We start from the raw sequence: 48,262 nt of genomic DNA, 5'->3' as shown, positions 1-48,262 counted from the left end.
AAGCGAGACCCCGGCGAGCGGATGACGCAAAAAGGGATTGACTGAGCAAGGCCCGTTACAGAAGGGTGGGCAAAGCGCAGCGTGCCCACCGTCCATCCACCACCACCCGTGAATGGTGGGCACGCTGCGCTTTGCCCACCCTACGCTTCCCAATACTACGAATAGGGGTCGATCAGCTTCTGCTGCTCGGCGCTGTGGTTGACCAGCATGTCGATGAAGGTCCGCACCTTCGCCGATAGATGATGGCGATGTGGATAGACCGCGTTCAACGAAAGCTCGACGGGCCGGTATTCCGGCAGCAGGCGGACCAGCCGTCCGGCTTCGAGATCGCCGTGAACCAGGAAGCCCGCTGCGAGGCAGATGCCGGCCCCCTGCAGCGCCGCCATGCGCAGCGCCTCGCCGCTGTTCGTGGTGAACCGGCCGGATACCTTCACTGATGCCGGCGCGCCGGTGCGGTCGATGAACCGCCACTCGTCCTGGTACGGATAGTTTACGTGCCGCACGCAATCGCGCTCGCTGAGCTCGGCAAGCTCATGCACCGCGCCGTGCCGTTCGATGTAGTCGTGGGAGCAGCACAGCACGTGGCGCCAGGTGGCGAGACTGCGCACGATCAGGCTTGAATCCGGCGGCCGGATCATGCGCACGGCCACGTCAAAGCCCTCGTCGATCATGTCGACCGTGCGCTCGCCCATCGAGAGATCGACCCTGACCTCCGGGTAGGTCTTCAGGAATTCGGCGACGACGGGCGCGACATAGGGCACCGTGTGGGTATGGGTATAGACGCGCAGCGTGCCGCGCGGCGTCGAATGCAGCGCGCCGGCGATGTCGTCGGCTTGCTCGATGTCGGCGAGGATCTGCACGCAGCGGTCGTAATAGGTGCGCCCGACCTCGGTGAGACTCACCTTGCGCGTCGTGCGGTTGAGCAGCCGGACGCCGAGCCGGTCCTCGAGCGCCTGGACGTGGTTGCTGACCATGGTCGTGGACATGTTGAGGCGGCGGCCGGCGGCCGAAAAGCCGCCGCTATCCACCACCCGGACAAAGGCCGTCAGGCTGGTCAACCGGTCCATGCGCGAGTTCCCGATTATTTGCTCTCACTGGATAATCCTTCCAGTTTTGGCGGGATTATCACAGCGCTGGAGAAATCGCATGTATGTCGCGGATTTGGCGCCCTCCCGCCCGGGAGGCGCGCCTAAACGTATTCGGGGTAGCCATGTCGACGACATCCTATGTCACTGATACAAAAGAGAAAATAAGCCTGCGCCCGTCGCGGCTGGTGATCAGGCGGGCGGCATTGGCGCTGGTCGCCGTGCTCGGCGTCGCCGGCATTGCCGATTTCGGCTACGACTATCTCACCACCGGCCGCTACCTCGAATCGACCGATGACGCATATGTGAAGGCCGATTCCACGATCGTCTCGCCGAAGGTCTCCGGCTATATCGCACAGGTGCTGGTCAGCGATAACCAGCCGGTCAAGGCCGCGCAGTTGCTGGCCGAAATCGACGACCGCGATCTCCGCGCCGCGCTCGCCCAGGCCCACGCCGATGTCGAGGCCTCCGAGGCTGCGGTGCGCAACCTCGATGCCCAGCTCGCCCAGCAGCAGCCGATCATCGAGCAGGGCACGGCCGACGTCGCCGCCGCCGAAGCCAATCTGAAATTCGCGCAGGAGGAGCAGGCTCGCTACGAGGGGCTGATGAAGACCGGCTCCGGCACCGTACAGCGCGCGCAGCAGACCGACGCCGCGCTCCGTGCCAACAACGCGCAATTGCAGCACTCCAAGTCCGGCCTGCTCGCCGCCCAGCGCAAGGTCGATGTGCTCACCACCGAACGCGCCAAGGCGGTCGCGCAGCTCGACCGCGCCCGTGCGGTGGAGCAGCAGGCATCGCTGAACCTCAGCTATACGCGGATCACCGCGCCAGTCGACGGCACCGTCGGCGCACGCTCGCTCAGGGTCGGACAATATGTTCAGGCCGGCACGCAGTTGATGGCGGTGGTGCCGCTCGATGCCGTCTACGTCGTCGCCAACTTCAAGGAGACCCAGCTCACGAATGTGCGCAACGGCCAGCCGGTCGAAGTCGAGATCGACAGTTTCCGCGGCACCAAGCTGCGCGGCCATGTCGACAGTCTGTCGCCCGCGAGCGGACTCGAATTCGCGCTGCTGCCGCCGGACAACGCCACCGGCAATTTCACCAAGATCGTGCAGCGCGTGCCGGTCAAGATCGTACTCGATGATATCAGGCTAAAGGGCCTGTTGCGCCCGGGCATGTCCGCAGTGCCGACCGTCGACACCAAGGCCACCGTGCTGGCCGAGCGCGAAGCGAAGAGCCGACTTGCCGCCAGCGCCGCGCGGCCGGACGGAGGCTAGCGGCGAGTTCTCCTCTCCCGCTTGCGGGAGAGGAGTGCAGCATCGATCGCGGAAGCAATTCGGCTTCATCACGCGCTTGCGGACGAGACTAATGACCACGCTACAGCCCACGCTCAACGCCGCGTCCTCCGCGGACCTCAGCCCAAAACCCGCCGCCGCACCGGCTATCCCCGCAAAAATCTGGATCGCGGTGGTCGGCGCCAATCTCGGCGCCTTCATGGCGGTGCTCAACATCCAGATCGTCAACGCCTCGCTGGCGGACATCCAGGGCGCGATCGGCGCCGGCATCGATGACGGCGGCTGGATTTCGACCTCCTATCTGGTCGCCGAGATCGTGGTGATCCCCCTGAGCGGCTGGCTCGCGCAGGTGTTCTCGGTCCGGCGCTATCTCCTGACCAATGCTGTTCTGTTCCTTGTCTTTTCCGCGGCCTGCGCGCTCGCGCACGACCTGCCGCAGATGATCGCGCTGCGCGCCGTGCAGGGTTTCACTGGCGGCGTGCTGATCCCATTGGCGTTCACACTGATCATCGCGCTGCTACCTAAGGCGAAGCAGCCAATCGGGCTCGCCATATTCGCATTGTCGGCGACGTTCGCGCCGGCGATCGGCCCGACCATCGGCGGCTATCTCACCGAGAACTGGGGCTGGCAGTACATCTTCTATGTCAACCTGGTGCCCGGTGCGATCATGGTCGGCATGCTCTATTTCTCGCTGGAAGCAAAACCAATGAAGCTCTCGCTTCTGCGCGAGGGCGACTGGCCCGGCATCATCACCATGGCGATCGGCCTGTCCGCGCTGCAGACGGTGCTGGAAGAGGGCAACAAGGACGACTGGTTCGGCTCGCCCTTCATCGTCCGCCTCTCCGTCATCGCGGCGGTGGCGCTAGTGGCGTTCATCGTGATCGAGCTCACCGCGAACAAGCCGCTGCTCAACCTTCGCCTGCTGCTCCGCCGCAACTTCGGTTTCGGCATGCTGGCCAATTTCCTGCTAGGCACCGCGCTGTACGGCTCGGTGTTCATCCTGCCGCAATATCTGTCACGGATTCAGGGCTACAATGCCGAGCAGATCGGCATGGTGCTGGCATGGACCGGGCTGCCGCAGCTCGTGCTGATCCCGCTGGTGCCACGCCTGATGCAGCGCTTCGACCCGCGCATCATCATCGGCGTCGGCTTCACGCTGTTCGCCGCTTCCAATTTCATGAACATCTATATGACCAATGACTACGCCACCGACCAGTTGTTCTGGCCGAACATCGTGCGCGCCGTCGGCCAGGCGCTGGTGATGGCGCCGCTGTCGGCGGTCGCGACTGCAGGGATCGAGGCCGAGAATGCCGGCTCGGCGTCCGGGCTTTTCAATATGATGCGCAATCTCGGCGGCGCCGTCGGCATCGCGCTGTTGCAGACGCTGCTGACCAAACGTGAGCAGTATCATTCCAACGTGCTGATGCAGTCGGTCTCGCTGCTGGAGCAGGCGACCCGCACGCGGATCGAGCAGCTCACGCAATATTTCATGAGCCATGGCGTCGCCGACCATGCCGATGCCACGCACCGCGCTATCGTCGCAGTCGGCAGGATCGTGCAGAAGCAGGCTTATATCCTGGCCTTCAGCGACACCTTTTACGTGATGGGCGTCGCGCTGATCGTCGCGCTGTTCGCCGCGGCGCTCCTGAAGAAGCCGAATGCGCTGGCCGGCGGCGGCGCGCATTAGGATTGCCGCGCGCACCCCCTCGTCATGCGCGGGCTTGACCCGCGCATCCATCAAAAAAGACTCTTCCGCAGCGAGATGGATTGCCGGGTCAAGCCCGGCAATGACGAGGGTGACATGCTACACCGCGGTCGCCTTGGCGAACTCCACATAGATCTCGCGCAGCCGCTCCGTCATCGGGCCGGGCTTGCCATTACCGACCTTCTTGCCGTCGATGGCGACCACCGCCTGCACGAACAGGCTGGCGCTGGTGATGAAGGCTTCCTTGGCGGCCAGCGCCTCCTCGATCGAGAAGGCGCGCTCCTCGACGCGGAGCTGGCGTTCCTCGGCGAGCGCCACCACGGCCTTACGGGTGCAGCCGGGCAGAATTTCGCTGCCGTTCTGTCGGGTCACGATGACGTCGTCCTGGGTCAGGATGAAGGCAGAGGACGAACCACCCTCGGTGACCTTGCCGTCCTGGATCATCCAGGCCTCGCCGGCGCCGGCTTCGGCGGCCGCCTGCTTGGCCAGCACCTGCGCCAGCAGCGCCACGCTCTTGATGTCGCGCCGCTCCCAGCGGATGTCGGGCACCGTGATCACGTTGATGCCGGTCTTGGCCGAGGGCGCCCCGACGATGTCCTTCTCAGAGGTGAACATCACCAGCGTCGGCCTCACCCCTTTGGGAAAGGCAAAATCGCGGCCGGTATCGGCGCCGCGGGTCACCTCCAGATAGACCATGCCGTTGACGAGCTTGTTGCGCGCCACCAGCTCCTTCTGGATGTCCTGGATCCGCGCGATGGTTTCCGGCAGTTCCAGCCTGATCTCGCCGACCGAGCGCTCCAGTCGCGCCAGATGCGAGGCGTTGTCGACCAGCTTGCCGTCGAGCACGGCGGCCACCTCGTAGATCCCATCGGCGAACAGGAAGCCGCGGTCGAGGACCGACACTTTGGCCTCCGAAAGGGGTACATAGGAGCCGTTGACGTAAGCGATCTTTTCCAAGCGAAGTCTCCCGGACGTAGTGATGCGATGAGGTTTCTATACGCAATTCGTTGATGCCGATAGACCTTCCAGGCCATCAAACCCTCGGCGTCATTCCGGGGCGATGCGCAGCATCGAGCCCGGAATCCATTTCCCCGCCAGCGCAAGCGGCTGAACGGAGTCCGGGCTCACGCTTCGCGTGCCCCGGAATGACGGCGGTATTAATGCTGCAAGATCTTCGACAGGAACTTCTGCGCGCGGTCGCTGCGCGGCTTGCCGAAGAAATCCGCCTTCAGCGCATCCTCGACGATCTCGCCCTGATCCATGAAGATCACGCGATGGGCGACCTTGCTGGCAAAGCCCATTTCATGAGTGACGACCATCATGGTCATGCCCTCGCGCGCGAGGTCGACCATCACGTCGAGCACCTCGCTGATCATTTCCGGATCGAGCGCCGAGGTCGGCTCGTCGAACAGCATCGCGACGGGGTCCATCGCCAGCGCCCGCGCAATCGCGACGCGCTGCTGCTGCCCGCCGGAAAGCTCCGCCGGATATTTCTTTGCGTGCTCCTTCAGCCCGACGCGATCGAGCAGCTTCATCCCCTTTGCCACCGCTTCATCGTGCTTGCGGCCGAGCACTTTCTCCTGCGCCAGGCAGAGATTGTCGATAATCCGCAAATGGGGAAACAGCTCGAAGTGCTGGAACACCATGCCGACCCGCGCGCGCAGCTTCGGCAGGTCGGTCTTGGGATCATTGACCTTGATGCCGTCCAGGATGATCTCGCCGCCCTGGATCGGCTCCAGCGCATTGACGCATTTGATCAGCGTCGACTTGCCCGATCCCGAAGGGCCACAGACCACCACGACCTCGCCCTTGGCGACGCTGGTGGTGCAGTCCTTCAGCACCTGGAAGGTCGGCCCGTACCATTTGTTGACGTGGCGAAGTTCGATCATGCCTGGCTCAACTGTTGCCGCGAGATCACCTCTCCCGAAGGGAGACGTCGGCGCGCAGCGCCGGGTGAGGGGTTAAGGTCCCTCGATAGAGCAGAGCCCCTCACCCGGATCGCTTGTGCGATCCGACCTTTCCCTATGGGAGAGGTGAAGAGGTGCGTGCCTCGAAATTTCAACTGCATGACTATCTACCGAACTATGGCGATGCGCGCCTGGAGGCGGCGGACGCCGAAGGAGGCAAGGCAGGAGATGGTGAAATAGACCACTGCCGCGAACAGGTACATCTCGACCAGCCGCCCGTCGCGCTGCGCCACCTTGCTGGCGGCGCCGAGGAAATCCGGGATCGACAGGACGTAGACTAGCGAGGTGTCCTGGAACAGCACGATGGTCTGGGTGAGCAGCACCGGCAGCATGTTGCGGAACGCCTGCGGCAGCACGACGTAGCGCATGCTCTGCGCGTAGGTCAGGCCGAGCGCGCTTGCCGCCGCCGGCTGGCCGCGCGAAATCGACTGGATGCCGGCGCGCATGATCTCGGAGAAATACGCCGCCTCGAACATGATGAAGGTGATCAGCGAGGAGGCGAACGCGCCGACGCTGATCGGGCGCGACGCGCCGGTCAGCCACTGCCCGATATAGGGTACCAGGAAATAGAACCAGAAGATCACCAGCACCAGCGGCAGCGAGCGCATGAAATCGACATAGAGCCCGGCGATGCGGCCGAGCAGCTTGAAGCCGGACAAGCGCATCAGCGCGATCAGCGTTCCAAACACCAACCCGCCCAGCGCCGACAGCGCGGTCAGCGTCAGCGTGAACGTCATGCCGTCGACGAAGAGGTACGGCAGCGAGCGGCGGATGACGTCGAAATCGAAGCTGCCGAGCATGCTATTTCCCCGCGATGTAGCCCGGAATCGCGACCTTGCGCTCCAGGAAGCGCATGCCGGTGACGACGACGATATTGACCAGCAGATACATGATGGTCGCGGCCGTGAAGGCTTCGAACACCTGGAACGAGAATTCCTGCATCGCGCGCGCCTGCCCGGTCAATTCGATCAGCCCGATGGTGATCGCCACCGCCGTGTTCTTCACGGTGTTGAGGAATTCGGAGGTCAGCGGCGGCAGGATGATGCGATAGGCCATCGGCAGCAGCACGTAGCGATAGGTCTGTGCCGTCGTCAGCCCGAGCGCGGTCGCCGCCTGCTTCTGGCCCCGCGGCAGCGAGGCGATACCGGCGGCAAGCTGCACGGCAACGCGCGCCGACATGAACAGCCCGACGCCGATCGAAGCCGTCCAGAACGGCGCGTTCGGCATTTGCTTCAGCCACAGTCCCGCCGCGCGCGGCAACAGTTCCGGCAGCACGAAGAACCACAGGAAGAGCTGCACCAGCAGCGGCATGTTGCGGAAGAATTCGACATAACAGAAGCCGATCCAGCCTGCGACCTTCGACGGCAGCGTGCGCAGCACGCCAACCACCGAGCCGAACACCAGCGCGATGATCCAGGCCGTGAGCGCGGTCTTGATCGTCAGCGCCAGCCCCGACAGCAGCATGTCGAGATAGGTGCCACTGCCGGTCGGGTTCGGCTCGAAGAAAATCTGCCAGTTCCAGTGATAGTTCAAAGCTCCCCCGTTCCGCGATACGCCCGGCCCGCCCATGCAATGGCCGGGCCAAGGATGGCCGGCCAGCCGCTGTTTCCCCTCATCCTGAGGAGCTTGCGCAGCAAGCGTCTCGAAGGATGAGGCCACGGTCGGGCCTCATGGTTCTCCCGGCGATGCGAAGCATCGTCCCGAGACGCGCTACGCGCTCCTCACCATGAGGGTCTAAAGCTGCGTTTACTTATACGAATCCGGGTCCGGCGAGTCCGAGGGCTTGGCGAACTCGTTCTTCAGCTCCGCAGCGATCGGCGTATTCAGGTTCAGCCCTTTCGGCGGGATCTTCTGCGTGAACCATTTGTCGTAGATCTTCTGTCCCTCGCCGCCGGTGTAGAGCGCGGCAGTCGCCGCATCGACCACCTTCTTGAAGGCCGGGTCGTCCTTGCGCAGCATGATGCCGTAAGGCTCCGGCTTCGAGAATGCGTCCTTCGAGATCACGTAATCGTCGGGCGTTTTCGACCCCGCAACCAGACTTGCGAGCAGGATATCGTCCATCACGAAGGCGACCGCGCGGTCGGTTTCGACCATCAGGAACGCTTCCGCGTGGTCCTTGGCCGGGATGATGTTGACGTTGAGCCCGCGCGCGGCGTTGGCCTCGGTGAGCTGCTTGATGTTGGTGGTGCCCGCGGTCGACACCACGGCCTTGCCCTTGAGATCGTCGATCGAATTGAGCTTGCTCGACTTTTTCGAGACGTAGCGGCTCGCGGTGAGGAAATGGGTGTTGGTGAAGGAAATCTGCTTCTGCCGCTCGGCGTTGTTAGTGGTAGAGCCGCATTCGAGATCGATGGTGCCGTTGGCGAGCAGCGGAATGCGGGTCGATGACGTCACCGGATTGAGCTTCACCTCGAGCTTGTCGAGCTTCAGTTCCTTTTTCACCGCGTCGACGATCTTGTGGCAGATGTCCATCGCATAGCCGATCGGCTTCTGGTTGTCGTCGAGATAGGAGAAGGGGATTGAGGAGTCGCGGTGGCCGAGCGTGATCGTGCCGGTCTCCTTGATGTTCTTCAACGTCCCCGTCAGCTCCTGGGCGCCGGCCTCAGCCGCGCCGAGCGCGGCGGCGAGCGCGAAGCCGATCGAAAGAAGGCGTTTCATGCGTAGTTCTCCTCGTTTGGATAGGTTCGATTGTGTCAGAATGTCCGTCAGCCGCATTTGGTCGGACGGCGCGGCAACGCCGCGACGGCGGCATGGCTCGCATCCGAGATGACGTCATATGGCTCAAGCAGGTGTCCCCAACGTGCCCGGCGATGGCTGCCGCCATGATGGCCTGAAGTCCGGACAGTCGCAAGGTACCCGCGGCGGTGCACTTTAGTCGCACCCGCTAGCGCCTCGTCGAGAGCGCTCCGCCTCCGCGCAGTCGATTCGTAGTCTCGTCGCCGTGACCGCCTTCAAATGTAGCCAAGAATGTCTCCGCTGAAATACAACTGCAATCGAAGCTCCCCAGCATCCGCCGACGCATCGATCGCATCAGGTGGAGTTCACGAGCTATGTCCCGAAGGTTCGACGGCAAGGTAGTCATCGTCACCGGCGCCGGCAGTGGTATCGGCGCTGCGACCGCACGCCGATTTCATGAGGAAGGAGCGATCGTCGTCCTGAACGGACGCCGGGCGTCCAAATTGCAGGACGTCGCCGCAACCTTGACAGCCGACCGCTGCATGATCCGGCCGGCTGATGTCTCCAACGCGAATGCGGTTGAAGACCTCGTCACCGATGTCGTCCGCAGGCTCGGCAGGATCGACATTGTCGTCAACAACGCGGGAACGGGAACTGCCGGGGCTTTCCTCGATCTGCCCACTCAGAATTGGCGCGAGGTCTTCGCGGTCAACGTCGATGGGGTCTTCAACGTAACGCGGGCGACGCTTGCTCATCTTATCGAGAGCAAGGGCTCGATCATCAACGTGTCATCCATTTCGGGGCTTGGCGGCGATCGCGGGCTCAACTTTTACAACGCCACAAAAGGCGCGGTCAGCAATCTCACGCGGAGCCTGGCCCTCGAATTTGCCCCAAAAGGCGTGCGCATCAACGCGGTCTGTCCAGGCACCATATTCACCGACCTGACGAGGCGCGTCTTCGAACACTTCCCTGACGTGCTTCAGCGGCTAGAAGAACGCATTCCCCTGGGACGGGCAGCCCAGCCGGAAGAGGTTGCCGGTGTCATCGCGTTTCTTGCCAGTGAGGATGCGAGCTTTGTCAATGGCGTAAACTTGGCGATCGATGGCGGCGTCGGCGCATCGACGGGCTCGGCACCCTTTATATAGACCGTCCTATGCGGACTCGCTTGGTGCGTCGGCTGCGATCACAGCGCCCGCGCCATCTCGCCGAGATCCCAGAACAGGCCGGCCATGATCGTGAGCGCTTCTTCCGTCACCGGCAGCAGAATGTGCTCGTCGGGTGCGTGCTGCGAGCAGCCGGGATAGGAATGCGGCACCCAGATCGTGGGCAAGCCGAGACCTTCCGAAAATACGTCGTTCGGCAGCGAGCCGCCGAAATTCGGCAGCACCGCCGGCGCCTTGCCGGTGGTGTTGCGGATCGATGTCGCGGTCCAGTCGATCCAGGGACTGTCCATGTCGGTCCGCGACGCCGCAAATCGTTGCGCGCCGCTGACCTCGACCATCGGGAAACCATTGGCATGGAGATGCGCGCGCACGGCATCGACGACCTTGTCGATCTTCGTGCCGACAACGAAGCGAAGCTGCAGCACGGCATTCGCCTTCCCCGGGATCGCATTCGCCGGGCTTGCGATATTGCCCGCTGACAGCGCCAGCACTTCCAGCGTGTTCCAGGCGTAGAGCCGCTCGGCGGGCGACAGCCCTTCCTCGCCCCAGTCCGGCGACAGCGCCGGCTCATCCGCGCCCGGCTCGACCTTCACATCCGCCAGCGCCGCGCGGACCCGGTTCGAGATCGGCGGCGGCTTCAAGGCTTCCAGTTTCATCCGGCCCTTGGCGTCGACCAGGCTCGCAATCGCGTTCGCCAGGATGGTGGCGGGATTGGCGAGCACACCGCCCCAATTGCCGGAATGATGCCCGCCCTCGCGCAGGTTGACATCGAGATGGATGCGGTTGCCGCCGCGGCAGCCGAGGAAGATCGTGGGCCGTTCGGCCGAAAGCCGCGGCCCGTCGGATGCCAGGAACAGGTCGGCCTTGAGTTCCTCACAATAGGCTTCGCAGACCGTTCGCAGGTCGGGCGAGCCGATCTCCTCCCCGGTCTCGATGATGAACTTTACGTTGAAGCCGAGCCTGCCGCCGCGGGTCTCCCGCACCGCACGCAGCGCCGCGATATTGATGCTGTGCTGGCCCTTGTTGTCTGCGGTGCCGCGGCCATAGACGCGGTCGCCCTTGATGGTGGTCTTCCAGGGATCGAGATTGTCGCGCCATTCGCCGATCATGCCGTCGACGACATCGCCATGGCCGTAGGTGAGCACGGTCGGGCGCGAGGCGTCCTCGATATATTCGGCCACGAGATACGGGCCCTTGCCTGTCGGCGATTCGATCAGGCGAGTCTTGAAGTCGAGTTCGGCGAGCGCAGGCTGCAGATTCTCCGTGAGATAGGCGCGCAGCGCGTCACCGCTGCCAGGATTTTGGCTTTCCGTGCGATAGCCGACCCGCTTGTCGAGCTCGCGCAGGAACTCGCCAGAGTGAAATTGCGCGCGCACCCGCGCGATCGCGTCAGCCCTGTCAGCCATGATCTGCCTTTCCCGCAACCAACTGCCCACCTCTTATAGGGATATCGCGGCGGCTGGAAGACGCCCGAATAAAGCTTGCCAACGCTCGCCAAGCTGCAACAATTTCCGCGCAGTCCGGCGTCCGTCCGGACATCAAATAGGGAGGTCATCCATGAAAACGATCCTGCGCGTCTCGGCACTTTGCATCCTGTTCACCGGCGTCGCACCGGCCGCGACCGGCGAGCGCTTTCCGGAGATCCCGCTGGAGAAGATGACCCCTGCCCAGCGCACGGTCGCGGATGCCATCATGTCCGGCCCGCGCAAAGGCATGAGCGGACCGTTCAATGCCTGGTTACGCAGCCCGGAACTCGCGGACCGCTTGCAGAAGGTCGGCGAATATCTCCGTTTCAACACCTCGCTCGACAAGCGCGTCAACGAGATGGCGATCATCATGACCGCGCAATATTGGGGCTCGCAATATGAGTGGTATGCGCACGCGCCGCTCGCGCTGAAGGCGGGGCTCGATCCGAAGATCGTCGCGGCGCTCGGTGCCGGCCGCAAGCCCGAAAACATGAAGGAGGATGAAGCGATCGTCTGGGAGTTCACTACCCAGCTCCGCCGTGACCATGGCGTCGACGATGCCATCTACCAGAAAGCGGTTGCAAAATTCGGCGAACAGGGCGTGATGGATTTGGTCGCGGTGAACGGCTATTACGATGTGGTGTCGATGACGCTCAACGTCGCGCATGTCATGCCGCCGGCCGGTGAGGAACTGCCGTTCGGGCAGGCCGGACGATAAATTTCTTCCACGCTTTGGCGCGGCAGCGATGCCGCGCTTCTCGGGTTGCCCACGATGACAAAACAAATCCGGCTCAACGCCTTTGCCATGAACTGCGTGGCGCATCAGTCGCCGGGATTGTGGACCCATCCGCGCGACCGCACCGCGGAGTATAACCGCCTGCCGTACTGGCTCGATCTCGCCAAGACTCTGGAGCGCGGCCGGTTCGACGGCCTGTTCCTCGCTGATGTGCTCGGCGTCTACGACGTGTTCGGCGGCGGCCCGGAGGCCGCGCTGCGCAACGCCGCGCAGACGCCGGTGAACGATCCCCTGCTGCTGGTTCCGGCGATGGCCGCGGTGACGAAGCATCTCGGCTTCGGCGTCACCAGCAATCTCTCCTTCGAGCCACCCTACACATTCGCCCGCCGGATGTCGACGCTTGACCACCTGACCGAAGGCCGCGTCGGCTGGAACGTGGTGACCGGCTATCTCGACTCGGCCGCGCGCGGCGCCGGCAAGGACAAGCAGACGGCGCATGACGACCGCTACGACGTCGCCGACGAGTATATGGAAGTGGTCTACAAGCTCTGGGAAGGGTGCTGGGAAGACGACGCTGCGATCCGCGATCGCGCGCATAGCATCTTCGTCGATCCCGCCAAGGTGCATCCCGTCAAGCACGAGGGGAAGAATTATCGCCTCAACGCGCTGCATTTGAGCGAGCCGTCGCCGCAGCGCACGCCGGTGCTTTATCAGGCCGGCACGTCGCCACGCGGCCGGCAGTTCGCCGCCGAGCACGCCGAATGCGTATTCATGTCGGGACCGTCGGCCAAGGTGATCGCGCCGCGAGTCTCCGCCATCCGTGAGCTTGCCGCCCAGAAGGGCCGGAATCCGGCCGAGATCCTGATGTTCAGCATGATGACCGTCATCCTCGGCCGCACCGAGGCCGAAGCAAACGCGAAATATGCCGACTATCGCAGCCACATCAGCCATGAGGGCGCACTGACGTTGATGTCCGGCTGGACCGGCGTCGATTTCTCGACCTACGACCTCGACCAGGAGGTGCGCCATGTCCATAACGACGCCGGCCGCACCGCGATGGACAACATCACCCGCGCCGATCCCGATCGCATCTGGACCGTGCGCGAGGTCGCCGAGCATGTCGGCATCGGCGGCATCGGCCCGGTCGTGGTCGGCACACCGGAAAAGGTCGCCGATGACATCGAGCGCTGGTTCGAGCAGACCGACGTCGATGGCCTAAACGTCGCGTTTGCGATCTCGCCCGACGATTTCGAGGACATCGCCGACATGCTGGTGCCGGAATTGACCCGCCGCGGCCGATACAAGCAGGACTATGCACAAGGCACGCTGCGGGAGAAATTGTTCGGCACGGGCCGCGCGCGGCTGACGGACGAGCACCCCGCGAGTCGCTACCGCATCAAGCCGCACGCGACGGCAGCGGAGTAGGACTGACAGCCCCTCACACCGTCATTGCGAGGAGCGAAGCGACGAAGCAATCCACGCTTCCGCAAGCGGCGCAATGGATTGCTTCGCTTCGCTCGCAATGACGACGAAGAATCGTAGGGTGGGCAAAGCAGAGCGTGCCCACCGTCAAGCACTCCACTCGTAATGGTGGGCACGCTTCGCTTTGCCCACCCTACGACTCGTGGCTCAATTCACCGAATTACTGACCACCACCTCGATCAGCTTCGTACCCGGCCGGCCGAATGTGGACCGCATCGCGCCCTTGAGTTCGCGGGGATCGGTGATCCGTATCGCTTCCAATCCAAGCGACTTCGCAACGCCAGTAAAATCAACCGGCGGGTCGACGAAATCCATGCCGACATAATGATCGTCGCCGTGAAAGGCGAGGAGGCGCTGCTTGATGATGCGGTAGCCGCCATTGTTGACGATGACGAACGTCAGCGGCAGCTTGTGGTTGGCCGCGGTCCACAGCGACTGGATCGAATACATCGCGCTGCCGTCGCCGGAGAAGCACACCACCGGTCGCTGCGGATTGGCGAGGCTGACGCCGACCGATGCCGGCAATCCCCAGCCGATGCCGCCGGAGGCGAGCGCGTGATAGCCATAGCGGTCGCGGTGCGGGCGCAGCGCGATCATCTGGCGCGACGAGGTCAGGCCTTCATCGACCAGGATCGCATTATCAGGCATTGCCTCGACAACCTGCAGCGCCAGCCAGTCCGGATCGATCGGCGAGGTGCCCTCGGCTTTCGAGATCTGGTCGACCAGCGCCTTGCGCTTCGCGGCCCAGTTTTTTGACGCCAGCGCCGCAACGCCCTGCTTTGCCCGCGCCTCCAGCGCGCCGCCGCCGGCTGCTTTCAGCGCCGGGATCAACGCGCGCAGGGTTTCCTTCACGTCAGCCTTCAGCGCGATCTCCGCGCCGTAGTTCTTGGCGAGGTCCCAGTCGACCAGGCCGACCTGCACGATCCCGAGCCCATCCGGCAGCGGATCGATCTCGCTATAGACCGACATCCGCAAGGGATCGCCGCCGAGTGCGATGATGAGGTCGTAGGGCGCGAGGGTCTCGCGCGCAAGTTTCTGAACCCGAGCGATCGCGCCCATGAAGCACGGGCTTTCGGAGAGGAAGTGCGCGCCATAGGGCGTCGAAGATTGATAGGCCGGCGCGCCGAGCGTTTCCGCGAGTTCGGCGGCTTCCTGCAGCGCATCGCTCTTGACGATCTCATCGCCGGTGACGATCACCGGCCGCTCGGCTTTGAGGATGCGCGCGACCAGCGCCTGCAGCGATTCATCTGACGGCTTCACCCGCGTGTCGACGCGGGTCGCCCGGCCGAGCTCGATGCCGGCTTCGGAATTGAGGATATCGCCGGGCAGCGAGATGAACACCGGTCCGGTCGGCGGCGTGGTCGCGACTTTGGCGGCGCGGCGCACGATGCGCGGCAGATCCTCCAGTCGCGTCACCTCGACCGCCCATTTCACCAGCGGCTCCGCCATCTGCACCAGCGGCCCATAAAGCACCGGCTCCGTCAAGCCGTGGCCCTGCTCCTGCTGGCCGGCAGTGAGGATCAACGGCGTGCCGGTGAATTTGGCGTTGAACAGCGAGCCCATCGCGTTGCCGAGACCGGGCGCGACATGGACGTTGCAGGCGACGAGCTTGCCGGAGGCGCGGCTGAATCCGTCGGCCATCGCCACCACCAGGCTCTCCTGCATCGCCATCACATAGGTGAGGTCGGGATGGTCTTTCAGCGCATGCATGATCGGCAATTCGGTGGTACCGGGATTGCCGAACAGATGCGTGATGCCCTCGTCCTTCAACAGCGCCAGGAACGCCGAACGCCCGGTAATGCGATTCTTCATGTCTCCTCCTACCCTCGGGCTCATTGGCGCGCGGGATGAGGCATCATGACCAAACTTGCACGCCCCGAGCAATCGCGCCTGCGCTCATGGCTGCCTTGCGATGTAGCGCCGTAGGACCGTAGCCCGGATGGAGCGCAGTGTAATCCGCGGAGCCACGGGCGAACCCGGGTTGCGCTGCGCTCCACCCGGGCTACGAAAATTCAAAACATCCCCTCGCGATCGGGGCGCTTCTTCTTTTTCGAGCGATGCCAGACCACGCCGGGATAACCCTTCAATGGCACCAGCGGTTCGCCGGTATAGGCCCACTCCTGCAGCTCTTCGATCGCGACGTGATAGAGCGGCTGCCGCCCGGTACGGCCCAGGAACAGCGCGCGCGGAATGTTCACCATGTGCGGCGAGCGAGCGCGCTCGTAAAATAGAGGCGTCCCGCAGGTCGCGCAGAAGCTGCGCACGGTCTTCGTCGCGTCATCCTCGTAGCGCGTGATCGCATCCTTCCCCGCGACGATGCGGAACCGCTTGCGCCAGCTCCCGACATAGGTCGCATAGGCCGCCCCATGCGCGCGGCGGCTCGGCGCGGAATGATCATGCCAGGCCCAGCGCGCCGGCACGTCGATCTCAAGCCGAACTGCGCCGCACAGGCATTGGCCCGACGCGATCCCTCCTGCAGCGGCTGCTTTGGCCATTGTCGCTCCTCGTTTTCCTCGTCATTGCGAGGAGCGGAAGCGACGAAGCAATCCATCTCTCCACGCGCGGAACCATGGATTGCTTCGCTACGCTCGCAATGACGGCGGTGTTTACGCCTGCGCCATCTCGTCGTGCACGGGATAATCCGTATATCCCTTCTCCTCGCCGCCGTAGAACGTCGCGCGATTATACGGTGTGATCGGATAGCTGCGCTGCAGGCGGCGCGGCAGGTCCGGATTGGAGATGAAGATGCGGCCGAAGGCGATCGCATCCGCGTGTCCCGCAGCGATTGCGGCATCCGCGGTCTCGCCGGTGAAGCCGCCGGCGGTGATCAGGACGCCGCTCCACATCGGGCGATACAGCACCATCGCCGAGGGCACGTTCTGGTGATTGACCTCGGCGCGGCCGGCGCCGGAGGAACGCGGCTCGATGAAGTGCAGATAGGCGAGCCCGAGCGGATCGAGCTGCTTGATGGCGTGGCTGTAGAGCGGCATCGGGTCCGCCTCGCCACTGCCATTGGCGATGCCGTAAGGCGACAGCCGCACCCCGACGCGGTTCGCGCCCCAGACCTCGACCACGGCCCTGGTCACGTCCATCAGGAAGCGCACGCGGTTCTCGATCGACCCGCCATACTGGTCGGTGCGCAGGTTGCTGCGCGATTGCAGGAACTGCTCGATCAGATAGCCGTTGGCGCCGTGGATCTCGACGCCGTCGAAGCCGGCTTTCAGTGCGTTCCTCGCGCCCTCGCGATAGGCCTCGATGACGCCGGGAATCTCGCTCGTCTCGAGCGCGCGCGGCGTCTCGTAATCGACCACCTTGCCGTCCGCCGTCATCGCCTTGAACTCGGAGGAGATCGCCACCGCTGATGGCGCGACCGGCAGCGCGCCGCCGGGCTGGAACGAGGAATGCGAGACGCGGCCGACATGCCAGAGCTGCAGGAAGATGATGCCGCCCTTGGCGTGCACAGCGTCGACCACTTTCCGCCAGCCGGCAATTTGCTGCTCGCTGTAGATGCCGGGAATGCCGGGACTGCCGAACCCGGTATTCACCACAGGCGAGGCTTCCGCGATGATCAGCCCACCCGGCGTGGCGCGCTGGGCATAATATTCCACGTTCAGCGGCCGCGGCGCGAGCGACGGTTTTTCCGCGCGCATCCGCGTCAAGGGCGCCATCACCACGCGGTGCTGGAGCTGGTACGGTCCGATCTTGAGAGGAGAGAAAAGCGACGGGAATTTCATGCCTGCCCCGGATTTTGTGTTGTCGTTATCAGCACTATAGGGGAGGCGCGCGCCGCTGAAAAGCAAGTGGCGGCCTATCGCCGATAAGCCGTCATTCCGGGGCGCGCGAAGCGCGAGCTATGATGTGCAATTGCACATCAGAGAATCCATTTATCCACGCAATCTGCGGCCCGATGGATTCCGGGCCTGCGCCTTTGGCGCATCCCGGAATGACGAGGGAGTGTCAGGCCGTCTTGATCCAGACCGCCTTGACGTTGAGATATTCCTCCAAATGCTGCTTGCCGGATTCACGGCCGTAGCCGCTCATCTTGTAGCCGCCGAACGGCACCGCCGGGTCCATCGCCTGGTAGCAGTTGACCCAGACCGAACCGGCGCGCAGCGCGCGCGCAACCTGGTGCGCCTTGCTGACATTGGTGGTCCACACGCCGCTGCCGAGGCCGAACATCGTCGCATTGGCGCGCTGGATCAGTTCATCCGTGTCCTTGAAGGCGATCGCGGAGATGACCGGCCCGAAGATCTCCTCCTGCGCAATGCGCATATTGTCCTGCACATTGGCGAACACCGTCGGCTGCACGAAATAGCCTTTTGCCAATGGCCCTTCGGTCAGCCGCGCGCCGCCGGCAACAGCGCTCGCGCCTTCCTTCTGGCCGATATCGAGATAGTCACTGACACGATCCATCTGCTGTTGCGACACCAGGGGGCCGATCTGCGTGTTCGGGTCGATGCCGTTGCCGACCTGCAGCTTCTTGCCGAATTCGGCGACGCGGCCGACGAACTCGTCATAGACCTTCTGCTCGACGAATAACCGCGTACCGGCGCTGCAGATCTGCCCGGAATTGGCGAACACCGCCATTGCCGCGCCCGGCACCGCCTGGTCGAGATCGGCATCGGCGAACACGATGTCCGGCGACTTGCCGCCGAGCTCGAGCGAGACGCGCTTGAGGTTGCCGGCCGACGCCCGCACGATCGCTTGTCCCGTGACGTGCGAACCGGTGAAGGCGACCTTGTCGACGCCCGGATGTGAGGAGAGCGCCGCGCCTGCGGTCTCGCCGTATCCCGGCACCACATTGACGACACCAGGCGGAATGCCGGCTTCCATGCAGAGCTCCGCGAGCCGCAGCGATGTCAGCGGCGCTTCTTCCGCCGGCTTCAGCACCACCGTGCAGCCGGTCGCGATCGCCGGGCCGATCTTCCAGACCGTCGCCGCCAAGGGCCCGTTCCATGGAATGATCGCGCCGACCACGCCGACCGGCTCCTTCAAGGTGTAGGAGAATATCTCGCCCGGCAGCGAGTTCTCGATGGTCTCGCCATGCAGCGCGGTCGCCTGCCCGGCATAATAACGAAGCATGCCGAGCACGCGCAGGCGGTTGCCGCGGGTGCGGCTGATCGGCGCGCCCATGTCGAGCGTATCGAGCTGCGACAGTTCCTCGAAGTTCTTCTCCACCAGGTCGGCGAGCTTCAAGAGCATGCTCTGCCGCTCGAACGGCTTGACCTTGCTCCACGGGCCCTCGAAGGCACGACGCGCCGCCGCCACCGCGCGGTTGATGTCTTCCGCGTCGCCTTCGGCTACCGTTGCGAGCAATTCGCCGGTCGCGGGATTGTGGGTCTCGAACTTTTTACCGGAGGCCGCATCGACCCATTGGCCGTCGATCAGCATCTTCTTGTAGGAACCGTCCGCGTAGGGGTGACGCGTGATCGGAATTGCCTGTGTGACAGCCATGTTTGCACTCCCTTGATATGGAACGAGATTTATATGACGGGCCTTGCAGGTTTCAGACCCGTTATATGCGGAACTCTACAACGGCGACCCGAATCCGTAAAGCAGCCGGCCTGATCGCGGGCAGCGCGGCAATGAAGACCTCCCATGCACCATCGTGCATGGCACGGCCGCCATGTTAGCCTAGAGATCGCTGCCACGTATTTTTGTCGGAGACAGACCATGCCCCACCCCGCCATGTCGCCAAATCATGTCGCCGTGATCACCGGAGGCGCGTCCGGCATCGGGCTCGCCGCCGCCATGCGCTTCGCCGCTTCGGGCATGAAGGTCTGCGTCGCCGACGTCAGTGCCAACGCTCTCAAGGAAGCCGCCACAAAACTGTCAATGATCGCGCCCGGCGGCGCCGACAGCATCATGACCGAAACCGTCGACGTCAGCCGGTTCGAGGACCTCGTGAAACTGGAAAGCGCGGTGCGACAACGGTTCGGCGGCACCGACATCCTGATGAACAATGCAGGCGTCCAGCCGGGCAGCCAGATGTTCGGTCCGCGCGAGAACTGGCAGCGGATTCTCGGCGTCAATCTGTGGGGCATCATCAACGGCACGCATGCCTTCGTGCCGCGCATGATCGAGCGCGGGCGCGACGGCCTCGTCATCAACACCGGTTCTAAACAGGGCATCACGACGCCTCCGGGCGATCCCGCCTACAACGTATCCAAGGCCGGCGTGAAGGCTTTCACCGAGGCGCTGCAGCATGAATTGCGCAACACGCCGGGCTGCCGGCTGTCAGCGCATCTGCTGATCCCCGGCTTCGTCTTCACCGGCCTGACCGCGCGCGGACGCGCCGAGAAGCCAGCCAGCGCCTGGACGGCGGAGCAGACGATCGACTTCATGATCGAGCGGCTGGACGCGGGCGACTTCTATATCCTCTGTCCCGACAATGATGTGTCGCGGCAGCTCGACGAGCGGCGCATCCTCTGGGCCGTCGGCGACATCGTCGAGAACCGTCCCGCACTGTCGCGCTGGCATCCGGATTATGCGGATGCTTTCGCGGCGTTCGTGAAGGGAAAATAGTCGCCGCCTCATGGATATCGAGCAGCGCTGCAGCGCTCCTCCATGCGAATTCCGGGACCGCGACCGCAGCTTTCGCGCCGCGGTCGCTTTTTCGCCCGCAACAAAGCCGGCGTTTTCATTTCCGATGTAATACCGCGGCGCCGCTCCGACTGCGCCGTTCAATTCTCTCTAAACTGGAATTTAAAGACGCTCGCACGGAGTTGAGAGGTGTGCGCATCGCGATCTCGCAAATGATCGCCACCTCATCATTATCGCGGGGTGGGTGCGATACTGACGGAGTGGTGTAATGTTACGCAAGATGGTTATCGCATTGTTGGCGGCTGCATCGGTTGGTCTTGCGGCAGCGCCGACGGTTGCGTTGGCGCGTGGCGGCGGAGGCGGCGGCGGCCATGGTGGCGGCTTTGGCGGTGGCGGCGGCTTCCACGGCGGCGGTTTTGGTGGCGGCGGCTTTCATGGCGGCGGATTTGGCGGTGGCGGATTCCATGGCGGCTTCGGCGGCGGTGGTTTCCGCGGCGGCTTTGCCGGCGGCGGATTCCACAACGCCTTCGGCGGTATTCATCAGGGCTTCGGCGGATTCCGTGGTGGCGGCTTCCACGGCCGCGGCTTCCATGGACGGCGCTTCGCCTTCGGCACGGGCTTCGGCCTCGGCTTGTACGATCCCTATTATTACGATGACTATGCCTACGACTATCCGTACGGCTATGGCTACCCGTATTACGGCTACAGCGACACCTATTACGACAACGGCAATTGCTATGTCGTGAATCGCCGCGTCCACACCACGCACGGCTGGCGTACACAGCCGACGCAGGTCTGCGGCTGATAGGCGAGCGGAGATCCAAAGAGGCCGGCGGATTTCCGCCGACCTCACACCGTCTCTGGCGTCAGCGCCAGCAACCGCCGCACCAGTGCGAGCGCGGTTTCGGTGGCGGGATCGGCTGATGTGACGGGCACGGCGAGCACGATCAGGTCGACCGGATCATGCGAGAGCACGATCACATGCGTGGCGCTGTTGGCCGCAATCAGCGAGAGCACGCGCTCGACCGCGGGGTCGTCAGGTGGATATCCCCAGGGCGCACCCGACCGGCGCAGCACCCGCTGCGTGGCGAACAATTCCCGCAAGCGCGGCGGATCGTAACTGGCGAGCTCGGCCTCGCGGTAGCGCCGCGCGTGCTCGAAGATCGGATGCCGCGCCAGTTCGGCGATCAATTCGTCACGCGTCCTCGCCGTCGACAGCGCTGCCGCATTCAAGACCCCCGGCTCCTGCGCCTCGAACACCGCGCGCAGCGCATCCGTCATCAGGGCGATCGTGAGCACGCCGGCGACCGCGACCGCGCAGAAGCGCTCGATCTGCGCGGCATCGACATCGCCGGCGATGAAGGCGGCGGCGATGCCGAGCAGCGCCGAGCTGCCAAGCCGCAAGGTCATCAGCGCAAGCCCGTGACGCCGCGTCTCGGCACCGCCCCCTGCGATCAGGATCACGGTCACGGTCAAGAGCGCGCCGATCGCACCGAGCCGGACCGGGATGTCCGGAAACAGCGTGCGGAAATCGGTGATCACGAACGGAATCACGATCAGCGCGCCAGCTGCGAGACGTCCGATGCTGCGGTTTTCCGACGCCATCAGCGAAGCGCGATCGCGGCGCGCGAGCAACAAGGCACAGACGAGAAAGCCCGCAAGCTGGAACAGCGACAACGAAACAGCATAAGCCGTCGTGAACCGGGCAAGCCCGAGCGCGCCGCCAAGGCCGAGCAAGATGCCGCCGAACACCGCCAGCATCTTCACCACGCGCGGCGCATGCCGCCGCAGCATGCCTTCGGTCACGACAAGCGCGCCAAGCGGGATCAGCGCCGCCGGAATGACGCTCAGGCGATCCAGCACATCGCTGCCGCTCCACCACGCCACGCCGCGCACCAGGAACAGGAGCGCGATCACGCCGAGTCCGAACAAGAGGCGCCGCGTCAGCGGGCTGTTCGGGTCGCGCCAGTAGAACGTCATCATCGCGACGCAGAGCCCGATCGCACCGCAGAGATTGACGATGGAATCGGCCACGATCCCGGGATTCATCGGCGCCCATCCTTGTCGCGAGAACGCGGCCGCAGCGAGCCGAACGTGCGCGTGTCATCCAACCAGTGGAAGAACGGCAACACCAGCCGCTGCAACGCCAGCACGGCGGAGGCGGCAATCAGCGCCGGCAGCGAGCCCGCCGGCACCTCGCTCGTGAGATAGCGCCGCGCGCCGGCCAGATCGATGCGGCCGAGCTGCAGCACGTCATCGCCGCGCGCATAGTCGAGCTCGCGAGCGCAGAACTCGCCATAGATCGCATTGCGGTGCTTTGGCGCGATCTCGAAGCTCTTCTTCAGCGCATCCGAGCCGCCGGTGTAGGCATTGGTGATGACGAAGCGCTCTTCGTCAAAGCCGGCCTCGGAACCGACACCAAACACCGCGCGATGACGCGCCATGATCCCGCGCGCGAGCTGCAGGTGCGCAAAACTGCGCCGCGCGCCTGATAGCGGCGACGGGTACACATCGGAAAATGTCTCACAGACCATGCCGACCACCGCCGGCACCTGCGTGACATTGGAAATCCATTTCGGACGCAGCCCGTCGCGCGCAAACAGCACCAGTGCGGTCATGCCATAGAGCACCCAGGACAGCCCCTGCCCGCGCACGTCAGGGTCGACCATCACGAGGCCGAGATGGGTGACGTCGATCGGTGCGCCGTCGAGCTCGACCTCCATCACCGACAGCGCATTGAAGGCGATCGGCCGTCCGGTTCCCTCCTCGGAGATCAACGTGACGATGGCGCGCGCGAGACGCTCTGACTCGCCGGAGAAGATGCCGTAAGTCAAGCTCTCCTGCGGCAGCGTCTTGGCGGCCACGACGCGTAGCTGCGAGACCAGTGCCGCCAATTCCTCCTGCGGCAGCGAGACGCCCGGACGCTCGACGATGCGCGTGCGAAGGCCCGCATGCGTGCGCAAGGTGAGATCGATGTTTGGCTGCGACAACGCCTTGAGCCAGAAGTTGGCGTGGCCGGGCAGGCGCGCCAGTGCCACGCCGGCTTTGCCAAATCTTTCGCGCAAGCGCGAGACCGAGATTCTACTCCAAGACGCCATGCCGCTGCCCGTTGTCGGGCCAGATTACTGCCCTTCGCCCATTAAGGCGCTGTAAGCGCCAGGCGGCGCTCACGGTGAGAAGGTAAATGCTCCCTTGCGCGCCGTCATCGCTGCATCCTCGCGGCGAAAAGCGGCGGATGCCAGACATCCGCCGCCTCGCGAAGTTCGTTCCATCTCCGGCTGCCTGGTCAGGCCGCCTTGGACACTTCCATCAGGATCCGTTCGGCCTTGGCGTCCTCGATGCGGTTCACCAGCTTGCCGCCTTCATGGACGTCGCGGACCGTCTTGGTCAGGGTGACGCAGGTCTGTACCAGCATCACGATGCCCATGGTGAGATAGCCCTTCATCCAGAGATCGACGGGCAGGAAGAATATGCCGACGCCGACCAGGAAGGCGGAGCCGAGGAAGGAGGCATAGGTGAAGGTGACCCACGCATTGCTGTGGGGCTGGACGTTCTGGTTCATGGCAATCTCTCCTTAAATGAACAATGTTGAGGACTTGAAGGTTCAGGCAGTAGCTGCGCGCCCGGCTTTGAGCCGTGCGAGCACGTCGTCGGCAGTCGATTTCATGCGGGGACCAAAGCCCAGCTCGGCGAGCTTCTCAGCGGTGGCGAGCGGTCCGCTGGTCGAGGATGAGGAGGGCCGAGCGATCCTGCAGCTCCTCCTCCGCCGCGGCCACGGTGCCGCGGAAAAGCGTGAAAATGGTTTTGAACATTTGCCAGCTCCCTGTTATGAGCATCGCTCACATCATCTTTGCGGTTCAATAATTTCTTGAGCAACGCTCAAAATGTGATTGACAAATGTCCAAGGCCCTGGAACGACGAGCCAAAAACCGCGAGCGGCTGATCGAGGCAGCAGAGCGGTCGATCGCCGCCAGCGGATTGGCCGGCCTGAAGACGCGCGATCTCGCCAGCGAACTCGGCATCGCCAATGGCGCGGTCTACAATCTGGTCGAGGACGTCGACGAGCTGATCCTGCGGATAGGATCGCGCACACTAGCGCGGCTCGACGCGGCCCTCACCGCGGCGGAGCGGGACGGTCCGGCGGATCCCACCGACACGTTGGTCCGCATCGCGGTCGGCTATTGCGATTTCGCCGCCGACAATCTCGAGCTATGGCGCGCGTTGTTCGAGCACCGGATGGCGCCGGGCAAGCCGGTCCCGGACTGGGCGATCTCCGAGCAGATGGACCTGTTTGGCCACATCTACCGCCCGCTCGCCGCGCTCTTTCCCGCGCGCTCACCGCGAGAGCTGAGCGTCACGGCCCGCAGCCTGTTCTCCGCCGTCCACGGCATGGTCGCGCTGGGGCTGGAGCACAAGCTGATCGCAGTGCCCATCGAAGCCTTGCGCAGCGAAGTCGCCACCATCGTCCGCGCGATGGTCGAGGGATTGAAGGCAGCGAATTTGTAGGGTGAGCAAAGGCGCAGCGACGTGCCCACCCTCTCGCCCCTCATGGTGAGGAGCGCGCAGCGCGTCTCGAACCATGAGGCCCCGCCGGTGGCCTCGCCCTTCGAGACGGTCGCTACGCGACCTCCTCAGGGTGAGGAGAAAGATTGGAATACGCAGCATGTGCAGGGTGGGCAAAGGCGCGCCTGCGACGTGCCCATCATCAAGTACTCCGCTCGCAACGGTGGCGCGCTTCGCTTTGCCAGTCCCACAACTCCGGGCCCGCTGTCTCCACGTCGTCCCGGGCTTGACCTGGGGCCCATAACCACAGGAAGTAGTTTTGCGAAGATGACTATGACCGAATCCTATCGAGACATCACGCGGCATGGCCCCGCCTTCGCGGGGACGACACGCGGAGGAGGCAGGGAACGATGCGCGTTGGACCATTGGCGGCTCTCACTCTCTTTCTTTCGATCAGCGGCGCGAGCGCGGCTCCAGCTACCTCCGCTTCAGGATCGGCGGCACTGGCGCTCGCCGCCGTGGTCGCCCAATACTCGCCGATCGCCGCCGCGCCCAAGCGCACCGTCGCTTCCTTCTTCAAGGGCGACACCAATTTTCCCTATGGCGGAAAGATCTCCGTCACCGCCGATAACATCGTCTGCCGCACCAGCAATGTCGACATCACGTCGCGCTCCTGCGAGATCACCTTCAAGATCGCCAAGCGCGCGCTGAAAGGCCGCGACGCCAACGAATTGTTTGCAACCATGCTGATGGCGGGCATCCCCGCCGAAGGCGCCGCCGGATCGAACATCGCGGGCCTGTCGAAGCTGACCTGCACGATCGATCCCAAGGTGATCAAGCAAAAGGCCGGCGGCGGCGCCGACTGCACTTTCGAGCCGGGCAATCAGCCGTAGACCGCCGGTGACTACGGCAATCGTTCTCAGGATGGATCGAAGGCCAGTTGGATCTGGACGTTGAGGCGATCCGGAAGTTCGGCTGGGATGGATGGAAGAGGCTGCGCCCTCTTGATGGTCTCGATCGCCTCGGTATCGAGCAGTATCTGGCCGGAGCTTGTTTTCACCCAAACGCCCAGGAGGCGCCCTTTTCGGTCGATCGAGAAGAACGTTTCGACCGTGCCCTGTAGCCTATTGTGGGCCGCCGCGGGATATCGCTGAAATCTTGCAATGTGCTTGAGCAGGCTTTGTTGAAACTTCAGCAGGGCATTATTCGGCACCACATTCGCCACGGTCGAACGACGTGAGATGCTGGGGATGCTGGGACTGGCTTCAACAGGCAGGGACGCGCGGTCGGGCGACTTGATCACAACCTCATCCTTCGCCTGATCATCCGGCTGTTCGGCTTCAGGATTCGAATGGGCGACATTCGCCGTCGTCGCCTGCGAAGTCGAATCGACTGGAATCGGTGTCTCCTCGCGTTGAGGAACCAGGCGCACCTGTATTGTAGATGTCGGTCCTTGATCGACCGACGATGCGGCTGGGTGCTGTACCTTGATCCAATAGACGCCGCCGGCAAACAACAGCACCGCCAGAGCCGGGATGATGACGAGACGCGCCACTTCTGCGTTGGACCAAGCCGTCGGATCTCCTGCAGTGAGCGCGGCCTTTATCCGGTCCGTCTCCCTTGGGGGCAACGGATCATCTGAACCGTCCATCTTCATATGGCGGGCGCTTTCGCCGGGATAGGCGTGAGCTTCGCGATGCCGCGAACGCCGGCGATCGGAACGCCACGGACAGACCACCCATCGAACTGCGGTACAAACATCTCTGGAAAAGGCCAGTCCGGTCATCTGAGGCGCGCCAAGCCCCTCAGCCAAGCATGATGGCCATCTCTCTATATAGGATTTGTGACATGCCGCTAAAACGGACTGGCGCCGGAAACCGAAACATGCCTCCGACCGCCTGCATGGCGCGGTTCCGCGCCCTGAAACCGATATCCCCGAGGCCCGCCGTGAATCGGCGAGAGTCGCAGCGCAAACAAGCCCAACCTTTGGCGCGCTCGTCAGTGCACTTTGTGCCAGAGCGAAGGTAGAAAGTGTCAGGCGACCCGCGGACGTGCGGTTTGTGCCATCTCGCTCGCGCTTTCTTCGCGTCGACCGTTAACCATAGGAACACGAGCGCATGCGTTAGGACAGCCGCACTGATGGAAAGTTGCAGCGTTCCCAGATTTCAATTGCGGATATTTTATCAATTGGAGCGTCCGGTCATGATTGAACGTCGTGCCCTAGAACGTGTTCAGTTGAACCAGTTCGCATTGCTTTCGTTTAGCGGGATTTCGGGGGTTCATCCCTGCCTGGTGAGAAATCTCCACATGCGCGGTGCTGGTTTGTACTCGAATTCATTTCACTTCTTTGCCAACGACTTCCTCATGTCGTTTGACGGCTTCAAGTCGAGCACGCACTGCCACGTCGTGTGGAGACGCGGCTACGAATGCGGCGTCGTGTTTCCTTCAGGGTATCTCCACAGCGAGCTCGAGATCTTGTCAGCGCAGGTGTGACGACGGCTTATCCCAGGAAGACGCGCTGGCCTGCTCCGCATGGCTGCGCCACGCGTAGCCCTCAAGGAAGGAAGAAGTGGCTTGCCGAGCCGTAGCTCGCGGACGCAAACCCGCCTGCGCCCGTGGGGCTTCGGGCGGCAGCCTTCTCTCGCTTCGCGAGCGAAGGCTGGTGGGCGCGACAGGGATCGAACCTGTGACCCCTACCATGTCAAGGTAGTGCTCTCCCGCTGAGCTACGCGCCCGAAAAATCGGCTGGGTCGGGTCCCTATAACGGACCCCAAGCGGGCAGGCAAGGACGCTTGAAGGCGAATCTTGGCTGCCGATCAGGCCGCCAGCATCTTGTTCACTTCGCTGACCAATTCGCGCAGGTGCACGGGCTTGGCCAGCACCTTGGCGTTCTTGGGCGCCTCCGAATCGGAGTTCAGGGCGACGGCGGCGAATCCGGTGATGAACATGATCTTGATGTCGGGGTCGAGTTCCGAGGCGCGGCGGGCGAGCTCGATGCCGTCCATCTCCGGCATCACGATGTCGGTCAGCAGCATCTCGAACGGCTCCTCGCGCAGCCTCTGATAGGCCGACATACCGTTATCGTGCGGGGAAACCTGGAATCCGGCGTTTTCGAGCGCCTTGACCAGGAAGCGGCGCATATCGTTGTCGTCTTCGGCGAGGAGGATCTTGGGCATGGCGTTGATTTCGTCGAATCCCGGCTTGGGAGGATCGGTCCGCACACTAAGCCCGATAGGCGGTAAATTTCGAGTGAAAGATGAGCCGGCGCGGCCGACCGGATGCTTAACTTAGTTGTGGACCGGAACGCCGCGCGAATCAATCGCGTCGGGCGTTACCCGCTCTTAAGAGACATTCCAGCCCGGCTCACGATTTTTTTCGCTTGGCAGAAGGGTCGTGATTACCGACAATGCCCCCACATAAATCCTCCGTTTTTCCGGCAAAATCGTGCTGGAAGCCCCAGCGGAATTGAAGGGACGGCGCCGGACGATGAGCAGGCCTGACGGTGAATTGCCGCCTCCGTTCGAGATCGTCGAACCCGTCAATTGGCGGGCGCCGATCATCTTCAACTCGCCGCATTCGGGCTCGGTCTATCCGGCCGAATTCCTCAACGCTTCCAGGATCGATCTGACGTCGCTCAGGCGCTCGGAAGACTCCTTCATGGACGAGTTGATCGAAGGCTTGAGCGCGCGTGGCTTTCCCGTCGTGCGGGTGCATTTCCCGCGCTCCTATGTCGACGTGAACCGCGAGCCCTATGAGCTCGATCCGCGCATGTTCACGGGCCGGCTTCCGAGCTTTGCCAATACGCGCTCGATGCGGGTCGCTGGCGGGCTTGGCACGATCCCGCGCGTCGTCGGCGACGGCCAGGAGATTTATCGCGAGCGGCTCAATGTCGATGAGGCGCTGTCGCGGATCGAGGCGCTCTACAAACCCTATCACCGGGCGCTGCGCCGGCTGATCAACAAGGCGCACCAGGCGTTCGGAACCGTTGTTGTGGTCGACTGCCACTCGATGCCGTCGATCGGGGTGTCGCGGGACGAGCCGCGCCGGCCCGACATCGTCATCGGCGACCGCTACGGCACAAGCTGCGCGCCGCTGCTTCCCGACGTGGTCGAAGACGTCATGAGCGGGCTCGGCTATTCGATCGGCCGCAACAAGCCCTATGCCGGCGGCTTCATCACCGAGCACTACGGCAACCCGGCGAGCGGGCTGCATACCGTTCAGCTCGAGCTCAACCGCGCGGTCTACATGGATGAACGCCGGCGCGAGCGCGGGCCGCGCTTTGCGCAGTTGGCCGCCGATTTCGCAACCTTGGCGGAGGCGCTGGCGGAAGTCCCGCTCGGCGACCTCGGTCCGTTCCAGGCGGCAGCGGAGTAGGATCCATCGTCATTCCGGGGCGCGCGAGCGCGAACCCGGAATCCATCTCACTACCATACCTGCGGCCCGATGGATTCCGGGTTCGTCCTTCGGACGCCCCGGAATGACAGCAAGAACCCCAAAAGAAAAAAGGGCCGCTTGAACGAACAAGCGGCCCAAGTCTAGGGAGGAAACGCCCAAGGAGGGCAGCGATAGCGCGAGGCGCTACCGCACCGCAACAATATGCGGCCGCGCCGCACAAAACGCAAGCGGTTTTAGATTCATTTCCCATGCATTATCCGCAGGGCTTGCAGACCCGCAACACAGGGCCAAAGTCGATTTTTGTCGTTTTCTTTCAATATTTTTCGTCAAGAAATGAACAGTTAATTCTACTCTTCAATCGCAGCCTCCCGATTTCGTGACTGCACCTAGTACCAAAACTCATAGCGGGATGCGGCGCCCCTCTCGCGTTCAAAAATGCTGGCGACAAACCTCCTCAATGTCGGTGCGGATTATCCCGGATTGAGCTAGGCAGTAGCACTGAGTTGCCAGTTCGCTTCTCGCTTTAAGGAACAGCCGTGCCGGTCATTGATTTCACTGCCTTCATCGGCCGCCTCGCGACCGCCGCCGGCGAAACCATCCTGCCGTTCTTCCGCACCTCGCTCTCAGTCGACAATAAGAGCGCTAGCGATTTCGATCCGGTGACCGAAGCCGACCGCGCAGCAGAAGCGGTGATGCGGCGGTTGATCAAGGCCAATTTCCCCCAGCACGGCATCGTTGGCGAGGAATTCGGCAATGAGCGCGAGGACGGCGAATATGTCTGGGTGCTCGATCCGATCGACGGCACCAAGTCGTTCATCGGCGGCTTCCCGATCTGGGGCACGCTGATCGCACTGCTGCACAAGGGCACGCCGGTGTTCGGGATGATGCATCAGCCCTACATCGGCGAGCGGTTCTCCGGCGACAATGGTTCAGCTCATTACTCCGGCCCGTCCGGCGAACGGCGGCTTTCGGTCAGGCGCTGCGCATCGCTGAAGGAGGCGACGGCCTACACCACGAGTCCGCTGTTGATGAACGCCACCGACCGGGCATGCTTTGGACGGATCGAGAGCGCCGCCAGGCTCACGCGCTATGGCGGAGACTGCTACTCCTACTGCATGCTGGCTGCCGGCCATCTCGATCTCGTGGTCGAGACCGAGCTCAAGCCGTATGACATCGCAGGCCTGATTCCGATCGTCACCGGCGCCGGCGGCATCGTCACCACCTGGGAAGGCAAGCCAGCGCAAAGCGGCGGCCGCATCATCGCCGCGGGCGACCCGCGGGTGCACGAGGCGGCGATGAAGCTGCTCAACGGTTGAGCAAGCCCCCCGTCACGATGCGGCCTTGCGCAGATAGTCGACAAGCAGCTTCGCCGGGCGCGGCAATGCCTTGAAGCTGCGCGCGCAGATCGTGAGTTTGCGGTCGGCCCAGGAGTCGCGCAGCCGGATCGACGCGATCGGCATCGACCGGGCGCAGCGCCGGGCGGCCGTCTCCGGGATCACGGCGATGCCGACATCGGCCGCGACCATCTGGCAGATCGCGTCGAAATCGCGCAGGCGCGCCCGGAACCGCAGACGGGCCCCTAACCGGGCCGCGTGCTTGGCGATGTGGGCCTGCAGCGCGGTCGAGGCGGTCAGCCCGACGAAGTCATAGCCGGTCACGTCCTGGAAATCGATCTGGCGGCGGCCTGCGAGATCGCTGCGGCGCGAGGCCACCAGCGTCAGGCGATCCTCGCTGAACAGGAAGCGCTCGACGCTTTCGGGCAACGCATGCTCGGCGGCGAAGCCGAGATCCGCAGCACCGGTCGCGATCGCAGCCGCGATGTCGGCGCTCTCGCGTTCCTCGACGTCGACATTGATGTCGGGATGCTCGCGCAGGAAGGCGGCGAGCGCCCGCGGCAGATGTTCCGACAGGCCCGACGTGTTGGCGAGCAGCAGCACGCTCGCCCTAACGCCGCTGGCATAGGCGGCAAGGTCGCCGCGCAGCGCTTCGACATTGTGGATCACGATCCGCGCATGATCGAGCAGGCTTTCGCCGGCGGCGGTCAACTCGACACCGCGGCGGCCGCGCTTGAGCAGCGAGACGCCAAGCGCAGCCTCGAGCCCCTTGATCCGTTCGCTCGCGGACGCAAGTGCCAGATGAACGCGGGAAGCGCCATTGGTGATGCTGCGCGTCTCCGCCACCGCAATGAAGAGCTGCAGATCAACCAGGTCGAAACGCATACCGGGCTCCGTCTATCTTCGGCAAAGCCGAAGGCATTCTCCGTAATCTCCAGATTGTGCCGCTTGCGGCGATCGGTCAATGTGCCCCCATGTTCGACTCGATGCTGATTCTGATCGCCTTCGCCTTCCTGCTTGCCGGTTTCGTCAAGGGAACGCTGGGGCTTGGCCTGCCTACGGTTTCCATGGGACTGCTGGCCGTGACGATGCCGCCCGCGCAGGCGATCTCGATCGTGATCGTGCCGGCGATCGTCACCAACATTTGGCAGACCTTCGTCGGCCCTTATCTGCGCGACATCCTCAAGCGGCTATGGCCTCTGATGCTCGGCACCGTGGTCGGCATCTGGCTGAATAGCGGGCTGCTGACCGGGCCTTATGCGCCCTATGGCACCGTCGTTCTTGGTCTCCTGCTCATCATCTATGCGGTCGTGGGCCTCAGCCGCTTCAGCTTCAAGGTCGCCCGCCGCGACGAGAAATGGATCGGCGGCATCGTCGGCGTCGTGACCGGGGTGATCTCGGCGGCGACCGGCGTGCAGGTGATTCCGTCGATGCCATTCATGCAGGCGATCGGCATGGAGAAGGACGAGCTGGTGCAGGCGCTCGGCCTGTTCTTCACCACCGCAACCGTCGCCCTCGCCTTCAATCTCACCGCCGCCGGCGTATTGACCGCCGCGACCGCGCTGCCCGGGGCGGTGGCGATGGTGGCGTCCTTCGTTGGCATGTTCGTCGGGCAGGCGGTGCGGTCACGGCTGCAGCCGGAGGCGTTCCGCCGCTGGTTCCTGATCGCGATGATCCTGCTCGGGTTCTACCTCGCAGCCAGCGCGCTCGTGAAGATCCACGGCTAAGCCTCGAGGATTTCTCTAGCGCGCCTCCAGCATCGCCACCCGGAAGCCGAGATAGACGAACAGCCCGCCGAGCGTGCGGTTGATCCAGGCGATCACGCCGCTGGAGCGGCGGATCCGCATCGCCGCCCGCGCCGCAAAGGCCGCCACGCCGAAACACCACAGCGTGCCGTTGAAGACGAAGATCGCGCCGAGCAGCAGGAAGGCCGCGGTCTTGTGTGGCGAATCAGCCGCCACGAACTGCGGCAGGAAGGCGAGGAAGAACAGCGCCACCTTCGGATTGAGCGCATTGGTGAGCGCGCCCTGCCAGAACACCCGTCGCAGCGTCGGCGCCTCACCCTGAAGGGTGACATCCGCGATCACGCGCTGGCGTGACAACAGCATCTGGACGCCCGTGAACAGGAGATAGGCTGCGCCGACCCATTTGAGGGCGGTAAAGGCCAGTGAGGACGTCATCAGCAGCGCCGAAAGCCCAATCGCCGCGCCGAAGACATGAAAAAGGCAGCCACAGCTTATGCCGAGCGCGGCCGCCGCTCCGCCACGCCATCCGAGTTGCATGCTCCTGCCGATGATATAGGCGGTGTCCGGCCCCGGCGTCACGTTAAGCAGCAGCCCCGACAAGATGAAAAGCCATAGTTCGTGAATTCCGAGCATCGTCGTCATCTCTCACGCGGGCGTTGGCCAACGAACAAGGACAGCCGCTCCACATTATTCCACGACATAAAAATCATGCAGCTAACATTTCCGGCGCCGTCCGCTGCCAATTCCGGAACGTTTGCATTACTATGATCTCAGGATCGGGCTTCCGCCAGGTACATCTTGTTTTATAAGGGTTGGAACGGTCGGCCGCGCACGCGGCGGTCACTGGCCGATTCCGGAGCACAGATACGGTTATGGAGAGACGGCTAGCTGCCATAGTCTGCGCCGATGTCGCCGGCTACTCGCGGATGATGGGCGCCGACGAGGCGGGCACGCATGCCGCCTTCAAAGCCCATCGGACCGCGATCCATCCGATCATCCTCAATCATGGCGGCCGTATTCTGAAGAACACCGGCGACGGCTTCCTGCTCGAATTTCCGAGCATCGTCGGAGCGCTGGAGGCCGCCATCGAGATGCAGATGCTGATGGCGGAGCGCAATAACCAGCTTCCCGCCGACCGTGTCATGCAGTTCCGGATGGGCATTCACATGGGCGATGTGATGGCCGACGAGGACGAATTGTTCGGCGATGACGTCAACATCGCCGTCCGGCTCGAGACGGTTTCCCCGCCGGGCGGCTTGGCCGCCTCGGCCAAGGCCTATCACGAAGCCGGCAGGCACCTCAAAGCCACCTTGGTCAACACCGGCAGTCATCGTTTCAAGAATATCGCGGACCCCGTGGAGGTCTTCACCTGGGAGCCGGGCGGCCCGGAGGCGCCTGGGCGCCAGGTGCGGGATTCGTCGGGCCTGCCAGGGCAGTCGCGGACCGCGATCGTCGGCGTGCTTCCCTTCGCCAATTTGAGCGACTCCAGCGACGAGTATTTTTCCGACGGATTGACCGAAGACCTGATCCACGCGCTTTCGCTGCAGTCCTTCTATCGGGTGCTGAGCCGCAACTCGACATTCTCCTTCAAGGGCAAGAATGTGAGCACCCGCCTGATCGCCCGCGAGATCGACGCGACCTACCTGATCCAGGGCTCGGTGCGGCGTGCCGGCAGCAAGATCCGCGTGACCGCCGAGCTGATCGCGCCCGAGAACGGCGAGCAACTGTGGACCGGCCGCTATGACCGCGACATGGGCGATCTGTTCGCGATGCAGGACGAGATCACGACCAGTCTCTCCGCGGCGATCGCAACGGAGATATTCCGCGCGGAGGCTTCCGCACCTGCCCGCGTTTCCAACGATGTCACGGCGTGGGATCGCTTCCTGAAGGGCCTTTCCCACTATTACCGGCACACCAAGGAAGATTACGAGGCTTCCATTGCGCTATTCAAGGAAGCGATCGCGCTCGACCCGACGCTTTCGATCGCGCACGCCTATCTCGCCACCATCCAGGTGCAGAGCATTCAGTTTGGCTGGATCAAGCGCACGCGCGAATTGTGGACCTCGATCGTGAGCCTTGCGGAGGCCAGCGTTCGGCTCGACCCGCGCTCGTCCTTTGCCTTTCAGATCCTGTCCTATGTGCGTTCGGTGGAGGGACACTACGAGGCGGCCCTGGATGCGGCGAACCGCGCCGTGGCGCTCAACCCATACGACATGGGCGCGCGCGGCGTGCTTGGATATGTTCACCTCGTGAGCGGTGAGCATCGCCAGGCCATCGAACTGTTTTCGATGGGGGCGCAGCGCGGCAACAGCGACCCACGTTACCAATGGGCAGCCTTGAACGCGTTCAGCCACTACCTCCTGGGACAATACGACGCGACCCTGTCCTGGGCGCGCGAGCAGCTCTACATCAATCCGAACCATATGCCGGCACTGGCGATCCGTGCCGCCGCGCTGGCTCAGCTGGGGCGGACCAAGGAGGCGGCGGACGCGACCGGCGTTCTGATGTCCAACTATCCGACTTTCACCGTCGATCGACATTTGAAGAACTTCCATTGGAAGCAGCCGGCCGATATCCAACACTATCGTGAGGGGCTCCTGAAAGCCGGCGTACCGCTCGCCCGCCTGACCCTTGTCGAAACCCGAAGGCTTGCCGCCGAGTCGTGAACGAGCGCGCAGCCGAGCGCAGCGCCCTCCGGTCATTCACCCACTTTGAGGGATTCAGGCAAACCTCGCCACACGCTGTAGTCGTGTAACACCCCGCCACCGCGCTTCGGTGGTTTGACCGCGCCACGGCACCCTATCTGCACAACGGCTCCGTCGCCTCGCTCGAATGGCTGCTCCGACCCGCCGCCGAGCGTCCAAAAAAGTTCTGCATGGGCGCGCGTGATTTCGACCCGGAGCATGTCGGCTTGGACGTGAAGAGCGACGAGACGTCGTGCAGGAATGGCCAGACGCTGTTCTCGGCGACCGATCGCGACGGAAAAGAGATCCACGGCAACAGCGTGAGCGGCCGCTCGTTCGAGGGAGCCGCACCGTATCCGAAGGGCATCGTCGGCCGCGCGCTCGACAAGAATGAGCGCGAAGCCCTGATCGAATATCTGAAGACCTTGTAGCCGATCGAGGAAATATTCTACCCGAACAGCGGCGTGCCCGGCACGAAGGCGTCGAACGCCGCCCAGAACTGCGCGCGGTAGCGGTCCTGCTCTTGCAGGATCTCGTGCTTGGAGCCGGCGATCACGAGATGCGAGCCGGCGCGCAAGTGATAGGCGAACTCCTCGATGGCAGGCGTCGACACCACGGTGTCGTTGCTCGCCGCCAGCATCAGGATCGGCTGGCGGATCTGCGAGGGATAGTAATATTCGCGGAACGTACGCATCGCCTTGAAGGCGGTGTCGGCCCAGGCGACCGTTGGCGCACCGAGGCCGAGCGTTGCGTCTTCTTCCAGGATCGCCGCGTTGCGCGCAAAGCGGACGGGATCGCTGGTGAGGGGATTGTTGATGAAGGGCGAAAGCCCGACCAGATCGTCGCTGCCGCCCGGAACGTAGCGTCCGCCCTGGCCGGCAAGCCGCATGATCCGCAACAGCGCGGATGGTACAAATGAGGTGCGGCGTCCCGGCAGGTCGATCATCGGTGCCGACAGCACCATGCGATCGAACCAGCGTTTTCCCGCATGCGCGATGCGCAACATCACGGCCCCGCCCATCGAATGCGCCAGCGCAAAATAGGGCGGCGGACAATCCGGCAGCACCACCTGCTGCACGAAGGTTTCGACGTCGATCTCGTAATCGGCAAAGCTGCGCACATAGCCTTTGCGTGGATCGCGCAACTGCCGCGAGGAATGGCCCTGCCCGCGCCAATCGATCATCGCCACCGCAAAGCCGCGGTCGCGCAGATCGCGCACGGTCTCGAAATATTTCTCGATCATCTCGCTGCGGCCGGTGAACACGCAGACTGTCCCCTTGCGGCCCGGCGGCGGCGCCCATCGCGCAAAGCGCAATTCAGCGCCATCAGGCGTCTTGATGGTGCCGCTGACGACGTCTTCCGGAACCGGATTGGCTGGAATGGAGACGAGCGTCATGAAGGGGAACCGCTAGGTGAGAGACGGCGGGAATCAAGGGCGTGAGCGCCAAAAAGCGACGATATTTCCGCCTCTTGAACGCCTGATGGCCCCACCCATATCACCTTCGTGCAGGCCGCTACCAGTGTTTCGGAACCGGAACGTCAGGCTGCACACAGACTAAAGCCCGGCCCGATGGCGGGCGGGTAATCGAATCAGTCGCTCATTGGAGGACTATCATGCGTACCTACGATCTGACCCCGTTCTATCGTTCCACCGTCGGCTTCGACCGCTTTTTCAACCTGCTCGATCAGGCGACTTCGGACGGCAGCCCCGGCTATCCCCCCTACAACATCGAGCGCACCGGCGAGAACGCCTACCGCATCAGCGTTGCGGTTTCCGGCTTCTCCGAGGCTGAGCTTTCCATCGTCGCGAAGGAAAACACGCTGACGATCAAGGGCGAGAAGACCGCCAACGAGAATGGCAAGGACAATACCAACGTTCTCTATCGCGGCATCGCCTCTCGGGCCTTTGAGCGCGCGTTCCAGCTCGCCGACTTCGTACAGGTGAAGAGCGCTTCGCTTGAGAACGGCCTGCTCCACGTCGACCTCATTCGCGAGATTCCCGAGGCCAAGAAACCGCGCAGCATTCCGATCACGACCGGCTCCGCCGCGCCGCAGGTCGCCGACGGCTCCAAGGCCGCCGCCTAATCGCGGCAGCAGCTTCGGCAGATATTGGCCGAACGCAAAACGCCCCGGGAAACCGGGGCGTTTTTGTTTTTCTCGGTCATTCCGGGATGCGCCGTCAGGCGCAGGCCCGGAATCCATTTGGCCACGGGTGTCGGCGGCGAAATGGATTCCGGGTTCGATGCTCATGCATCGCCCCGGAATGACAGGAACGTTTGCTACTCCAAGCCCTGCACCTGCGGCATTTCCTGGGTCGGCAGAATGGTCGGCGCGGCGGGAGCAGCCGGCTTGACCTGGCCGACGGTCGGGGCGGCAGCCGGTGGAATGGCCTGCTGGGTCTCCGCGGGCTTCTGCTGCACGGCGGCTGATTGCTGGGCCGGTTCCGGCGCGCGCTTCGCGGTCAGCGGGTTCGGCCTGGGCTTCGGCACGGTCCGGCTCGCCACATGCGGAATGGGGGCCGGCGGCCGCGGCACGCTGCTGCGAACAGGGGTTGCCGGCGGCAACGGCCCGGCAGCGCCATAGGCGCCGCTCAGATCGCCTCGATAATCGTCATCCATCCCGTCGGCCGGAATGAATCGGATGATGCGCCGGCTGCGCGCATCGATGATCAGCCTGCCGTCACTGCCGCCGGGCTCGATGACCGCGATCGTGTAGACCAGCCCGTGCTGCCGCGGGATGCCGAGCGGCAGGAACCCGTTTTCGCGCAGCACGGCGTAGACTTCGATCGGCGGCAGCAGCCCCGGTTCGTAGGCTGGCCCATAGCGCGGCGCCGGCACCTCCGGCGGCATCACCGCATAGGGGCCGTCGAAGTCGGACACGGTCACGACCAGCGGATTTTCGACGTGATTGGGCGCCAGCACCTGCGCATTGGCGGTCGGGGCCGCAAGAACGAGGCCCGCAGACAAGACCCATCCCGTAAACAGCTTCATCACCGGTAGCTCCTGTAAGACGCTGGGCGTGGAGCATTTTTGCCCTCTGGCGCCCGCGGGAAACTTCAGCGGCAATTCCGGCGGTCCTTGGGCCGGATCACGGCGCGTTTGCTTCAAATCGGGGGCGGCCCTCCCGTCGCGCACCGCGCAAAACTACATGCGGACGAGGACTCTCATGCGCTTGTGTGATAGAAAAAAATTTGGCAAGGTCGGAGTTAGGACAGTATAGCTGTCTTAATCGCGGAGCAATTCCCGGCATAGGGATTGCAACGGAAACTCGGCCCTTCGGGCTCCGAGAATGCTGCGGGCAAGGCCGTTCCTCAGGGACGTTGAACGCTCCTCGCCTGATTTAAGACATTGCGGCTCGCGGAGGACGAGCGGTGGCCCCAGTGGGTGCCGCAACGCCCAAGGTGCGCCAACGACCGTGAGGCCCTTTAGCCTTATTTGAGAGGAAACATGAGCGGGTCGGAATTCGAGCGCGAAACCATCGTGACAGAGACGTTGTCGGCGGCCGCAGCCTCGAAAGCGGACGAACCGGCGCGCGAACACGATTGGCGTCCCAAAGCCGAAGGCATGTACGACCCGAGCCTGGAGAAGGATGCCTGCGGCGTCGGCTTCATCGCCAACATCAAGGGCAAACCCTCGCACCAGATTGTCTCCGACGCGCTGAACATTCTTTGCAACCTTGAGCACCGCGGCGCGGTCGGCGCCGATCCGCGCGCCGGTGACGGCGCCGGCATCCTGGTGCAGATCCCGCACGCTTTCTTCGCGCGCAAGGCGGCCGAGCTTGGCTTCAAGCTGCCGCAGCCGGGCGACTATGCAATCGGTGCGCTGTTCCTGCCGCGCGATGCCGCCTGGCGCAACGTCATCAAGAGCATCATCGCCGACGAGATCAAGAACGAGGGCTTCAAGCTGCTCGGCTGGCGCGACGTGCCGACCGACAACTCCTCCCTCGGCGTCACCGTGAAGCCGACCGAGCCCTATCACCTGCAGGTATTCATCGGCCGCAACGGCGTCGGCAAGACCGAGGACGAGTTCGAGCGCCGGCTCTACATCCTGCGCAAGTCGATCTCGCAGGCGATCTATCAGCGCCGCGATCGCGGCATGGCCGGCTACTACCCGGTCTCGTTCTCGTGCCGCACCGTGATCTACAAGGGCATGTTCCTGGCCGATCAGCTCGGCAAGTATTATCCGGACCTGCACGAGGACGATTTCGCGAGCGCGCTGGCGCTGGTGCACCAGCGCTTCTCGACCAACACCTTCCCGGCCTGGTCGCTGGCGCATCCCTATCGCATGATCGCGCATAACGGCGAGATCAACACGCTGCGCGGCAACGTCAACTGGATGGCGGCGCGGCAGGCCTCCGTGCATTCGGAGCTCTACGGCAAAGACATCAGCCGCCTCTGGCCGATCTCCTACGAAGGCCAAAGCGACACCGCCTGCTTCGACAATGCGCTCGAATTCCTGGTGCAGGGCGGCTACTCGCTGCCGCACGCGGTGATGATGATGATTCCGGAAGCGTGGGCCGGCAATCCCTTGATGGATGAAGAGCGCCGCGCCTTCTACGAATATCATGCCGCGATGATGGAGCCGTGGGACGGCCCCGCCGCGATCGCGTTCACCGACGGCCGCAAGATCGGCGCCACGCTCGATCGCAACGGCCTGCGGCCGGCGCGCTATCTGGTGACAAAAGACGACCGCATCGTGATGGCGTCCGAGATGGGCGTGCTGAAGATCCCGGAGGACCAGATCGTCACCAAGTGGCGGCTGCAGCCGGGCAAGATGCTGCTCGTCGATCTCGAGCAGGGCCGGCTCATTCCCGACGACGAGATCAAGGCCGATCTGGCCAAGAGCCATCCCTATCGCGACTGGCTGGCCCGCACCCAGATGCAGCTCGAAGAACTGCCTGACGCGCCGACCAAGAGCGTGCGTTCGAACCTGCCGCTGCTCGATCGCCAGCAGGCATTCGGCTATTCGCAGGAAGACATCAACATCCTGATGACGCCGATGGCAGCAACCGGCGAGGAAGCCGCGGGCTCGATGGGCAACGACACGCCGATCTCGGCGCTGTCGGACAAGGCGAAGCCGCTGTTCACCTACTTCAAGCAGAACTTCGCGCAGGTGACGAACCCGCCGATCGACCCGATCCGCGAGGAGCTGGTGATGAGCCTCGTCTCGATCATCGGGCCGCGGCCGAACCTGTTCGACCTGCAGGGGCTCGCCTCCACCAAGCGCCTCGAAGTGCGCCAGCCGATCCTGACCGACGCGGATCTGGAGAAGATCCGCTCGATCTCCGATGTTGCCGAGACGCATTTCAAGTCGCGCACGCTGGACACCACCTTCCACGCCGGCTTCGGCGCGGCCGGCATGGAGCAGGTGCTGGATGAGCTCTGCGCGCGCGCCGAGGGCGCGGTGCGCGAAGGCATCAACATCATCATCCTGTCCGACCGCATGACCGGCACCGACCGGATCCCGATCCCCGCGCTGCTCGCCTGCGCCGCCGTGCATCATCATTTGATCCGCACCGGCTTGCGTACGTCGGTCGGCCTCGTGGTCGAATCCGGAGAGCCGCGCGAAGTGCACCATTTCGCCTGTCTCGCCGGCTACGGCGCGGAGGCGATCAATCCCTACCTCGCATTCGAGACCATCATCGCGATGAAGGACCGCCTGCCGGGCGGGCTCGACGACAAGGAGATCGTCAAGCGCTACATCAAGTCGATCGGCAAGGGCTTGCTCAAGGTGATGTCCAAGATGGGCATTTCGACCTACCAGTCCTATTGCGGCGCGCAGATCTTCGACGCCGTCGGGCTGAAGGCCGATTTCGTCGGCAAGTATTTTGCCGGCACCCACACCCGCATCGAAGGCGTGGGGCTGGGTGAGATCGCCGAGGAAACCGCGCGTCGGCATGCCGATGCGTTCGGCGACGCCCAGGTCTACAAGACCGCGCTCGATGTCGGCGGCGAGTACGCTTACCGCACCCGCGGCGAGGATCACGCCTGGACCGCCGAGTCGGTCTCGACGCTGCAGCACGCCGTGCGCGGCAACTCGCTCGAGCGTTATCGCGCATTTGCCAAGATCCTGAACGAGCAGCAGGAGCGGCTGCTGACGCTGCGCGGCCTGTTCCGGATCAAGACCGCGGCAGAAGAAAAGCGCAAGCCGGTGAAGCTCGAGGAGGTCGAACCGGCCAAGGAGATCGTCAAGCGCTTCTCCACGGGCGCGATGTCGTTCGGCTCGATCTCACGCGAGGCGCACACCACGCTCGCGATCGCGATGAACCGGATCGGCGGCAAGTCCAACACCGGCGAAGGCGGCGAGGAATCCGATCGCTTCAAGCCGCTGCCGAACGGCGATTCCATGCGCTCGGCGATCAAGCAGGTCGCCTCGGGCCGCTTCGGCGTGACGACGGAATATCTCGTCAATTCCGACATGATGCAGATCAAGATGGCGCAGGGCGCCAAGCCCGGCGAAGGCGGCCAGTTGCCCGGCCACAAGGTCGACGCGACGATCGCCCGCGTTCGCCATTCGACGCCCGGCGTCGGCCTGATCTCGCCGCCGCCGCACCACGACATCTATTCGATCGAGGATCTGGCGCAGCTCATCTACGACCTGAAGAACGTCAATCCGGACGGCGCCGTGTCGGTCAAGCTCGTCTCCGAGATCGGCGTCGGCACGGTTGCCGCCGGTGTCGCGAAGGCGCGTGCCGACCATGTGACGATCGCGGGCTTCGAGGGCGGCACCGGTGCCTCGCCCCTCACCTCGATCAAGCATGCCGGCAGCCCGTGGGAGATCGGGCTCGCCGAAACTCACCAGACGCTGGTGCGCGAGCGGCTGCGCAGCCGCATCTCGGTGCAGGTCGACGGCGGCTTCCGCACCGGGCGTGATGTCGTGATCGGCGCGCTGCTCGGGGCCGACGAGTTCGGCTTCGCCACGGCGCCCTTGATCGCTGCCGGCTGCATCATGATGCGCAAGTGCCATCTCAACACCTGCCCGGTCGGCGTCGCGACCCAGGACCCGGTCCTGCGCAAGCGCTTCACCGGCCAGCCCGAGCACGTGATCAACTACTTCTTCTTCGTCGCCGAGGAAGTGCGCGAGATCATGGCGACGCTCGGCTACAGGACATTCGACGAGATGGTCGGCCAGACCCAGATGCTCGACCAGACCTCGCTGGTGGCGCATTGGAAGGCCAAGGGCCTCGATTTCTCGCGGCTGTTCGTGCGGCAGAAGGAGGAGAAGGGCCAGAAGATATACCGTTCGGAGGCCCAGAACCATCATCTGGAAGCCGTGCTCGACCGTCGCCTGATCGAGAAGGCCCGCGCCGCGCTCGACCGTGGCGCGCCTGTCAGGATCGAGGAGGAGATCAACAACACCGACCGCTCCGCCGGCGCGATGCTGTCGGGCCAGGTGGCGAAGATCTACGGCCATGAAGGCCTGCCGCTCGATACCATCCATGTCAGCCTCAAGGGTACCGCGGGCCAGGCATTCGGCGCGTGGCTTGCCAAGGGCGTCACCTTCGAGCTCGAAGGTGAAGGCAACGACTATGTCGGCAAGGGCCTTTCTGGTGGACGCCTCATCGTCAAGCCGCCGAAGAATTCCGGCATCGTGCCGGAGGAGTCGATCATCGTCGGCAACACCGTGATGTACGGCGCGATCGAGGGCGAATGCTACTTCCGCGGCATCGCCGGCGAACGCTTCGCCGTGCGCAATTCCGGCGCGGTCGCGGTCGTCGAGGGCGCCGGCGATCATTGCTGCGAATACATGACCGGCGGCATCGTCGTCGTGCTCGGCAAGACCGGCCGGAACTTCGCAGCCGGCATGTCCGGCGGTATCGCCTATGTCCTGGACGAAGCCGGCGACTTCCCGAAACTGTGCAACCTTTCGATGGTCGAGCTGGAACCGGTGCTGTCGGAAGAGATGATCAACGCCGCCACCTATCACCATGCCGGCGATCTCGAGGCGCATGGCCGGGTCGACGTGTTCCAGAACCTGCTTGATTCCGATGTCGAACGGCTCCATGTGCTGGTCACGCGGCACGCTAAGCTGACCGGCTCGAAGAAGGCCGCCGAGATCCTGGCGGACTGGAAGGCGTGGCTGCCGAAATTCCGCAAGGTGATGCCGGTCGAGTACCGTCGCGCACTGAAGGAAATGAAGGCGAACGCCGACGCCGAGCCGAAAATCGCGATCGGAGCGTAGTCACAAGACCCTCATGGTGAGGAGGCGCGAAGCGCCGTCTCGAACCATGAGGCCAGGATACCGGCCTTCATCCTTCGAGACGCGGCGCGAGCGCCGGTCCTCAGGATGAGGGTCTAACGGGGCGCGTGACGCGAGCCCGGATGACGAAACAAGACGAACCAGGTGCAGGGGCCTCAGGCTTAATGGGAAAGATCACAGGTTTCCTCGAGATCGAGCGGCACGACCGCAAGTACACGCCGGTCACCGAGCGGCTGAAGCATTTCCACGAGTTCGTCATTCCGCTCAGCGAGAAGGACCTCCGCGATCAGGCCGCGCGCTGCATGAACTGCGGCATTCCCTACTGCCACGGCACCGGCTCGGTCGCGCCGGGCACACCCGGCTGCCCGGTCAACAACCAGATCCCCGACTGGAACGACCTCGTCTATCAGGGCAATTGGGAAGAAGCCTCGCGCAACCTGCATTCGACCAACAACTTCCCCGAATTCACCGGCCGCATCTGTCCGGCGCCGTGCGAGGCGTCCTGCACGCTCAACATCGACGACAACCCCGTCACCATCAAGACCATCGAATGCGCGATCGTCGACCGCGCCTGGGACAATGGCTGGCTGAAGCCGGAAGTCCCGGCCGAGAAGACCGGCAAGAAGGTCGCGGTGATCGGCGCGGGGCCGGCGGGCATGGCCTGCGCGCAGCAGCTCGCGCGCGCCGGGCACGACGTGCATGTCTATGAGAAGTATGCCAAGGCCGGCGGACTGCTGCGTTACGGCATTCCCGACTTCAAGATGGAGAAGGGCATCATCGATCGCCGCGTCACGCAAATGGAGGCCGAAGGCGTCACCTTCCATTACGGCGCCCAAGTCGGAGGCGATGCACCCGGCGCGATCGATCCGAGCGATCTGCAGAGCCAGTACGACGCGATCGCGCTGACCGGCGGTGCGGAAGCCCCGCGCGACCTCCCCATCCCCGGCCGCGATCTCGACGGCATCCATTTCGCGATGGACTTCCTGCCGCAGCAGAACCGCCGCGTCTCCGGCGAGCCGCTCAACGGCGTGACCGAGATCCTGGCCAAGGACAAGCATGTGGTGGTGATCGGCGGCGGCGACACCGGCTCCGACTGCATCGGCACCTCGCTGCGCCAGGGCGCCAAGTCCGTGACCCAGCTCGAGATCATGGCGGCGCCGCCGGAGCGCGAGAACAAGGGCGTGACCTGGCCGAACTGGCCGTTGAAGATGCGGATCTCGTCGAGCCAGGCCGAAGGCGCGATCCGGGAATACGCCGTGCTGACCCAGAAGTTCGAGGGCACTGGCGGCAAGGTGAAGAAGCTGCACTGCATCAAGGTCGACGACAAGTTCAAGCCGCTGCCCGGCACCGAGTTCGAGCTCGACGCCGAGCTCGTGCTGCTGGCGATGGGCTTCGTGCATCCCGTGCACGACGGCCTGTTGAAGCAGCTCGCGGTCGACCTCGACCAGCGCGGCAACGTCCGCGCCAACACGAGCGACTACCAGTCCTCATTGCCCAACGTCTTCTCCGCCGGCGACATGCGCCGCGGCCAGTCGCTGGTGGTCTGGGCCATCCGCGAAGGCCGCCTCTGCGCCCGCGCGATCGACACCTTCCTGATGGGCAAGACGGACCTGCCGCGATAGTGCGCCGCGCCGGCACCACTCTCAACTGTCGTCACCCGCGAAGGCGGGTGACCCAGTATTCCATCAGCGTCGGAGCATAAGCCGAGAAGCTTCCGCGTACTGGATGCCCCGCCTGCGCGGGCATGACGGAGAGTGAGGCACCCGCTTTCTCCCTCAATTCTGCACCCTGACCCCGAGCAGCATGACCGTCGACTGCGAGCTCGATCCCGGCGAGCTCGAGTCCAATATGTCGTGGCGGACGGTGCCCTTGATCCAGAGGCTGCGGGTCATCTTGTAGATGAGGTCGCCTGACAGCGAGTAGATCTTGTCCAGGCGGTTGTCGCCCTGGTAGTCGAGCGTGCCGTAGGTGAACCTGCCGATCGCGGTCAGCCAGCGGCGGAAGTCGTGATCGACCTCGACGGTGTAGGTGCGCGCCAGCACGCCTGATGTGCCGGGCAGCGTGGTCTCGGCGAGCTGGGTGTCGGAATAGAATTTGGCCGTCGTCAGCGGCGTCGCGGTCCAGGTCAGCGATGCCGTGGTGAGCAGGCCATCCAGCCGGTTCAGCCGCGGATCCTGATAGTTGCGGGCGGCGTAGCCGATCGAGACTTCGCCGAACAACAGCCGCGAGAACTCGAAGGACGAGCCGGCCTTCGCATAGCCGCCCACGGAATCCCGCGCGAAGCCCGAGCGGTCGAGCCGCAGATCATGGACGCGGCTGTCGCCTTGGATTTCCACGAACGGCTTGACCGCAGGGTTCACTTCGTAGCTGACGCGCGCGACGCCGCCGTACTGGCTGAAGTTGCGGTCATCGTTCGAGTCCAACGAGCCGTCGGTGAGCCTGGACCATTGGTAATCGGTGCGGTCGACGGTGGCTCCTGCGGAGACCTGCAGGCGATTGAAATTCTGGTCGACGCCGAAGGTGCCGCCGACCGTGGTGTAGATCGGGTACCTGGCGAGACCCGCCGGCACGTTCGGACTGCCGGGGATGTCGGTGGAGACGAGCAGCCGCGCCTGCCCCATCAGCCTTGTGTCACGGGTGACGTCGAGCCGCCCATCGATATGGCCGATGAAGTTGGGGCGATCGATATCGAGCGGCGCGGAGAGCGCTGTGCCATCGGCGTTCGGCGTCAGGTTTTGGGTGTAGCCGGTGAAGGAGCCGCGCAGGTCCGCGACCAGCGCGTGGCGCTCCCAGTTGGACACCGCCAGGAATTCCGGGGCGATCACGTAGGTCGGCGAGCCCTGTGGCACCGACAGCCGGCCGGGATTGGTTTCATAGCCGGCGCTGAGTTCGACCGCGGACTTGATCAGGAAGCTGCCGGCATAATCGCCGACCGCGCCGAACGGATCATCGTCGACCTTAAGCCGCTTGCGCGGCGGCTGGCCCACCACATTGCCGGCCATCGCCGGCGGCACCGGCGGCTTGTTGGCCGTCTCCGACGGCGGGATCGACAGGCGCAATTGTCCGGCCAGAGTCCTCGGCGGTGGCGCGGGCGGCGGCGTGCCGGGGCCGGGCGGCCGTTTCGGCCTCGCCTGCGCCGGATAATATTTCGGCTGCTGGCGTTTGCGGTTGAGCGAGTCATAGCCTGACGTCGAGGCGCCGTTCGCAGCCGGCAGGCCGTAAGACGGCACCTGGCCAATGCGTGACGGCGCGCGGCCATCGCGATCCCGGTCACGCAATCGTGGATCGTTGAGCGGATCGGCCAGCTCGGCCGCGGTCCTGCGCAGGGGCGAATCAGGCGGCGCCACCTGGGTCGTGCGCGACGGGCTGAACAAATCGGGCGTGACCGTCTGGGCCTGCGCGAAGGGGCCGCTCACCGCGAGCGCGGTAAGGCACACGACAGGCGCGCGCAAATAGCGCGCGCGCCCAGCCCGGCCCCTTGCTCGCCCTCGTCCCACGATAGAATACCTCAACAAATTCCTTGACTTACACGGCAAACGCGGAACGGGGCCGAGAACGTCCTTAATGGAGTTAAAACAATTATGGTTAATGGCTCGTTGAGAGCGGCTGGCTGCGTCGCCTGCCGCCGCCGGCCGTGCTAAGGGAGACGGCTCTGGGCGCACCGCCCCTCCTCCCTGGAAACAGACCCTCTGGTAAAGAGATATGGCCAAGCCCAAACCGCTGATGCCGAAATCGTCGGACACCGAGCCCGCTGACGCCGCCGTACAATCGGCGCTGCGGACGCTGGAGGCGGAAGCCAGCGGTGTCGCCGCGATCGACGCCGCGCTCCGCTCCGACCTCGGGGCGCCCTTTGCCGCGGCGGCGGAGATGATCCGCAACGCCAAGGGACGGCTGATCGTCACCGGGCTCGGCAAATCAGGTCACATCGGCCGCAAGGTCGCGGCGACCTTTGCCTCCACCGGCACGCCGGCGTTCTTCGTCCATGCCGCCGAAGCGAGCCATGGCGATCTCGGCATGATCACCGCCGACGACGTCATCCTGGCGCTGTCATGGTCCGGCGAGCAGCCGGAGATGAAGAACCTGATCTCTTACGCCGCGCGCTTCGGCATTCCCGTGATCGCGATAACAGCGGAAAAGGGTTCGAGCCTGAGCAAGGCCGCCGATATCGCGCTGACGCTGCCGAAGGCGCGCGAGGCCTGCCCGCATAATCTGGCGCCGACCACCTCCTCGCTGATGATGCTCGCGCTCGGCGATGCGCTGGCGATTGCGCTGCTGGAAGGCCGCGGCTTCACCTCAACCGATTTCAGCGTGCTGCATCCCGGCGGCAAGCTGGGGGCGATGCTGAAATATACCCGCGACCTCATGCATGCTGGCGAGGCTGTGCCGCTGAAGCCGCTCGGCACCAGGATGTCGGACGCGCTGGTCGAGATGACCTCGAAGGGTTTTGGCTGTGTCGGCATCGTCGACCGCCGCAGCCATCTCGTCGGCATCGTCACCGACGGCGACCTCCGCCGCCATATGCGCTCCGACCTGATGACCGCCGTCGTCGACGACGTCATGACCAAGAATCCGAAAACCATCGGCCGCGACACGCTGGCCGGCGAGGCGCTGGAATTGCTGAACGCATCGAAGGTCACCGCGCTGATCGTCGTCGACGCCGGCAAGCCGGTCGGCATCGTGCATTTCCACGACCTCCTGCGCGCGGGCGTGGCGTAGGCTCGCCGCGCTAGACCCTCATGGTGAGGAGCGCGGAACGCGCGTCTCCGGACGATGCCTCGCATCGCCTTGAGAACCATGAGGCCCCGCCGGTGGCCTCCCCTTCGAGACGACCGCTATGCGGTCTCCTCAGGGGTGAGGAGATAGGCACGAGTGCGCCGCTCTTTCTCTCCCGTCATTGCGAACTCCGCTCGCAATGACGAGTGGTAAGTTCTGCTTCAACTGTCAAACAGCCTCTCCGCTGTCATCTTCCGGCTTGACCGGACGATCCAGTATTCCAGAGACGGCGGTGCTTGAGCCGAGAGGCCGCCGGATGCTGGATGCCCCGCCTTCGCGGGGCATGACGATGGAGTGTGGGATGTGCGTTCGCATTCTCGCGGTGCGTTACGCCCGAGTTTTGCGTCTCGTTTCACCCTCCTCGAGATCAGAGGGCGCAGGGAAAGCCGGGTGCCGGTTGCACCCATGGGTCCCGTGCAACAAAAAGCACGGGGGAGTTCTGTGCGTCAAGTTCAGCAAAATTGATCATGGGGTCCGGCCAAGCCATCCCCTCGGAGCCGCCGTCGCTCGCT

General features: G+C 64.0%; 39 protein-coding genes, 1 tRNA gene and 2 pseudogenes. 19 read left to right on the top strand and 23 right to left on the bottom strand.

The annotated features are described in order from the left end of the window. Nucleotides 1–155 precede the first annotated feature (155 nt). Complete coding sequence (locus tag AC5ZGW_RS35215) at nucleotides 156–1,067, bottom strand: LysR family transcriptional regulator (protein ID WP_130229203.1); 912 nt, start codon at nucleotides 1,065–1,067, stop codon at nucleotides 156–158. 143 nt (nucleotides 1,068–1,210) lie between these two features. Here AC5ZGW_RS35215 and AC5ZGW_RS35210 point away from each other — a divergent pair, with 143 nt between their 5' ends. Together AC5ZGW_RS35210 and AC5ZGW_RS35205 are read left to right on the top strand one after the other, a co-directional pair. Continuing rightward, a complete protein-coding gene (locus tag AC5ZGW_RS35210) occupies nucleotides 1,211–2,362 on the top strand; it encodes an HlyD family secretion protein (RefSeq protein ID WP_130229202.1) in 1,152 nt (383 codons plus the stop codon). A 91-nt stretch (nucleotides 2,363–2,453) separates the two neighbouring features. After that, nucleotides 2,454–4,067, top strand: coding sequence for an MDR family MFS transporter (locus AC5ZGW_RS35205; RefSeq protein ID WP_130229201.1), 1,614 nt, complete (start codon nucleotides 2,454–2,456; stop codon nucleotides 4,065–4,067). A 117-nt stretch (nucleotides 4,068–4,184) separates the two neighbouring features. Here the strand turns inward: AC5ZGW_RS35205 and AC5ZGW_RS35200 are convergent, their stop codons facing one another. From AC5ZGW_RS35200 to AC5ZGW_RS35180, 5 genes are all read right to left on the bottom strand, one after another. Further along, on the bottom strand, nucleotides 4,185–5,042 hold the full coding sequence (locus tag AC5ZGW_RS35200; RefSeq protein WP_028168053.1) for a D-amino-acid transaminase: 858 nt from the start codon (nucleotides 5,040–5,042) through the stop codon (nucleotides 4,185–4,187). Nucleotides 5,043–5,242: 200 nt separating this feature from the next. Further along, nucleotides 5,243–5,974 (bottom strand): amino acid ABC transporter ATP-binding protein, encoded by a 732-nt coding sequence (locus AC5ZGW_RS35195; RefSeq protein WP_130229200.1) that lies wholly within the window; start codon nucleotides 5,972–5,974, stop codon nucleotides 5,243–5,245. 185 nt (nucleotides 5,975–6,159) lie between these two features. Further along, nucleotides 6,160–6,852, bottom strand: coding sequence for an amino acid ABC transporter permease (locus AC5ZGW_RS35190; protein ID WP_028168055.1), 693 nt, complete (start codon nucleotides 6,850–6,852; stop codon nucleotides 6,160–6,162). A 1-nt stretch (nucleotide 6,853) separates the two neighbouring features. Further along, nucleotides 6,854–7,585 carry an amino acid ABC transporter permease gene (locus tag AC5ZGW_RS35185; protein WP_028168056.1) on the bottom strand — a complete coding sequence of 244 codons (732 nt, stop codon included), beginning with the start codon at nucleotides 7,583–7,585 and terminating at the stop codon, nucleotides 6,854–6,856. A gap of 213 nt (nucleotides 7,586–7,798) precedes the next feature. Next, nucleotides 7,799–8,710 carry an amino acid ABC transporter substrate-binding protein gene (locus AC5ZGW_RS35180; RefSeq protein ID WP_130229199.1) on the bottom strand — a complete coding sequence of 304 codons (912 nt, stop codon included), beginning with the start codon at nucleotides 8,708–8,710 and terminating at the stop codon, nucleotides 7,799–7,801. Between the two features lie 392 nt (nucleotides 8,711–9,102). On the opposite strand from AC5ZGW_RS35180, the gene budC reads away from it, so the two are divergent. After that, nucleotides 9,103–9,873, top strand: a complete 771-nt coding sequence (gene budC / locus AC5ZGW_RS35175) for a meso-2,3-butanediol dehydrogenase (protein WP_130229198.1) — start codon at nucleotides 9,103–9,105, stop codon at nucleotides 9,871–9,873. A 38-nt stretch (nucleotides 9,874–9,911) separates the two neighbouring features. On the opposite strand, the gene AC5ZGW_RS35170 is transcribed toward budC, so the two are convergent. Next, nucleotides 9,912–11,297 (bottom strand): M20 family metallopeptidase, encoded by a 1,386-nt coding sequence (locus AC5ZGW_RS35170; RefSeq protein ID WP_130229197.1) that lies wholly within the window; start codon nucleotides 11,295–11,297, stop codon nucleotides 9,912–9,914. 151 nt (nucleotides 11,298–11,448) lie between these two features. Here AC5ZGW_RS35170 and AC5ZGW_RS35165 point away from each other — a divergent pair, with 151 nt between their 5' ends. Further along, nucleotides 11,449–12,075: a carboxymuconolactone decarboxylase family protein gene (locus AC5ZGW_RS35165; protein WP_207231117.1), complete on the top strand. Its 627-nt coding sequence runs from the start codon at nucleotides 11,449–11,451 to the stop codon at nucleotides 12,073–12,075. A 54-nt stretch (nucleotides 12,076–12,129) separates the two neighbouring features. After that, complete coding sequence (locus AC5ZGW_RS35160; protein ID WP_130229196.1) at nucleotides 12,130–13,518, top strand: LLM class flavin-dependent oxidoreductase; 1,389 nt, start codon at nucleotides 12,130–12,132, stop codon at nucleotides 13,516–13,518. Nucleotides 13,519–13,722: 204 nt separating this feature from the next. Here AC5ZGW_RS35160 and AC5ZGW_RS35155 read toward each other — a convergent pair whose 3' ends face one another. The 4 genes from AC5ZGW_RS35155 to AC5ZGW_RS35140 all read right to left on the bottom strand — a co-directional run bounded on the left by AC5ZGW_RS35155 (nucleotide 13,723) and on the right by AC5ZGW_RS35140 (nucleotide 19,029). Beyond that, the gene (locus AC5ZGW_RS35155) at nucleotides 13,723–15,387 is read right to left on the bottom strand and encodes a thiamine pyrophosphate-binding protein (protein WP_130229195.1); all 1,665 of its coding nucleotides are present in this window, start codon (nucleotides 15,385–15,387) and stop codon (nucleotides 13,723–13,725) included. A 200-nt stretch (nucleotides 15,388–15,587) separates the two neighbouring features. Continuing rightward, entirely contained in the window at nucleotides 15,588–16,070 is a 483-nt protein-coding gene (locus AC5ZGW_RS35150; RefSeq protein ID WP_028168063.1) for a GFA family protein, read from the bottom strand. 111 nt (nucleotides 16,071–16,181) lie between these two features. Beyond that, complete coding sequence (locus tag AC5ZGW_RS35145) at nucleotides 16,182–17,309, bottom strand: alkene reductase (protein ID WP_028168064.1); 1,128 nt, start codon at nucleotides 17,307–17,309, stop codon at nucleotides 16,182–16,184. Between the two features lie 223 nt (nucleotides 17,310–17,532). Continuing rightward, entirely contained in the window at nucleotides 17,533–19,029 is a 1,497-nt protein-coding gene (locus AC5ZGW_RS35140) for an aldehyde dehydrogenase family protein (protein WP_130229194.1), read from the bottom strand. A 219-nt stretch (nucleotides 19,030–19,248) separates the two neighbouring features. On the opposite strand from AC5ZGW_RS35140, the gene AC5ZGW_RS35135 reads away from it, so the two are divergent. After that, the gene (locus AC5ZGW_RS35135; RefSeq protein ID WP_130229193.1) at nucleotides 19,249–20,100 is read left to right on the top strand and encodes an SDR family NAD(P)-dependent oxidoreductase; all 852 of its coding nucleotides are present in this window, start codon (nucleotides 19,249–19,251) and stop codon (nucleotides 20,098–20,100) included. A 286-nt stretch (nucleotides 20,101–20,386) separates the two neighbouring features. Then, nucleotides 20,387–20,923 (top strand): hypothetical protein, encoded by a 537-nt coding sequence (locus AC5ZGW_RS35130; protein ID WP_496114032.1) that lies wholly within the window; start codon nucleotides 20,387–20,389, stop codon nucleotides 20,921–20,923. 44 nt (nucleotides 20,924–20,967) lie between these two features. Here the strand turns inward: AC5ZGW_RS35130 and AC5ZGW_RS35125 are convergent, their stop codons facing one another. From AC5ZGW_RS35125 to AC5ZGW_RS35110, 4 genes and pseudogenes are all read right to left on the bottom strand, one after another. Further along, entirely contained in the window at nucleotides 20,968–22,167 is a 1,200-nt protein-coding gene (locus tag AC5ZGW_RS35125; protein ID WP_130228439.1) for a hypothetical protein, read from the bottom strand. Beyond that, nucleotides 22,164–23,216 (bottom strand): hypothetical protein, encoded by a 1,053-nt coding sequence (locus tag AC5ZGW_RS35120; RefSeq protein WP_474419215.1) that lies wholly within the window; start codon nucleotides 23,214–23,216, stop codon nucleotides 22,164–22,166. The genes AC5ZGW_RS35125 and AC5ZGW_RS35120 overlap by 4 nt, the downstream gene beginning before the upstream one ends. Before the next feature lie 188 nt (nucleotides 23,217–23,404). Next, entirely contained in the window at nucleotides 23,405–23,680 is a 276-nt protein-coding gene (locus tag AC5ZGW_RS35115; protein ID WP_130228438.1) for a YiaA/YiaB family inner membrane protein, read from the bottom strand. 42 nt (nucleotides 23,681–23,722) lie between these two features. Further along, nucleotides 23,723–23,845, bottom strand: a pseudogene (locus tag AC5ZGW_RS35110) (PspA/IM30 family protein); the annotation flags it as partial. 170 nt (nucleotides 23,846–24,015) lie between these two features. Between AC5ZGW_RS35110 and AC5ZGW_RS35105 the strand changes: the two are divergent. Both AC5ZGW_RS35105 and AC5ZGW_RS35100 read left to right on the top strand, forming a co-directional pair. Continuing rightward, a complete protein-coding gene (locus AC5ZGW_RS35105) occupies nucleotides 24,016–24,624 on the top strand; it encodes a TetR/AcrR family transcriptional regulator (RefSeq protein ID WP_028168072.1) in 609 nt (202 codons plus the stop codon). Nucleotides 24,625–25,031: 407 nt separating this feature from the next. Next, complete coding sequence (locus tag AC5ZGW_RS35100; RefSeq protein WP_028168073.1) at nucleotides 25,032–25,514, top strand: hypothetical protein; 483 nt, start codon at nucleotides 25,032–25,034, stop codon at nucleotides 25,512–25,514. 26 nt (nucleotides 25,515–25,540) lie between these two features. Here AC5ZGW_RS35100 and AC5ZGW_RS35095 read toward each other — a convergent pair whose 3' ends face one another. Next, nucleotides 25,541–26,407: an energy transducer TonB family protein gene (locus AC5ZGW_RS35095; RefSeq protein WP_130228437.1), complete on the bottom strand. Its 867-nt coding sequence runs from the start codon at nucleotides 26,405–26,407 to the stop codon at nucleotides 25,541–25,543. 416 nt (nucleotides 26,408–26,823) lie between these two features. Here AC5ZGW_RS35095 and AC5ZGW_RS35090 point away from each other — a divergent pair, with 416 nt between their 5' ends. After that, a complete protein-coding gene (locus AC5ZGW_RS35090; protein WP_051397160.1) occupies nucleotides 26,824–27,114 on the top strand; it encodes a hypothetical protein in 291 nt (96 codons plus the stop codon). Between the two features lie 167 nt (nucleotides 27,115–27,281). On the opposite strand, the gene AC5ZGW_RS35085 is transcribed toward AC5ZGW_RS35090, so the two are convergent. Both AC5ZGW_RS35085 and cpdR read right to left on the bottom strand, forming a co-directional pair. Then, a tRNA-Val gene (locus tag AC5ZGW_RS35085) sits at nucleotides 27,282–27,356 on the bottom strand. Nucleotides 27,357–27,437: 81 nt separating this feature from the next. Next, nucleotides 27,438–27,797 carry a cell cycle two-component system response regulator CpdR gene (gene cpdR, locus AC5ZGW_RS35080; protein WP_027583737.1) on the bottom strand — a complete coding sequence of 120 codons (360 nt, stop codon included), beginning with the start codon at nucleotides 27,795–27,797 and terminating at the stop codon, nucleotides 27,438–27,440. Between the two features lie 310 nt (nucleotides 27,798–28,107). On the opposite strand from cpdR, the gene AC5ZGW_RS35075 reads away from it, so the two are divergent. After that, a complete protein-coding gene (locus AC5ZGW_RS35075; RefSeq protein WP_028162967.1) occupies nucleotides 28,108–28,995 on the top strand; it encodes an N-formylglutamate amidohydrolase in 888 nt (295 codons plus the stop codon). 557 nt (nucleotides 28,996–29,552) lie between these two features. Next, the gene (gene hisN, locus AC5ZGW_RS35070; protein ID WP_130228436.1) at nucleotides 29,553–30,332 is read left to right on the top strand and encodes a histidinol-phosphatase; all 780 of its coding nucleotides are present in this window, start codon (nucleotides 29,553–29,555) and stop codon (nucleotides 30,330–30,332) included. 12 nt (nucleotides 30,333–30,344) lie between these two features. On the opposite strand, the gene AC5ZGW_RS35065 is transcribed toward hisN, so the two are convergent. Then, on the bottom strand, nucleotides 30,345–31,235 hold the full coding sequence (locus AC5ZGW_RS35065) for a LysR substrate-binding domain-containing protein (protein WP_130228435.1): 891 nt from the start codon (nucleotides 31,233–31,235) through the stop codon (nucleotides 30,345–30,347). Nucleotides 31,236–31,324: 89 nt separating this feature from the next. Here AC5ZGW_RS35065 and AC5ZGW_RS35060 point away from each other — a divergent pair, with 89 nt between their 5' ends. Further along, the gene (locus AC5ZGW_RS35060) at nucleotides 31,325–32,077 is read left to right on the top strand and encodes a sulfite exporter TauE/SafE family protein (RefSeq protein ID WP_130228434.1); all 753 of its coding nucleotides are present in this window, start codon (nucleotides 31,325–31,327) and stop codon (nucleotides 32,075–32,077) included. Nucleotides 32,078–32,092: 15 nt separating this feature from the next. Here the strand turns inward: AC5ZGW_RS35060 and AC5ZGW_RS35055 are convergent, their stop codons facing one another. After that, the gene (locus AC5ZGW_RS35055) at nucleotides 32,093–32,728 is read right to left on the bottom strand and encodes a LysE family translocator (RefSeq protein ID WP_130228441.1); all 636 of its coding nucleotides are present in this window, start codon (nucleotides 32,726–32,728) and stop codon (nucleotides 32,093–32,095) included. Nucleotides 32,729–32,967: 239 nt separating this feature from the next. Between AC5ZGW_RS35055 and AC5ZGW_RS35050 the strand changes: the two genes are divergently transcribed. Next, on the top strand, nucleotides 32,968–34,761 hold the full coding sequence (locus tag AC5ZGW_RS35050) for an adenylate/guanylate cyclase domain-containing protein (protein WP_130228433.1): 1,794 nt from the start codon (nucleotides 32,968–32,970) through the stop codon (nucleotides 34,759–34,761). A gap of 122 nt (nucleotides 34,762–34,883) precedes the next feature. After that, nucleotides 34,884–35,210, top strand: a pseudogene (locus tag AC5ZGW_RS35045) (c-type cytochrome); the annotation flags it as partial. Between the two features lie 17 nt (nucleotides 35,211–35,227). Here the strand turns inward: AC5ZGW_RS35045 and AC5ZGW_RS35040 are convergent. Then, nucleotides 35,228–36,175: an alpha/beta fold hydrolase gene (locus tag AC5ZGW_RS35040; protein ID WP_130228431.1), complete on the bottom strand. Its 948-nt coding sequence runs from the start codon at nucleotides 36,173–36,175 to the stop codon at nucleotides 35,228–35,230. A 218-nt stretch (nucleotides 36,176–36,393) separates the two neighbouring features. Between AC5ZGW_RS35040 and AC5ZGW_RS35035 the strand changes: the two genes are divergently transcribed. Beyond that, on the top strand, nucleotides 36,394–36,864 hold the full coding sequence (locus AC5ZGW_RS35035; RefSeq protein ID WP_028162974.1) for an Hsp20 family protein: 471 nt from the start codon (nucleotides 36,394–36,396) through the stop codon (nucleotides 36,862–36,864). A gap of 194 nt (nucleotides 36,865–37,058) precedes the next feature. Here AC5ZGW_RS35035 and AC5ZGW_RS35030 read toward each other — a convergent pair whose 3' ends face one another. Beyond that, nucleotides 37,059–37,769: a hypothetical protein gene (locus AC5ZGW_RS35030; protein WP_130228430.1), complete on the bottom strand. Its 711-nt coding sequence runs from the start codon at nucleotides 37,767–37,769 to the stop codon at nucleotides 37,059–37,061. A gap of 456 nt (nucleotides 37,770–38,225) precedes the next feature. Here AC5ZGW_RS35030 and gltB point away from each other — a divergent pair, with 456 nt between their 5' ends. Beyond that, entirely contained in the window at nucleotides 38,226–42,959 is a 4,734-nt protein-coding gene (gene gltB / locus AC5ZGW_RS35025) for a glutamate synthase large subunit (protein WP_130228429.1), read from the top strand. Between the two features lie 182 nt (nucleotides 42,960–43,141). Next, nucleotides 43,142–44,599, top strand: coding sequence for a glutamate synthase subunit beta (locus tag AC5ZGW_RS35020; RefSeq protein ID WP_130228428.1), 1,458 nt, complete (start codon nucleotides 43,142–43,144; stop codon nucleotides 44,597–44,599). 153 nt (nucleotides 44,600–44,752) lie between these two features. Here AC5ZGW_RS35020 and AC5ZGW_RS35015 read toward each other — a convergent pair whose 3' ends face one another. After that, nucleotides 44,753–46,474: an outer membrane beta-barrel protein gene (locus AC5ZGW_RS35015; protein ID WP_474419211.1), complete on the bottom strand. Its 1,722-nt coding sequence runs from the start codon at nucleotides 46,472–46,474 to the stop codon at nucleotides 44,753–44,755. Between the two features lie 205 nt (nucleotides 46,475–46,679). Here AC5ZGW_RS35015 and AC5ZGW_RS35010 point away from each other — a divergent pair, with 205 nt between their 5' ends. Next, nucleotides 46,680–47,693 (top strand): KpsF/GutQ family sugar-phosphate isomerase, encoded by a 1,014-nt coding sequence (locus tag AC5ZGW_RS35010; RefSeq protein WP_130228427.1) that lies wholly within the window; start codon nucleotides 46,680–46,682, stop codon nucleotides 47,691–47,693. Nucleotides 47,694–48,262 lie beyond the last annotated feature (569 nt).

It is taken from the genome of Bradyrhizobium sp. Crot121 (assembly GCF_059512385.1).
This window is presented reverse-complemented; position numbering and strand designations above follow the sequence as displayed.

Coding starts and splice junctions, on each gene's coding strand:
- AC5ZGW_RS35030 (WP_130228430.1), bottom strand. CDS start 37,769: ATGAAGCTGTTTACGGGATGGGTCTTGTCTGCGGGCCTCGTTCTTGCG.
- AC5ZGW_RS35095 (WP_130228437.1), bottom strand. CDS start 26,407: ATGACCGGACTGGCCTTTTCCAGAGATGTTTGTACCGCAGTTCGATGG.
- AC5ZGW_RS35180 (WP_130229199.1), bottom strand. CDS start 8,710: ATGAAACGCCTTCTTTCGATCGGCTTCGCGCTCGCCGCCGCGCTCGGC.
- AC5ZGW_RS35040 (WP_130228431.1), bottom strand. CDS start 36,175: ATGACGCTCGTCTCCATTCCAGCCAATCCGGTTCCGGAAGACGTCGTC.
- cpdR (WP_027583737.1), bottom strand. CDS start 27,797: ATGCCCAAGATCCTCCTCGCCGAAGACGACAACGATATGCGCCGCTTC.
- AC5ZGW_RS35090 (WP_051397160.1), top strand. CDS start 26,824: ATGATTGAACGTCGTGCCCTAGAACGTGTTCAGTTGAACCAGTTCGCA.
- AC5ZGW_RS35145 (WP_028168064.1), bottom strand. CDS start 17,309: ATGAAATTCCCGTCGCTTTTCTCTCCTCTCAAGATCGGACCGTACCAG.
- AC5ZGW_RS35105 (WP_028168072.1), top strand. CDS start 24,016: ATGTCCAAGGCCCTGGAACGACGAGCCAAAAACCGCGAGCGGCTGATC.
- AC5ZGW_RS35060 (WP_130228434.1), top strand. CDS start 31,325: ATGTTCGACTCGATGCTGATTCTGATCGCCTTCGCCTTCCTGCTTGCC.
- AC5ZGW_RS35130 (WP_496114032.1), top strand. CDS start 20,387: ATGTTACGCAAGATGGTTATCGCATTGTTGGCGGCTGCATCGGTTGGT.
- AC5ZGW_RS35075 (WP_028162967.1), top strand. CDS start 28,108: ATGAGCAGGCCTGACGGTGAATTGCCGCCTCCGTTCGAGATCGTCGAA.
- AC5ZGW_RS35120 (WP_474419215.1), bottom strand. CDS start 23,216: ATGGCGTCTTGGAGTAGAATCTCGGTCTCGCGCTTGCGCGAAAGATTT.
- budC (WP_130229198.1), top strand. CDS start 9,103: ATGTCCCGAAGGTTCGACGGCAAGGTAGTCATCGTCACCGGCGCCGGC.
- gltB (WP_130228429.1), top strand. CDS start 38,226: ATGAGCGGGTCGGAATTCGAGCGCGAAACCATCGTGACAGAGACGTTG.
- AC5ZGW_RS35190 (WP_028168055.1), bottom strand. CDS start 6,852: ATGCTCGGCAGCTTCGATTTCGACGTCATCCGCCGCTCGCTGCCGTAC.
- AC5ZGW_RS35115 (WP_130228438.1), bottom strand. CDS start 23,680: ATGAACCAGAACGTCCAGCCCCACAGCAATGCGTGGGTCACCTTCACC.
- AC5ZGW_RS35155 (WP_130229195.1), bottom strand. CDS start 15,387: ATGAAGAATCGCATTACCGGGCGTTCGGCGTTCCTGGCGCTGTTGAAG.
- AC5ZGW_RS35125 (WP_130228439.1), bottom strand. CDS start 22,167: ATGAATCCCGGGATCGTGGCCGATTCCATCGTCAATCTCTGCGGTGCG.
- AC5ZGW_RS35055 (WP_130228441.1), bottom strand. CDS start 32,728: ATGCTCGGAATTCACGAACTATGGCTTTTCATCTTGTCGGGGCTGCTG.
- AC5ZGW_RS35150 (WP_028168063.1), bottom strand. CDS start 16,070: ATGGCCAAAGCAGCCGCTGCAGGAGGGATCGCGTCGGGCCAATGCCTG.
- AC5ZGW_RS35205 (WP_130229201.1), top strand. CDS start 2,454: ATGACCACGCTACAGCCCACGCTCAACGCCGCGTCCTCCGCGGACCTC.
- AC5ZGW_RS35215 (WP_130229203.1), bottom strand. CDS start 1,067: ATGGACCGGTTGACCAGCCTGACGGCCTTTGTCCGGGTGGTGGATAGC.
- AC5ZGW_RS35165 (WP_207231117.1), top strand. CDS start 11,449: ATGAAAACGATCCTGCGCGTCTCGGCACTTTGCATCCTGTTCACCGGC.
- AC5ZGW_RS35050 (WP_130228433.1), top strand. CDS start 32,968: ATGGAGAGACGGCTAGCTGCCATAGTCTGCGCCGATGTCGCCGGCTAC.
- AC5ZGW_RS35160 (WP_130229196.1), top strand. CDS start 12,130: ATGACAAAACAAATCCGGCTCAACGCCTTTGCCATGAACTGCGTGGCG.
- AC5ZGW_RS35065 (WP_130228435.1), bottom strand. CDS start 31,235: ATGCGTTTCGACCTGGTTGATCTGCAGCTCTTCATTGCGGTGGCGGAG.
- AC5ZGW_RS35210 (WP_130229202.1), top strand. CDS start 1,211: ATGTCGACGACATCCTATGTCACTGATACAAAAGAGAAAATAAGCCTG.
- AC5ZGW_RS35020 (WP_130228428.1), top strand. CDS start 43,142: ATGGGAAAGATCACAGGTTTCCTCGAGATCGAGCGGCACGACCGCAAG.
- AC5ZGW_RS35100 (WP_028168073.1), top strand. CDS start 25,032: ATGCGCGTTGGACCATTGGCGGCTCTCACTCTCTTTCTTTCGATCAGC.
- AC5ZGW_RS35035 (WP_028162974.1), top strand. CDS start 36,394: ATGCGTACCTACGATCTGACCCCGTTCTATCGTTCCACCGTCGGCTTC.
- AC5ZGW_RS35135 (WP_130229193.1), top strand. CDS start 19,249: ATGCCCCACCCCGCCATGTCGCCAAATCATGTCGCCGTGATCACCGGA.
- AC5ZGW_RS35140 (WP_130229194.1), bottom strand. CDS start 19,029: ATGGCTGTCACACAGGCAATTCCGATCACGCGTCACCCCTACGCGGAC.
- AC5ZGW_RS35010 (WP_130228427.1), top strand. CDS start 46,680: ATGGCCAAGCCCAAACCGCTGATGCCGAAATCGTCGGACACCGAGCCC.
- AC5ZGW_RS35195 (WP_130229200.1), bottom strand. CDS start 5,974: ATGATCGAACTTCGCCACGTCAACAAATGGTACGGGCCGACCTTCCAG.
- AC5ZGW_RS35170 (WP_130229197.1), bottom strand. CDS start 11,297: ATGGCTGACAGGGCTGACGCGATCGCGCGGGTGCGCGCGCAATTTCAC.